At 67.7% G+C, this 56614-nt stretch carries 50 protein-coding genes and 1 pseudogene (1 of these 51 running past the window's edge); 26 read left to right on the forward strand and 25 right to left on the reverse strand.

What is annotated here, in order from left to right; genetic code table 11:
- Positions 1-89: 89 nt before the first annotated feature.
- The 11 genes from ACE3OU_RS03750 to ACE3OU_RS03800 all read right to left on the reverse strand — a co-directional run bounded on the left by ACE3OU_RS03750 (position 90) and on the right by ACE3OU_RS03800 (position 11852).
- Positions 90-1550, reverse strand: a complete 1461-nt coding sequence (locus tag ACE3OU_RS03750) for a TrkH family potassium uptake protein (protein WP_374240201.1) — start codon at positions 1548-1550, stop codon at positions 90-92.
- A complete protein-coding gene (gene trkA / locus ACE3OU_RS03755; protein ID WP_374240202.1) occupies positions 1550-2977 on the reverse strand; it encodes a Trk system potassium transporter TrkA in 1428 nt (475 codons plus the stop codon). The genes ACE3OU_RS03750 and trkA overlap by 1 nt, the downstream gene beginning before the upstream one ends.
- A gap of 40 nt (positions 2978-3017) precedes the next feature.
- Positions 3018-4268: a sigma-54-dependent transcriptional regulator gene (locus ACE3OU_RS03760; RefSeq protein WP_374240203.1), complete on the reverse strand. Its 1251-nt coding sequence runs from the start codon at positions 4266-4268 to the stop codon at positions 3018-3020.
- Between the two features lie 13 nt (positions 4269-4281).
- The gene (locus tag ACE3OU_RS03765) at positions 4282-6387 is read right to left on the reverse strand and encodes an ATP-binding protein (protein WP_374240204.1); all 2106 of its coding nucleotides are present in this window, start codon (positions 6385-6387) and stop codon (positions 4282-4284) included.
- Entirely contained in the window at positions 6384-7001 is a 618-nt protein-coding gene (locus tag ACE3OU_RS03770) for a DUF4390 domain-containing protein (RefSeq protein ID WP_374240205.1), read from the reverse strand. The genes ACE3OU_RS03765 and ACE3OU_RS03770 overlap by 4 nt, the downstream gene beginning before the upstream one ends.
- On the reverse strand, positions 6961-8271 hold the full coding sequence (rsmB, locus tag ACE3OU_RS03775; RefSeq protein WP_374240206.1) for a 16S rRNA (cytosine(967)-C(5))-methyltransferase RsmB: 1311 nt from the start codon (positions 8269-8271) through the stop codon (positions 6961-6963). The genes ACE3OU_RS03770 and rsmB overlap by 41 nt, the downstream gene beginning before the upstream one ends.
- A gap of 4 nt (positions 8272-8275) precedes the next feature.
- Positions 8276-9136 carry a polyamine aminopropyltransferase gene (locus ACE3OU_RS03780; RefSeq protein ID WP_374240207.1) on the reverse strand — a complete coding sequence of 287 codons (861 nt, stop codon included), beginning with the start codon at positions 9134-9136 and terminating at the stop codon, positions 8276-8278.
- A gap of 13 nt (positions 9137-9149) precedes the next feature.
- Positions 9150-9914 carry a sulfite exporter TauE/SafE family protein gene (locus ACE3OU_RS03785; RefSeq protein WP_374240208.1) on the reverse strand — a complete coding sequence of 255 codons (765 nt, stop codon included), beginning with the start codon at positions 9912-9914 and terminating at the stop codon, positions 9150-9152.
- Between the two features lie 28 nt (positions 9915-9942).
- Positions 9943-10785 (reverse strand): NAD-dependent deacetylase, encoded by an 843-nt coding sequence (locus ACE3OU_RS03790; RefSeq protein ID WP_374240209.1) that lies wholly within the window; start codon positions 10783-10785, stop codon positions 9943-9945.
- On the reverse strand, positions 10782-11543 hold the full coding sequence (locus ACE3OU_RS03795) for a methyltransferase domain-containing protein (protein ID WP_374240210.1): 762 nt from the start codon (positions 11541-11543) through the stop codon (positions 10782-10784). Before ACE3OU_RS03795 ends, ACE3OU_RS03790 begins: the two co-directional genes overlap by 4 nt.
- Before the next feature lie 102 nt (positions 11544-11645).
- On the reverse strand, positions 11646-11852 hold the full coding sequence (locus ACE3OU_RS03800; protein ID WP_374240211.1) for a glycine zipper 2TM domain-containing protein: 207 nt from the start codon (positions 11850-11852) through the stop codon (positions 11646-11648).
- 143 nt (positions 11853-11995) lie between these two features.
- Between ACE3OU_RS03800 and ACE3OU_RS03805 the strand changes: the two genes are divergently transcribed.
- The 17 genes from ACE3OU_RS03805 (at position 11996) to ACE3OU_RS03885 (ending at position 28940) form a co-directional block, all read left to right on the forward strand.
- Positions 11996-15382, forward strand: a complete 3387-nt coding sequence (locus tag ACE3OU_RS03805) for an ATP-binding protein (protein ID WP_374240212.1) — start codon at positions 11996-11998, stop codon at positions 15380-15382.
- On the forward strand, positions 15369-16295 hold the full coding sequence (locus ACE3OU_RS03810; RefSeq protein ID WP_374240213.1) for a response regulator: 927 nt from the start codon (positions 15369-15371) through the stop codon (positions 16293-16295). Before ACE3OU_RS03805 ends, ACE3OU_RS03810 begins: the two co-directional genes overlap by 14 nt.
- A 281-nt stretch (positions 16296-16576) precedes the next feature.
- Entirely contained in the window at positions 16577-17842 is a 1266-nt protein-coding gene (urtA, locus tag ACE3OU_RS03815) for an urea ABC transporter substrate-binding protein (RefSeq protein WP_374240214.1), read from the forward strand.
- A 151-nt stretch (positions 17843-17993) separates the two neighbouring features.
- Positions 17994-19571, forward strand: coding sequence for an urea ABC transporter permease subunit UrtB (gene urtB, locus ACE3OU_RS03820; protein ID WP_374240215.1), 1578 nt, complete (start codon positions 17994-17996; stop codon positions 19569-19571).
- A gap of 12 nt (positions 19572-19583) precedes the next feature.
- A complete protein-coding gene (urtC, locus tag ACE3OU_RS03825) occupies positions 19584-20681 on the forward strand; it encodes an urea ABC transporter permease subunit UrtC (protein WP_374240216.1) in 1098 nt (365 codons plus the stop codon).
- A gap of 59 nt (positions 20682-20740) precedes the next feature.
- On the forward strand, positions 20741-21514 hold the full coding sequence (gene urtD / locus ACE3OU_RS03830; protein WP_374240262.1) for an urea ABC transporter ATP-binding protein UrtD: 774 nt from the start codon (positions 20741-20743) through the stop codon (positions 21512-21514).
- Positions 21515-21517: 3 nt separating this feature from the next.
- Positions 21518-22210 carry an urea ABC transporter ATP-binding subunit UrtE gene (urtE, locus tag ACE3OU_RS03835; RefSeq protein ID WP_374240217.1) on the forward strand — a complete coding sequence of 231 codons (693 nt, stop codon included), beginning with the start codon at positions 21518-21520 and terminating at the stop codon, positions 22208-22210.
- A gap of 44 nt (positions 22211-22254) precedes the next feature.
- Positions 22255-23115: an urease accessory protein UreD gene (locus tag ACE3OU_RS03840; RefSeq protein WP_374240218.1), complete on the forward strand. Its 861-nt coding sequence runs from the start codon at positions 22255-22257 to the stop codon at positions 23113-23115.
- 13 nt (positions 23116-23128) lie between these two features.
- Entirely contained in the window at positions 23129-23431 is a 303-nt protein-coding gene (ureA, locus tag ACE3OU_RS03845; RefSeq protein WP_374240219.1) for an urease subunit gamma, read from the forward strand.
- 17 nt (positions 23432-23448) lie between these two features.
- Positions 23449-23637 carry a hypothetical protein gene (locus ACE3OU_RS03850; protein ID WP_374240220.1) on the forward strand — a complete coding sequence of 63 codons (189 nt, stop codon included), beginning with the start codon at positions 23449-23451 and terminating at the stop codon, positions 23635-23637.
- Positions 23634-23942, forward strand: a complete 309-nt coding sequence (locus tag ACE3OU_RS03855; protein ID WP_374240221.1) for an urease subunit beta — start codon at positions 23634-23636, stop codon at positions 23940-23942. The genes ACE3OU_RS03850 and ACE3OU_RS03855 overlap by 4 nt, the downstream gene beginning before the upstream one ends.
- On the forward strand, positions 23939-25645 hold the full coding sequence (gene ureC, locus ACE3OU_RS03860; protein ID WP_374240222.1) for an urease subunit alpha: 1707 nt from the start codon (positions 23939-23941) through the stop codon (positions 25643-25645). Before ACE3OU_RS03855 ends, ureC begins: the two co-directional genes overlap by 4 nt.
- Position 25646: 1 nt before the next feature.
- A complete protein-coding gene (gene ureE, locus ACE3OU_RS03865; protein WP_374240223.1) occupies positions 25647-26165 on the forward strand; it encodes an urease accessory protein UreE in 519 nt (172 codons plus the stop codon).
- Positions 26162-26842, forward strand: a complete 681-nt coding sequence (locus tag ACE3OU_RS03870) for an urease accessory protein UreF (protein WP_374240224.1) — start codon at positions 26162-26164, stop codon at positions 26840-26842. Before ureE ends, ACE3OU_RS03870 begins: the two co-directional genes overlap by 4 nt.
- Positions 26843-26845: 3 nt before the next feature.
- Positions 26846-27451, forward strand: a complete 606-nt coding sequence (ureG, locus tag ACE3OU_RS03875; protein ID WP_374240225.1) for an urease accessory protein UreG — start codon at positions 26846-26848, stop codon at positions 27449-27451.
- Between the two features lie 158 nt (positions 27452-27609).
- Positions 27610-28296 carry a PDZ domain-containing protein gene (locus tag ACE3OU_RS03880; protein WP_374240226.1) on the forward strand — a complete coding sequence of 229 codons (687 nt, stop codon included), beginning with the start codon at positions 27610-27612 and terminating at the stop codon, positions 28294-28296.
- Complete coding sequence (locus tag ACE3OU_RS03885; protein ID WP_374240227.1) at positions 28293-28940, forward strand: hypothetical protein; 648 nt, start codon at positions 28293-28295, stop codon at positions 28938-28940. The genes ACE3OU_RS03880 and ACE3OU_RS03885 overlap by 4 nt, the downstream gene beginning before the upstream one ends.
- Before the next feature lie 77 nt (positions 28941-29017).
- Here ACE3OU_RS03885 and ACE3OU_RS03890 read toward each other — a convergent pair.
- The 6 genes and pseudogenes from ACE3OU_RS03890 to rpmH all read right to left on the reverse strand — a co-directional run.
- Positions 29018-29194, reverse strand: a pseudogene (locus ACE3OU_RS03890) (IS110 family transposase); the annotation flags it as partial.
- Positions 29195-29331: 137 nt separating this feature from the next.
- Positions 29332-30678, reverse strand: a complete 1347-nt coding sequence (gene mnmE / locus ACE3OU_RS03895) for a tRNA uridine-5-carboxymethylaminomethyl(34) synthesis GTPase MnmE (RefSeq protein ID WP_374240228.1) — start codon at positions 30676-30678, stop codon at positions 29332-29334.
- Positions 30659-32293, reverse strand: a complete 1635-nt coding sequence (gene yidC, locus ACE3OU_RS03900; protein WP_374240229.1) for a membrane protein insertase YidC — start codon at positions 32291-32293, stop codon at positions 30659-30661. The genes mnmE and yidC overlap by 20 nt, the downstream gene beginning before the upstream one ends.
- Before the next feature lie 42 nt (positions 32294-32335).
- On the reverse strand, positions 32336-32545 hold the full coding sequence (gene yidD / locus ACE3OU_RS03905; RefSeq protein WP_374240230.1) for a membrane protein insertion efficiency factor YidD: 210 nt from the start codon (positions 32543-32545) through the stop codon (positions 32336-32338).
- Entirely contained in the window at positions 32542-33036 is a 495-nt protein-coding gene (gene rnpA, locus ACE3OU_RS03910) for a ribonuclease P protein component (RefSeq protein ID WP_374240231.1), read from the reverse strand. Before rnpA ends, yidD begins: the two co-directional genes overlap by 4 nt.
- Positions 32975-33109, reverse strand: a complete 135-nt coding sequence (gene rpmH, locus ACE3OU_RS03915) for a 50S ribosomal protein L34 (RefSeq protein ID WP_079434516.1) — start codon at positions 33107-33109, stop codon at positions 32975-32977. The genes rnpA and rpmH overlap by 62 nt, the downstream gene beginning before the upstream one ends.
- Before the next feature lie 297 nt (positions 33110-33406).
- Between rpmH and dnaA the strand changes: the two genes are divergently transcribed.
- From dnaA to ACE3OU_RS03945, 6 genes are all read left to right on the forward strand, one after another.
- Positions 33407-34861: a chromosomal replication initiator protein DnaA gene (gene dnaA, locus ACE3OU_RS03920; RefSeq protein WP_374240232.1), complete on the forward strand. Its 1455-nt coding sequence runs from the start codon at positions 33407-33409 to the stop codon at positions 34859-34861.
- A gap of 57 nt (positions 34862-34918) precedes the next feature.
- Positions 34919-36025 (forward strand): DNA polymerase III subunit beta, encoded by a 1107-nt coding sequence (dnaN, locus tag ACE3OU_RS03925; RefSeq protein ID WP_374240233.1) that lies wholly within the window; start codon positions 34919-34921, stop codon positions 36023-36025.
- 201 nt (positions 36026-36226) lie between these two features.
- A complete protein-coding gene (gyrB, locus tag ACE3OU_RS03930; protein WP_374240234.1) occupies positions 36227-38701 on the forward strand; it encodes a DNA topoisomerase (ATP-hydrolyzing) subunit B in 2475 nt (824 codons plus the stop codon).
- A gap of 144 nt (positions 38702-38845) precedes the next feature.
- Complete coding sequence (locus ACE3OU_RS03935) at positions 38846-39028, forward strand: type II toxin-antitoxin system HicA family toxin (RefSeq protein ID WP_374240235.1); 183 nt, start codon at positions 38846-38848, stop codon at positions 39026-39028.
- A gap of 60 nt (positions 39029-39088) precedes the next feature.
- On the forward strand, positions 39089-39484 hold the full coding sequence (locus tag ACE3OU_RS03940; RefSeq protein ID WP_374240236.1) for a type II toxin-antitoxin system HicB family antitoxin: 396 nt from the start codon (positions 39089-39091) through the stop codon (positions 39482-39484).
- Positions 39485-39616: 132 nt separating this feature from the next.
- Positions 39617-40624, forward strand: a complete 1008-nt coding sequence (locus ACE3OU_RS03945) for a virulence RhuM family protein (protein ID WP_374240237.1) — start codon at positions 39617-39619, stop codon at positions 40622-40624.
- Positions 40625-40841: 217 nt separating this feature from the next.
- Here the strand turns inward: ACE3OU_RS03945 and ACE3OU_RS03950 are convergent, their stop codons facing one another.
- Entirely contained in the window at positions 40842-43082 is a 2241-nt protein-coding gene (locus ACE3OU_RS03950; RefSeq protein WP_374240238.1) for an NACHT domain-containing protein, read from the reverse strand.
- 472 nt (positions 43083-43554) lie between these two features.
- Here ACE3OU_RS03950 and ACE3OU_RS03955 point away from each other — a divergent pair, with 472 nt between their 5' ends.
- Positions 43555-44031 (forward strand): hypothetical protein, encoded by a 477-nt coding sequence (locus ACE3OU_RS03955; RefSeq protein ID WP_374240239.1) that lies wholly within the window; start codon positions 43555-43557, stop codon positions 44029-44031.
- A gap of 394 nt (positions 44032-44425) precedes the next feature.
- On the opposite strand, the gene ACE3OU_RS03960 is transcribed toward ACE3OU_RS03955, so the two are convergent.
- From ACE3OU_RS03960 to ACE3OU_RS03975, 4 genes are all read right to left on the reverse strand, one after another.
- Positions 44426-46123 (reverse strand): diguanylate cyclase domain-containing protein, encoded by a 1698-nt coding sequence (locus ACE3OU_RS03960; protein ID WP_374240240.1) that lies wholly within the window; start codon positions 46121-46123, stop codon positions 44426-44428.
- 443 nt (positions 46124-46566) lie between these two features.
- Positions 46567-47085: an AAA family ATPase gene (locus ACE3OU_RS03965; protein WP_374240241.1), complete on the reverse strand. Its 519-nt coding sequence runs from the start codon at positions 47083-47085 to the stop codon at positions 46567-46569.
- Positions 47086-47254: 169 nt separating this feature from the next.
- Positions 47255-49459 (reverse strand): OsmC domain/YcaO domain-containing protein, encoded by a 2205-nt coding sequence (locus ACE3OU_RS03970; RefSeq protein WP_374240242.1) that lies wholly within the window; start codon positions 49457-49459, stop codon positions 47255-47257.
- Positions 49460-49578: 119 nt separating this feature from the next.
- Positions 49579-49983 carry a hypothetical protein gene (locus ACE3OU_RS03975; RefSeq protein WP_374240243.1) on the reverse strand — a complete coding sequence of 135 codons (405 nt, stop codon included), beginning with the start codon at positions 49981-49983 and terminating at the stop codon, positions 49579-49581.
- Between the two features lie 131 nt (positions 49984-50114).
- Here ACE3OU_RS03975 and ACE3OU_RS03980 point away from each other — a divergent pair, with 131 nt between their 5' ends.
- Both ACE3OU_RS03980 and ACE3OU_RS03985 read left to right on the forward strand, forming a co-directional pair.
- Positions 50115-52412: a penicillin-binding protein 1A gene (locus ACE3OU_RS03980; protein WP_374240244.1), complete on the forward strand. Its 2298-nt coding sequence runs from the start codon at positions 50115-50117 to the stop codon at positions 52410-52412.
- Between the two features lie 8 nt (positions 52413-52420).
- The gene (locus ACE3OU_RS03985) at positions 52421-53320 is read left to right on the forward strand and encodes a ketopantoate reductase family protein (RefSeq protein ID WP_374240245.1); all 900 of its coding nucleotides are present in this window, start codon (positions 52421-52423) and stop codon (positions 53318-53320) included.
- 34 nt (positions 53321-53354) lie between these two features.
- Here ACE3OU_RS03985 and ACE3OU_RS03990 read toward each other — a convergent pair whose 3' ends face one another.
- From ACE3OU_RS03990 to ACE3OU_RS04000, 3 genes are all read right to left on the reverse strand, one after another.
- The gene (locus ACE3OU_RS03990; protein ID WP_374240246.1) at positions 53355-55583 is read right to left on the reverse strand and encodes a response regulator; all 2229 of its coding nucleotides are present in this window, start codon (positions 55581-55583) and stop codon (positions 53355-53357) included.
- 14 nt (positions 55584-55597) lie between these two features.
- Positions 55598-56305 carry a substrate-binding periplasmic protein gene (locus ACE3OU_RS03995; RefSeq protein WP_374240247.1) on the reverse strand — a complete coding sequence of 236 codons (708 nt, stop codon included), beginning with the start codon at positions 56303-56305 and terminating at the stop codon, positions 55598-55600.
- Positions 56306-56437: 132 nt separating this feature from the next.
- Positions 56438-56614 carry the 3' end of an AsnC family transcriptional regulator gene (locus ACE3OU_RS04000; protein ID WP_374240248.1) on the reverse strand. The gene runs 312 nt beyond the window's last position, so only the last 177 of its 489 coding nucleotides appear in the window; the start codon falls outside the window, past its right edge; its stop codon occupies positions 56438-56440.

The raw sequence follows: 56614 nt of genomic DNA on the forward strand, positions 1-56614 counted from the left end.
TTGCACTTTTTTTTTGCTGGGGGTCGGGGCCCTTGGCGCGGGGGGGGGGGGGCGTGGGACTCCGCCCGGCCCCCCCCCCGCCGCGTTGCCTACTTGCGCCAGAACTGTGGCGTGAACACCACCGCGAGGGACAGCACCTCGAGGCGGCCGAGGAGCATCGTGAAGCTGCACACCCAGGTCTGGAAGTCGGTGAGCTCGGCGTAGCTGCCCCCCGGGCCGACCTTGCCGAGGCCGGGGCCGGCGTTGGTGATGTTGCCGAGGACTGCGCCGAGGGCGGTCATGAAGTCCAGCCCGGACAGGATCAGCACGAAGGTGAGCAGCACCACGCTCATGAAGTACAGGAAGATGAAGCCCAGCACCGCGATGACCACGTTGTTGGGGATGGCGCCGCCGCCCACCTTGACCGGGTTGACGATGGCGGGGTGGATCAGCCGGGCGAGCTCGCGGTTGGCCTGCTTGGCGAGGATCAGGGTGCGGATCATCTTGATGCCGCCGCCGGTGGAGCCGGAGCTGCAGGTGATGTTGGCGAGGAACAGCATCCACAGCGGCGCGAAGATCGGCCACTGCTCGTAGTCCTGGCTGACGAAGCCGCAGGAGAGGGCGACCGAGACCAGGTTGAAGCTGACGTGGCGCAGGGCGGTGGGGTAGTCCTCGTAGGTGCCCTCCAGCCACAGGTAGCCGGCGATGCTGAAGCACGATACGCCGACCAGCCCGAGCACGCCGCGGGCCTCCACGTCGCGCCAGTAGAGGCGCAGGTCGCGGCGCTGGACGACGGCGAAGTGGGTCGCGTAGTTCATGGCCGAGAGCAGCATGAAGCCGATCAGGATCAGCTCGACCGTCGGGTTGTCGAAGGCGCCGATGCCGGCGTCGCGGGTGGACAGCCCGCCCAGGGACATCGCGGAGAAGGCGTGGCACACGGAGTCGAGCCAGGACAGGCCGGCGGCGTGGCGCAGCAGCAGCATGCAGGCGACGGTCATCCCGAGGTAGACCAGCCACAGGGCCTTGGCGGTGTCGGCGATGCGCGCGGTGAGCTTGGAGTCCTTCATCGGGCCGGGCATCTCGGCCTTGTAGAGCTGCATGCCGCCGACCCCGAGCATGGGCAGCACCGCCACCGCCAGCACGATGATGCCCATCCCGCCGAGCCAGTTGAGCTCGTGGCGCCACAGGTTGATGGCCGGCGGCGCGTTGTCGAGGTCGGTCATCACCGTCGAGCCTGTGGTGGTGAGGGCCGACATGGCCTCGAAGAAGGCGTCGGTGACGCTCATCGTGTCGTAAACGAGGAGCAGCGGAATGCTGGCGATCCCCGCCATCAGCACCCACACGGTGGATACCAGCAGGAAGCCGTCGCGGGGCTTGAGCTCGCGGTAGTCGGCGCGGGTGGTGAAGTAGAGGGTCAGCCCGCCGAGCAGGGAGATCGCCATCGCCGCCACGAACTCGGCGGTGGTGCCGTCGCGGTAGAGGATGGAGGCCGCGATGGGCATCAGGTAGGCGGAGCTGAAGATCGACAGCAGCCGGCCCAGCACATTGGCAACCGGGAGCAGGCCCACCATCAGAAGAACCCCCAGCCGACCTGGAACAGCTTCTCGACCCGGGCGACGAGCTTCTTGCTGGTGCAGAAGACGATCACGTGGTCGTCGGGGCGGATCACCGTGTCGTGGTGGGCCATGATGACCTCGACGATGGGCACCTCGTAGGGCACCAGGTCGCGGTATTCGGTGCGGCTCATGCCGGTCTGGCGGACCAGGGCGGCGATGGTGGCGCCCTCGGGCAGGTCGAGCTCTTCGAGCCGGCGGCCGATCACCTTGCAGTGCCTGGCGTCGCCGTGGGCGACCAGTTCGAGGGCCTCGGCGGCGCCGCGGCGCAGGCTGTGCACGGCGGCCACGTCGCCGCGGCGGACGCGGGCCAGCAGTTGCCCGATGGAGGTGTGGGCCGGCGAGATGGCGATGTCGATGCGGCCGCCCTGCACGAGGTCGACGTAGGACTTGCGGTTGATCAGCGCGAGGGTGCGGCGGGCGCCCATCTGCTTGGCGAGGGAGGCCGACATGATGTTGTCTTCCTCGTCGTTGGTGAGGGCGAGGAACATGTCGGTCTCCTCGATGCTCTCGGCGTCGAGGAGGGCCTCATCGGTGGAGTCGCCGCGCAGCACCACGGTGCGTTCGAGTTCGGCGGCGAGGTGCTCGGCGCGGCGGCGGTCGCGTTCGATGAGCTTGACGGTGACGGTGTTCTCGATGGCCTTGGCCAGGCGCAGGCCGATGTTGCCGCCGCCGGCGATGATGACCCGGCGGATCGGCTGGTCCATGCGGCGCAGCTCGGTCATCACGCGGCGGATGTGGGAGCTGGCGGCGATGATGAAGACCTCGTCGCCGCTCTCGATGACGGTGTCGCCGGTGGGCACGATGGGCTGCTCGTGGCGGAAGATTGCGGCGATCCGCGCGTCGATGTTGGGCAGCCGCTCGGGGATGGTCTTGAGGGACTTGCCCACCAGCAGGCCGCCGTCGAAGGCGCGCACCGCGATCATCGTCAGCATCCCGTGGGCGAACTCGAGCACCTGCAGGGCCTCGGGGTATTCGATGAGCTTGCGGATGTAGTCGGTGACGATCTGCTCGGGGCAGATGGAGTGGTCGACGGCGAAGTTGTGCTCGTCGAGCAGCTGGGGGTGGTCCTCGTAGTCGGCGGCGCGCAGGCGGGCGATGCGGGTCGGCACGTTGAACAGGGTCTTGGCGACCCGGCAGGCGCACAGGTTGGTCTGGTCCGACTGGGTCACGGCGATCAGCAGGTCGGCGTCGGCGGCGCCGGCGCGCTCGAGGACCGACGGCGAGGCGGCATTCCCGGTGATGACCCGCAGGTCCAGGCGTTCCTGCAGGTGGGCGAGGCGCTCGCCGTCCTGGTCGACGATGGTGATGTCGTTGGCTTCCGAGACGAGGCTCTCGGCCACCGAGGCACCGACCTGGCCGGCACCGAGGATGATGATCTTCATTGTTGTGCTCCAGGGAGGCGGCGGGCGGCGCAGGTGGGGGTCAGCCGTCGCCGTTGTCGTGGCGTTTGCCGACGCTGATGCCCAGTTGCTTGAGCTTGCGGTAGAGGTGGGTGCGCTCGAGGCCGGTTTTTTCGGCGAGGCGGGTCATGTTGCTGCCGTCGATCTGCAGGTGGTGCTCGAAGTACAGCCGCTCGAAGATCTCGCGGGCCTCGCGCAGCGGCAGGTCGAGGGGCAGGCCGAGGGCGGCGGTCGGGGTCTTGACCAGCAGGTGGGCGACGTCGTCCATGCCGATCTCTTCTTCCAGGGTGCCGAGGGCGAGGGACTTGATGGCCGCCTTCAGCTCGGCGTAGCCGCCGCTCCAGTTGCGGTTGCGCAGCGCGTTGAGGGCCGCCGAGCTGAGGCGGCGGGGCGGCACTTCGCCGGCCTCGACGAAGTGGAGCAGGATCTGGCTGGCGATCTCGGGGATCTCGTCGCGGATCTCGCCAAGGGCCGGCGGCGCCAGGGAGACTTCGAACAGTCGGGTGAGGGCGCGCTCGTCCCAGCCATGCTCGATCAGCTCGTCGATGCCGTGCTCGGTGGCGACCACCAGGGTCTGGCCGTGGCGCTCCAGGCGGTCCATCGCGAAGACCAGGTTCTTTTGCTGGGGGCGCGACAGGTAGTACAGCTCGGGCACGTAGAGCAGGCCGTTGCGGGCGGTTTCGAGGGTGTTGAGCTCGAGGGGCGCGGCGGACAGGGACAGGTCCAGCCACGGGGTGCCGATCCGCTGCAGGGTGCGGGCGCACAGCTCGGCGAGGCTGCCCGGGCCGACCCGCAGCAGGATGATGCGCGACTTGTCGGCCATCTGCTCGAGGCGCTTCTTGAGGTCGCGCAGCGGGGCCGAGCGCGAGAAGGCGCCCAGGCCCAGCGGGCTGGGGGCGTGGGCGGGCTTGATGCGGGCCAGGCCACGCTTGACCGCGGCGAGCAGCTTCTGCAGGGCGATGGGCTTCTCGAGGAACTCCATCGCGCCGATGCGGGTGGCCTCGACGGCGGTGTCGATGGTGCCGTGGCCGGACATCATCACCACCGGCATCGTCAGCTGGCCGTTGGCGGACCATTCCTTGAGCAGGCTGACGCCGTCGGTGTCGGGCATCCAGATGTCGAGGAGCACGAGGTCGGGGCGGGCGGCGTTGCGCGCGGCCCGGGCGGCGGCGGCGTTTTCGGCGAGGATGATGTCGTGCCCCTCGTCGCGGAGGATTTCCGAGAGGAGTTCGCGGATGCCGACTTCGTCGTCAACGATGAGAATTTTGGCCATGGACGCTGGGTTCTTATTGGGGGGCGCTGCGCAGGCGGATGCGGATCTCCGCTCCGCCGGTTTCTCGGTTGGCAAGACGGATCTCGCCTTCGTGTTCGTCGATGATCTTTTTTACGATGGCCAGGCCCAGCCCGGTGCCGCGGGCCTTGGTCGTCACGTAGGGTTCGAAGGCGCGGGACAGGATCTCGGGCGGGAAGCCCGGGCCGTTGTCGCGCAGGATCAAGTCTACCCGCCGCGAATCGCTGCGGGTCAACAGCCGGATCTCGGCGTCATCCTGGTCGGCGAGGGCGTCTTCGGCGTTCTGCAGCAGGTTGTGGATCACCTGGCGCAGCTGGGTGGCGTCGCCCAGCACCCGGGGCAGGTCGGCGCCCAGCTCGGCGTGGATCATCACCGGCGAACTCTCGTAGAGCCCCAGCACCTCGCGCACCAGCGCGTTGAGGTCGAGGGGCGCCATCTGCGGACTGGGCAGGCGGGCGTAGTCGCGGAAGGCGTTGACCAGGTTCTTCATCGCCTCGACCTGGTTGACGATGGTCTGGGTCGAGCGTTCGAGCATCTGGCGGCCTTCGTCGTCGAGGCGGTCGGCGAGCTTGAAGTGCAGCCGCTCGGCGGAGAGCTGGATCGGGGTGAGGGGGTTCTTGATCTCGTGGGCCAGGCGCCGGGCGACCTCGGCCCAGGCGGCGGTGCGCTGGGCGACGATCAGGCGGGTGATGTCGTCGAAGACCACCACCCAGCCGCCGCCGGTGCTGTCGGGCAGGCGGGTGCGGTGGAGCAGCAGGGTCTGGGTGCTGCCGTCGGGGTTGAAGAATTCGAGCTGGCGGTGCCAGTCGGGCTCGGGGGCGGCGAAGCCTTCGAGGAGGGCGTCGCGGAAGGCCGCGTGGCCCTGCCAGTCGGCGAGGCGGGTGTGCTCGTAGCCGTCCAGCCCGTCGTTGAGGATGGTCATCGCGCCGTGGTTGGCGGCCCGCAGGTGGCCGTCCGGCGAGAAGGCGAGCACCCCCGCCGAGAGGCTGGCGAGCACGCTCTCGAGGTAGGCGCGGTTACGCTCGACGGCGGCGCGGCTGTTGTCGGCCTGGGCGCGGGCGTCCTCGAGCTGGCGCGTCATCTGGTTGAAGGACTGGGTCAGCACGCCCAGCTCGTCGCGGGCGGGCAGGGCCTGGCGGGGGCTGAAGTCGCCGGCCGCGACGGCCTGGGTGCCTTCGGCGAGGATGAACAGCGGCGCCGCCAGGCGGCGGGTGAGCACGAAGGCCACCGCCACCGCGGCGAACAGGGCCAGCAGCAGGGTGAGTGTCAGGGTGAGGGTGTAGATGCTCTTCAGGCCGTTGCGGGCGAGGGACAGCTCCTGGTAGTCGCGGTGCACCGTCTCGACGCTCTCGGCGTGCATCGCGAAGGCCTGGGGGACGTCCTGGGTGACCTGCAGCAGCTGGGGCTCGCCGAGGCGGCGCGACGGGATCGGCACGATGACCCGCAGCAGCAGGCCGTTGGCGGCGTGCCCTTCGGTGGCCCGGTAGCCGCGGCTCTGGCGGGCGTCGCGCAGCTGGGCGGCGGTGGGCTGCTCGGGCAGCAGTGCGGCGAGCTGGGTGTCGGCGGTGGCGACGATCTTGCCGCTCGGGGAAAACACGGTGGCCGATTCGACGCCGTGGCGCTCGCGCAGCTCGTTGAGCAGCGGCGAGCGGACCTGCGGCGCCGTCTCGAGCTCCTGGGCCATGCGGTCGGCCTTGGCGGCCAGCTGGTCGAGGAGCATGTCGAGGGCGGCGCGGCCGAGCTGCAGGCCGCTCTCGAGGGCGGTGTCGACCCGCACGTTGAACCACGACTCGATGCTCTTCACCGCGAACTGCAGAGACACCGCATAGACCAGCGCTCCCGGCACCACCGCCATCGCGGCAAAGATGGCCATCAGGCGCAGCTTGAGCCGCGAGCCGAAGCGGCGGGCGCGGTATTCCTGCCACAGCCCGCGCAGCTGCACGAAGACCAGGCTGGCGAGGCCCAGCGCGATGACGCCGTTGAGCCCCAGCAGCAGGGTGTAGTTGCGGGCGAACAGGGGGGTGTTGGCGCTGGCGGTGGCGAGCAGGAAGAGCAGGATCCCGGCGATCGCCGCCGCGACGACGAGGACGGTGGGCCTCATCGGGCGTCCCGTCCGGCGGCGAAGGTCCAGCGATACCAGTCGGAGCCCAGGCTCCAGTCCTTGCGGCCGAGGGCGCTCACCTGCAGCGGCTTGGGCAGCTCGCCGACGTCGAGGCAGAAACGCAGCGCGGCGTTGTAGCTGCGGCCGATGCGCAGCGCGCCGCGCTCGACGATGCTCCAGTTGCGGATGCGCAGCATGGTGCGCAGGGCCTCCTCGAGGCTGGCGAAGTTCTGGTGCAGCGCGCCGCTGGTGAGGCGGTACTGGCGCGTCAGCGACTGGTAGGAGAGGCGGTAGGTGAGGCTCTTGGTGACGACCTCCTCGTCGAGCCAGTACCAGCGCGGTGCGGCCAGCTCGAACTCGGTGACGAAGTACAGCGATACGCCCCGCGCCACCACGTCGGCCAGCAGCGGGGTGAGCTCGGCGACGATGTCGGCGTTGAGCACGTAGGTGTCGTCGCTCAGCACCAGCGCGGCGTTGCGGATCTCGGCTTCGGCGGCCCGGGCCGCTGCGGGCGCCAGGCCCAGGCCGCAGGCCGCGGCGAGGGCCAGCGCGGCGCCGATGAGGCGGCGGCGCTCAGGCGGTTTTCTCGAGCAGGGCGTAGAAGAATCCGTCATGGTCGGCGCACGGCAGGTACTGGCAGTCGAGTTGCCCCGCGATGGGGAGGCGGCGGCAATCGGCGTGGCGGGCCGCGAAGGCGGCGATCTGGGCCCCGTTTTCGTCGGCAAACACCGAGCAGGTCGCGTAGAGCATTTTGCCACCCGGCGCGAGGGTCTGCCACAGGGCGTCGAGGATCTCCGCCTGCTGGGCGGCAAACCGCGGGATGTCGTCGGAACGGCGCAGCCACTTGATGTCCGGGTTGCGCCGCACCACGCCGGAGGCGGAGCAGGGCACGTCGGCGAGGATGCGGTCGAAGGGGCGGCCGTCCCACCAGGCGTCCAGGTTGCGGCAGTCGGCGGCCTTCACGTCGGCGCCGAGGCCGAGGCGGGCCAGGTTGTCGGTGATCCGGCGGACGCGCAGGGGGTCGGCGTCGAGGGCGGTGAGGTCCACGTCGGCGGTCTCGAGGATGTGGGCGCTCTTGCCGCCGGGCGCCGCGCAGGCGTCGAGCACGCGCTGGCCGTCGGCGAGGTCGAGGTGGCGCGCGGCGTGCTGGGCGCCGGCGTCCTGCACGCTGACGCAACCCTCGGCGAAGCCCGGGATGCGGCTCACCGGGATGGGCTGTTCGAGGCGCAGGGTGCCCGGGGCGAGGCGCTTCACGGCGATGCCGGCGGCGGCGAAGTCGGCGAGCACCTCGTCGTCGCTGGCCCGCAGCGGGTTGACCCGCAGGGCCATCGGCGGATGGCTGTTGCCGGCGGCGAGGATGGCGCGCCACTTCTGCGGGTATTGGCCCTTGAGGCGACGGATCCACCAGGGCGGGTGGCGGTGCTCGGCAACCATGTCGGCGTCGGCGCCCTGGGCGAGCTCGCCGGCCTGGCGCAGGGCATTGCGCAGCACGCCGTTGGCGACGCCCTTGAACTTGCCGCCGAGCTGGGTCGCGGCGGCGCTCACGGCCTGGTCGACCACCGTGTGGGCGGTGTCGGGGCGCACGGCGAGGCGGTGCAGGGCGACCCGCAGCAGGGACTGCAGCGGCTCGGGCAGCGGTTTCTGCAGCAGCTTGCCGAGGATGAAATCCTGCCGGCCGTAGTCGCGCAGGGTGCCGTAGGTGAGGTCGAGGATGGCGCCACGCACGCCGGCCGGGGTGGCCGGGCGGGCGGCCCACAGGCGGGCCAGGGCGTCGGTGAGGGTGGTGCCGCCGACGACCTCGGCGATCAGTTCGGCGCTGGTGAGCAGGGCGTGGCCGAGGCTGTCTTCGGCCAGGCTGGGCGGGGTGTGGGAAAGAATGGGCATGGCGTCAGGCGAGCAGGTCGCGCAGGTAGTTGGGCAGGGCCTCGCTGGCGAGGTGCAGGGCTGGATTGTAGTAGCGCAGGCCGCGGATGCCGCGTTCTTCCATGCGCTGTTGCAGAAGATCGATGGCGGGGGCTGGCACGGCCTGCATGCTGCAGCGGGCCAGCAGCCACGGCCCGCCGTACAGCGGCACGCTGATCTGGCTGAGGCGCACCGAGGCGAAGGCCCGGCGCAGGCGCTGGTGCAGGCGGCAGACCTTGTCCGGCTGGTAGAAGGGCGAGCCGAGCTGTACGTGAACGATGCCACCGGGGCCGAGGCTGGCGGTGCACAGCGCGAGGAAGGCGGTGTCGTGGAGGTGGGCGCAGGCCGGGTCGTCGGGCTCGGTGAGATCGAGCAGGATCAGGTCGAAGCGTTCGCCCTGGCTGTGGAGGTCGTGCAGGCTGCGGGCGGCGTCGCCGATGCGCAGCGTGACGCGGGGGTTCTCGAAGGCGCCGGCGGGGAGGGCGGGCAGATGCGCTCGAACGGTGGCGACCACGGCGGGGTCGAGTTCGGCGACGACGATGCGTGCGAGGCCCGGGTGCCGGAGCAGCTCGCGGGCGCTGGCGCCATCTCCACCGCCGAGGATGAGGGCCTGCCGCGGTGCCGGGTGGTCGAGGGCGGCGAGGTGGGCGAGGCTCTCGTGGAGCATGAACTCGTCCGCCTCGGCGGCCATCGCATCGCCGTCCAGGTGGTAGAGGCGGCCGAAGCGGACGCTGTGTTCCACGGCGATGCGCTGGAACGCGCTGGGCACGGCGATCGACGGTGTGTGCGTGGCGAGGCCGAGGGTGGCGCCGGGGGCGAGGGGGAGGGAGAGCGGCGGGTGTTTCACGTGAAACATCTCCTCAAGCCAGGAAGGTGTCGGCGCTGAAGCGCAGGATCAGCACGACCACCACCACCAGGAAGGCCTTGCGGATAAAGGCCGCGCCGTAGCGCAGGGCCAGCGCCGAGCCGACCTGGGAGCCGGCCAGATTGCTGAGGGCCATCACGCCGGCTACCTGCCAGAAGATCTCGCCGTGGGCGACGAAGAAGGCGATCGCGGCGAGGTTGGTGCTTACATTGACGATCTTGGCCATCACCGAGGCGTGCAGGAAATCCATCTGCAACAGGCGGATGAACAGGAAGATCAGGAAGCTCCCGGTGCCGGGCCCGAAGAAACCGTCGTAGAAACCGAGGCCGGCGCCGATGGCTAGGGCGAGCTGCAGCTCGCGGCGGGGGTCGGCAAGGCGCTGGTGGCTGATGCCGAAATCCTTGCGCAGGAAGGTGTAGATCGCCACCGCGATCAGCAGCACCAGGATCAACGGGCGCAGGGCCGCCGGCGGAAACAGCGACACCGCCCGGGCCCCGAGCCACGAGCCGCCCCCCGCCGCCAGCGCAGCCGGCCCGGCGATCCGCCACGGGATCTGGATGCGCCGGCCGTAACGGATCGCCGCACTGGTGGTGCCGACGACGCTGGCGAGCTTGTTGGTGCCGAACAGGGTGGCTGGCGCCGCGCCCGGAAAGGTCGAAAAGAGGAGGGGAATCTGGATCAGGCCGCCGCCGCCCACCACGGCGTCGACGAGGCCGGCGAAGAAAGCCCCGGCGGGCAGGAGCAGGAAGAGTGGGTCCATGGTGAATGTTTCACGTGAAACAACGGGGTCAGCGGTCGAAGAAACCGCGGTGCGACAAGGCCTGGTGAATGCCCTCCAGGGCCGCCAGGCCGCCTGTTGGCAGGCTCACGCCACGACCGGGGATGTCGGGCTCGGTGGGGTTGATGCGGATCAGCGGTTCGCCCAGGCTCTCGCTGAACCAGCGCACCGTGGGGACATGCTGGCCCGCGCCGATCTCCACCACGACCACCCGGCCAGCGTCGTTGAGCCAGGACTCCAGGCGCCGGCGCTGGGCGGCGGTGCGCGGGGCCAGCCAGCCCCAGTCGCCGAACATCAGCACATTGGGTCGCAGCAGGGCCTCGCAGCGGGGGCAGCGGGGCAGGGGGCTGCGCAGCAGGCAGGCGGCCTCGTCCACCTCCGGCGTGAAACCGTCGGCGGGGGTGACGAGCCCGTCGCAGCCCTCCAGGCACTGGAGGTGATGGATGGAACCGTGCACCTCGCAGATCTGCGCCTCGTCGAAGCCGGCGCGCTGGAACTGGCCATCCACGTTGGAGGTGAACACGAAGGCGCCCCGCGCGAGTCGGGCCCCGATCGCTTGCAGGATCGCGAAGCCCCGATGTGGCACGGTGCGCCGGTACAGGTTGAGCCGGTGCCCGTAGAAGCCCCAGGCGAGGGTCGGCGTGCGCACGAAGGCGTCCGGGCAGGCGATCTCCTCGAAGGCGATGCGGGCGTCGGCGAGGGCCGGATAGGCGCGCCAGAAGCCGGTGTTGCCCCGGAAGTCGGGCAGGCCGGAATCGACGCCCAGGCCGGCGCCGGCGGTGATCATCAGGCCGTCTGCCGCTTCGATCAGGCGGGCTGCGTCGTCGCAGCGCTGCTGCAGGTCGGCGCTCATCGGGCGGCCACCAGGAAAATCCGGCGGAACGGGAACAGCGTGCTTCCGCCGGCGTCGGGCGGGTAGGCCGCGGCGAGTTGTGGCGCCAGTTCGGCGAGAAGCCGCGCCTGCTCGTCGGCCGGGAGGGGCGTCAGATAGGGGAGCAGGGTGGTCCCGCGCAGCCAGTCGAGCACCGGCGTCGGCCCGCCCAGGGTTTGCCAGTAGGTGCTCTCCCACAGGCTGAGGTGCCGACAGTGGGGAGCGAGGAGGCGGTGGTAAGCGGGCATCTCCAGCACCGCGCCCATCCGGGCACCGGCCAGCCGGTCGGCCCAGGCCGGCGAGGCGGCGAGTTCCCGGATCAGGCGATGGGACGGCGCGTCGAAGTTGCCGGGCATCTGCACCGCCAGCACGCCGCCGGGGGCGAGCCGCGAGAGCAGGCGGGGGAAGAGGGACGGGTGATCGTCCAGCCAGTGCAGGGCGGCGTTGGAGAAGATCAGCTCGGGCGCGTCGGCCGGGGTCCAGTGGCGGATGTCGGCCTGTTCGAAGCGGGCCTCCGGCAGCGCCCTGCGGGCCCGTTCGAGCATCGCGGCGGAGGCGTCGACGCCGGTGAGCTTGGCCTGCGGCCAGCGCCTGGCGAGGAGGGCGGTGACGTTGCCGGGGCCGCAGCCCAGGTCCACCACCCGGGCCAGCGCCGGGAGGGGGACGCGGGCCAGAAGGTCCTGCGCCGGGCGCAGGCGTTCGTCGGCAAACTGCAGGTAACGGTCCGGCTCCCAGCCCATGATGTCCTCCCCTGAAAGCCCTGATTGTCGCCGAAGGCCGGTGGGGAGGCACAAAAAGAAGAACCCGGCCGGAGCCGGGTTCCCTTTCATGTCGCCGGGGGGTCAGCGCTTGATCTGGTTGCCGATCACCCCGCCCACCGCGGCGCCGCCGACGGTACCGACGGCGCTGCCGTTGGTCAGCACCGAACCGGCCACGCCGCCGATGGCGGCACCGACGGCGGTGTTCTTCTGCTGGGCGGTCATGTTGGCGCAGCCGGTGAAGGCGGTCAGGGCAAGGACGGCCATCAGGTGTTTGAGCAAGAGTCTCATGATCTTCTCCTGGGGTTGTGGGAGGCGGTCTGCTACGGATGGCAGACAAGGTGCACGGCTCGACTATAGGCCGGGCCGGGCGCCAGGCGTGTAAGGAGTCGTGTGGAAATGTAAGGGCGCGTGCGCCATGTTCTAATCCACCCATGAAGCCGAATGCGAATACCCCGCCGCCCGCCCAGCGCGTCGTCAAGGTCCGGCGCGACTACAACACCTGGGTCGCCAACGAGACCCTCGAGGACTACGCGCTGCGCTTCACCCCGCCCAGCTTCCGGCGGTGGTCGGAGTGGCGGGTCGCCAACACCGCCTTCGGGGCGGCGGCCTTCCTGGTGCTGGAGGCGGTCGGCGCCACCATGCTCATCGAGGCCGGCTTCATCAACGCTTTCTGGGGCATCCTCGCCACCGGGCTGATCATCTTCCTGCTCGGCCTGCCGGTGTGCGTGATGTCGGCCCGCCACGGGCTGGACATGGATCTCCTCACCCGGGGCGCGGGCTTCGGCTACATCGGCTCGACCATCACCTCGCTGATCTACGCCAGCTTCACCTTCATCTTCTTCGCCCTCGAGGCGGCCATCATGGCCTACGCGCTGGAGCTGGCCTTCGGGTTGCCGCCCGCCTGGGGCTACGTGGTCTGCGCGCTGGCGGTGATCCCGCTGGTGACCCACGGCGTCACCTCGATCAGCACGCTGCAGGCGTGGACCCAGCCCCTGTGGCTGTTCCTGCTGGTGCTGCCCTACGCCTTCGTGCTGGTCGGGGAGCCGGGCGCGCTGGCGGGCCTGCTGCACTACGGCGGCGCCCGGGGCCAGGGCACGGCCTTCGATTTTCCGTTGTTCGGCGCGGCGCTGAGCGTCGGCATCGCCCTCGTCACCCAGCTCGCCGAGCAGGTGGACTACCTGCGCTTCATGCCGCTGCGGACGGCAGCCAACCGGCGGCGCTGGTGGGCGGCGGTGATCGTCGGCGGCCCGGGCTGGGTGGTGCCGGGCGTCCTCAAGATGCTGGGCGGTGCGCTGCTGGCCTGGCTGGCCCTGCGCAACGCGGTGCCGGCGGAGCGGGCGATCGACCCCAACCAGATGTACCTGATCGGCTTCTCCCATGTGTTCGACGACACCACTCTGGCGATCGCCGCGACGGTGATGTTCGTGATCGTCTCCCAGCTCAAGATCAACGTCACCAACGCCTACGCGGGCTCGCTGGCCTGGTCTAACGTGTTTGCCCGCCTGACCCACAGCCACCCGGGGCGCGTGGTGTGGGTGGTCTTCAATTGCCTGATCGCGCTGCTGCTGATGGAGCTGAACGTGTTCCAGGCCATCGGGCAGGTGCTCGGGCTGTATTCCAACATCGCCATCTCGTGGATGGCGGCGGTGGTCGCCGACCTGGTCATCAACAAGCCCCTCGGCCTGTCGCCCGCCGGGCTGGAGTTCAAGCGCAGCAACCTCTACGACATCAACCCGGTGGGCGTCGGCGCGATGGCGATCGCGTCGGTGCTGTCCATCGCCGCGTTCGCCGGGCTGTTCGGGAGCGAGGTCGCGCCCTACGCCTCCTTCATCGCGCTGGCCGGCGCCTTCGTCTTCTCGCCGCTGATCGCCTGGGCGACCGGCGGGCGCTATTACCTCGCGCGCCCGGCCGCGGCGTCTGCCGCCGGCGTCTGCGTGATCTGCGAGCGCCCCTACGAGGGCGAGGAGATGGCCCACTGCCCGGCCTACCAGGGGCCGATCTGTTCCCTGTGCTGCTCCCTCGATGCCCGCTGCCACGACCTCTGCAAGCCGGAGGCCAGCCTGGCGGCCCAGGGGCGGGCGCTGCTGCGCCGGCTCCTGCCGCGGGCCGCCGAGCCCTACATCGACACCGGGCTCGCCCATTATCTGCTGCTGATGGCCGGCATCGTCCCGGTGCTCGGGCTGATCCTCGGCGTGCTGTACACCCATGAGGTGCTGCTCGTCGGTGCCGACGACCCGGCCGCCGTGGCGCGCCTGCGGGACACCTTCGTCAAGACCTTCGCTGCGCTGCTGATGCTCTCCGGCGTGCTCGCCTGGTGGATGGTGCTGACCCACCGGAGCCGGCGCGTCGCCCAGGAGGAGTCCAACCGCCAGACCCGGCTGCTGATGCAGGAGATCGAATCCCACCGCCGCACCGACACTGCGCTGCAGCAGGCCAAGCTGGCCGCCGAGCAGGCCAACCAGGCCAAGAGCCGCTACATCACGGCGATCAGCCACGAGCTGCGCTCGCCCCTCAACAGCATCCTCGGCTACGCGCAGATCCTGGCCGCCGACGACGACATCCCGCCCCACCGCCGGCAGGCGGTGAGCGTGATCCGCAAGTCCGGCGACCACCTGCTGTCGGTGATCGAGCGCACCCTCGACATCGCCCGGATCGAGGCCGGCAAGCTGACCCTCGACATCAAGGCCATGGATTTCCCCGAGCTGATGCAGCAGCTCGTCGGGATGTTCGAGCTGCAGGCCCGCGACAAGGGGCTGGCCTTCGACTACCAGCCGGTCGGCGAGCTGCCGGCCATCGTGCGCGCCGACGAGAAGCGGCTGCGCCAGATCCTCATCAACGTGATCGGCAACGCGGTCAAGTTCACCCAGCGGGGCGGCGTCGTGTTCCGCGTCGAATGCCGGCGCCAGATGGCGACCTTCGAGATCCGCGACAGCGGCCCCGGCATCCCGGCCGACGAGGTGCAGCGGATCTTCGAGCCCTTCGCCCGCGGCAGCAACGTGACGGCGGCGGGCAGCGGCGTCGGGCTGACCATCGCCCGCATGCTCACCGAGCTGATGGGCGGCGAGATGCAGGTGTCGAGCCAGCCGGGGGAGGGCACGCTGTTCCGCATCCGGCTGTTCCTGCCCCAGCTGCATTCGGCCCAGGCCGCCCGGGAGCTGCCGCGGCTCGAGCGCATCGGCTACGTGGGGGCGCGGCGGCGCATCCTGGTGGTCGACAACGAGAAGGTGGACCGCGAGCTGCTGCAGAACCTGCTCGAACCCCTCGGCTTCATCGTCGAGCAGGCGGAGAGCGGCTTCGAGTGCCTCGCCATGGTGCCGCGCTGTGCGCCGGATGTGATCTTCATGGACCTCGGCATGCCGGGCATCGACGGCTGGGAGACGATCCGGCGGCTGCGCCAGCAGGGCCTCGGCAATGCCCGCCTGGCGATCCTGTCCGCCAACGCCTTCGACCGGAACCTCGACAACGACGTGGGCGTCGGCCCGGAGGACTTCATCGTCAAGCCCTTCAAGCTCAACGAACTGCTCGACTGGATCGGCAACCGGCTGGGGCTGGAGTGGGTCAGCAGCGGCATGCCGCCGCCGCCCGCCGCCCCGGTGGCGCCCCCTCCGCTGGTGCCGCCGGGGCCCGCCGAGCTGGCGGCGCTGGACGAGCTGATCAACCTCGGCTACCTGCGCGGCATCCTCAACAAGCTGGGCGAGATCGAGCGCCAGGACGCCGTCCATGGCGAGTTCGTCCGCGTGCTGCGCGATCTGGCGCGACAATTCCAGTTCGAAGCGATGAAGGAAATCATCCGGAAAGCCTGCCATGCCCCCCACTGAACGCGCCCTGTCCCACATCGTCCTGATCGTGGACGACGTGCCCGAGAACCTCTCCCTGCTCCACGACGCCCTCGACGAGGCCGGGCACACGGTGCTCGTCGCCACCAACGGCGAGGCGGCCCTGCAGCGGGCCCGCCAGAGCCTGCCCGAGGTGATCCTGCTCGACGCGCTGATGCCGGGGATGGACGGTTTCGAGGTGGCTCGCCGCTTGAAGGCCGACTTCGCGACCCAGCACATCCCGATCGTCTTCATGACCGGGCTGACCGAGACCGAGCACATCGTCGCCGCCTTCGCCGCCGGCGGCGCCGACTACGTGACCAAGCCGATCCGCCCGGCCGAGGTCATCGCGCGGATCGCCGCCCACGTCAGCAATGCCCGCCAGATGCGCCAGGCCCGCAGCGCCCTCGACGCCTTCGGTCAGGCCACCGTCGCGGTACGGGCCGCCGACAGCCGCATCGTCTGGCAGACGCCGCTGGCCCGGACCCTGCTCAACACCTACTTCGCCAACCCCGAGACGGTGGCGCCGGAGGAGCTGCTGGCCTGGATCGCCGCCGCCCACCGGGCCCGGAGCGAAGGTCGCGAGCCGGCCCCGTTGCTGATCGCCGAAGGCAACAAGCGCCTGCTCGCCTCCTTCCACGACCAGACCGGCGACGACGAGTGGCTGGTGGTGCTGCGCGAGGAGAACGACGCCTCGGCGGTCGAGTCGCTGATCGCCGCCTTCCGCCTCACCCAGCGCGAGGCCGAGGTGCTCTACTGGGTGGTGCGGGGCAAGACCAGCAAGGACATCGGCGACATCCTGGGCAGCAGCCCGCGCACGGTGGACAAGCACCTGGAGCACGTCTTCGAGAAGCTCGGCGTCGAGACCCGCACCGCCGCCGCCAACCTGGCGATGAGCCGGATGCGCGGTAACTGAGCGTCCCCAGGGCCGGGGCTCCGCCCAGCCCGCCCCCTGTGGGGGTCAAGGAAACTTGCGGCGGCCCGGCGTTTCCTTGGGAGCGCCCCCAGGGCCGTGCTCCGCCTAGCCCATCCCCCGCGGGTGCAAGGAAACTCGGGCCGCGCCCGCCCGCGTCCCAGCGCATCCCGCCGGGGCGGCGCCTACGCAATCCCACGTATTTGTCACCCGGCACCCCGGTCGTAATCTGGCATTGCACCGCAACAACGCGGCCCGATCATCCAACGTCCGAGGAGCCTTCCATGCACAGCAACCGCCGTCACTTCATCAAGGCCACCGTCGTGGCCGCCGCCCTGGCTTCGGTGGGCCTGAGCGCCCACGCCGCCGACACCATCAAGGTCGGCATCCTCCACTCGCTGTCGGGCACGATGGCGATCTCCGAGACGGCGCTCAAGGAAACGGCGCTGATGACCATCGAGGAGATCAACAAGGCCGGCGGCGTGATGGGCAAGCAGCTCGAGCCGGTGGTGGTGGACCCGGCCTCCAACTGGCCGCTGTTCGCCGAGAAGGCCCGCCAGCTGCTGACCAAGGACAAGGTCGCGGTGACCTTCGGCTGCTGGACCTCGGTGTCCCGCAAGTCGGTGCTGCCGGTGTACAAGGAGCTCAACGGCCTGCTGTTCTACCCGGTGCAGTACGAGGGCGAGGAGCTCGAGAAGAACGTCTTCTACACCGGCGCCGCGCCCAACCAGCAGGCCATCCCGGCGGTCGAATACCTGATGAGCAAGGACGGCGGCGAGGCTAGGCGCTTCGTGCTGCTCGGCACCGACTACGTGTACCCGCGCACCACCAACAAGATCCTGCGCGCCTTCCTGAAGACCAAGGGCGTCGCCGACGCCGACATCATGGAGGAGTACACCCCCTTCGGCCACAGCGACTACCAGACCATCATCGCCAAGATCAAGAAGTTCGCCTCCGAGGGCAAGAAGACGGCGGTGGTGTCCACCATCAACGGCGACTCCAACGTGCCCTTCTACAAGGAGCTCGGCAACGCCGGCCTGAAGGCCACCGACGTCCCGGTGGTGGCCTTCTCGGTGGGCGAGGAGGAGCTGCGCGGCGTCGATGCCAAGCCGCTGGTCGGCCACCTGGCGGCGTGGAACTACTTCCAGTCCCTGAAGAACCCCGAGAACGCCCGCTTCATCAAGATGTACAAGGACTGGGCCGTCCGCAAGAAGCTGCCGAACGCCGGCACCGTGGTCACCAACGATCCGATGGAGGCCACCTACATCGGCATCCACATGTGGGCCCAGGCCGTCGAGAAGGCCAAGTCCACCGACACCGACAAGGTGATCGCCGCGATGGCCGGCCAGACCTTCAAGGCCCCGTCCGGCTTCACGGTGAAGATGGACGAGAAGAACCACCACCTGCACAAGCCGGTGTTCGTCGGCGAGGTGAAGGCCGATGGCCAGTTCAGCGTCGTCTGGAAGAGCCCCGGCCCGGTCAAGGCCGCGCCGTGGAGCCCCTACATCCCGGGCAACGACAAGAAGAAGGGCGAGCCGGAAGCCAGATAAGCCGGTTCGACCGGTGTGCGCGGCGGGGGCTTCGGCCCCCGTTTTCGTTTCGGGGCGGGCCTGCGTAGCCCTACGCAATTTAGCGTATTTCTGGGCTGCGGGCGGGTCCGTAAGCTGGCATTGCACTGCACAAACTGCGGACGGACATCCCATGATCAGAAAACTACTCCTCGTACTGCTCTGCGCCGCCGGCGTGAGCGCCCACGCGGCCCTCGACCCGGCGCAGGTCCGCCGGCTGGCGGCGGACGATTCCGCCGACAAGGTCGCCGCCATCCGCCAGCTCACCCGGACGGCCGACCCGGACGCCGCGCGCGTGCTCCAGGCGATGGCCGACGACGCGCTGTATGTGGCCAGTGACCGGGCCCTGATCATCACCGGCGAGCAGGCCTTCGACGCCGCCACCGGCGCCGCCGTCGCCATGCCGGCCGAGCCGGAGGCGGTGACGGTGAACAACCGCCTCCGCGGCGAACTCGCCAACGCCCTCGCCGCCCTCAAGCTGTTCGACGCCGACCCGGCCGTGCGGCGGGCGTCGGCCCAGGCGCTGCAGGCCAGCGCCGACGCCGGGATGGCGCCGCTGCTGGCCCGCGCCCTGGACCGGGAGGGGGTCGCCGGCATCCGGGCGCTGCTGACGGTGGCCCACGCCCAGGCCACCCTCGGCGACGCCGACCCGGCCATCCGGCTGGCGGCGGTCAAGGCGCTGGCCGACACCGCCTCGCCGGCCATCCGCAGCCTGCTGCAGCCCCTCACCGACAAGGCCGGGGAGGCCGACGACACGGTGCGCTACGCCGCCATCGAGGCGGTCAAGGCCATCGACGGCCGCCTCGCCGTCGCCGAGAACCTCGGGCGGGTGTTCTCGGGCCTGTCGCTGGGTTCCATCCTGCTCCTCGCGGCCCTCGGCCTGGCGATCACCTACGGGGTGATGGGCGTCATCAACATGGCCCACGGCGAGCTGCTGATGGTCGGCGCCTACGCCGCCTACGGCGTGCAGAGCCTGTTCCGCGCCTACGCCCCGGGCTTCATCGACTGGTACCTGCCGGCGGCGATCCCGGTGGCCTTCTTCGCCGCGGCGGCCGTCGGGGTGGTGATGGAGCGCACGGTGATCCGCTGGCTGTACGGCCGCACGCTGGAGACCCTGCTCGCCACCTGGGGCATCTCGCTGGTGCTGATCCAGGCCGCGCGGGTGGCCTTCGGGGCGCAGAACGTGGAGGTCGCCAACCCCGCCTGGATGTCCGGCGGGATCGAGGTGATGCCCAACCTGATGCTGCCCTGGAACCGCATCGTGATCATCGGCTTCGCGCTGTTCGTGCTGTTCCTGGTGTGGGTGCTGATGAACCGCACGCGGCTGGGGATGTTCGTTCGCGCCGTCACCCAGAACCGCGCCATGGCCGGTTGCGTCGGGGTGCCCACCGCGCGCATCGACACCCTGGCCTTCGCACTGGGCGCCGGCATCGCCGGCCTGGGCGGCGTGGCGCTGTCGCAGATCTCCAACGTCGGCCCGGACATGGGGCAGGGCTACATCGTCGATTCATTCATGGTGGTGGTGGTCGGCGGGGTCGGGCAGCTGGCCGGCGCCGTGTGGGCCGCCCTCGGCCTGGGCATCTTCAGCAAGCTGCTCGAAGGCTGGGCCGGCGCGGTGATCGCCAAGATCACCATCCTGGTCGCCATCATCGTCTTCATCCAGAAGCGTCCGCAGGGCATCTTCGCCCTCAAGGGCCGCTTCGTCGAATAAGGAATGGACATCATGCGCAAGCCGCTCATCGTTCGCATCCTGTCCTCACTGGACACCCGGGCCTGGATCGCACTGGCCGTCTTCCTCGGCCTGGCCCTGGCCGTCGTGCCGGCGCTGCACCTGGCGCTGCCCGAGGACAGCCCCTTCCATGTCTCCACCTACGCCATCACGCTCCTCGGCAAGATCATGTGCTACGCCCTGGTGGCGGTGGCGATGGACCTGATCTGGGGCTACGGCGGCATTTTGTCCCTCGGCCACGGGCTGTTCTTCGCCCTCGGCGGCTACGCCTTCGGGATGTACCTGATGCGCCAGGCCAGCGGCGCCGGGCTGCCGGAGTTCATGGTCTTCCTCGACTGGAAGGAGCTGCCGTGGTTCTGGCTCGGCAGCGACAGCTTCGGCTGGGCGGCCGTGCTGGTGATCGCGCTGCCGGCCGCGGTGGCCTTCGTGTTCGGCTACTTCGCCTTCCGCTCGCGGATCAAGGGGGTGTATTTCTCGATCATCACCCAGGCCCTCACCTACGCGGCGATGCTGCTGTTCTTCCGCAACGAGACGGGCTTTGGCGGCAACAACGGCTTCACCGACTTCCAGCGCGTCCTCGGTCACGCCGTCACCGGGCCCGGGACGCGGCTGGTGCTGTTCGGCCTCACCGCCCTGGCGCTGGCCGCCACGCTGGTGTTTGCCGCCTGGCTGGTGAAGTCGAAGTTCGGCCGGGTGCTCACCGCGATCCGCGACGCCGAGTCCCGGGTCATGTTCATCGGCTACAACCCGCTCTGGTACAAGCTCGCCATCTGGGTCGTGTCGGCGGCGCTGTGCGGGATCGCCGGGGCGCTCTACGTGCCCCAGGTGGGCATCATCAACCCCTCCGAGATGTCGCCCGGCAACTCCATCGAGATCGCCATCTGGGTCGCCGTCGGCGGGCGCGGCACGCTGATCGGGCCGATCATCGGCGCCTTCGTGGTCAATCTGGCCAAGAGCTGGTTCACCGTCAGCTTCCCCGAATACTGGCTGTTCTTCCTCGGCCTGCTGTTCATCGTCGTCACCCTGATGCTGCCGCAAGGCCTGGTCGGCCTGTGGAAGAAACTCACCAACAAGGAAGGAGCCGCCGCATGAACGCCGCCATTTCCCACTCCCTCGACGGCCGCCCGGAGGGCATCCACGGCGCCGAGCAGATGGGCCACCTCGTCACCGGCGGGCTCGACCTGTCCCATGGCGTGGCGCTCTACCTGGAGGACATCACCGTCAGCTTCGACGGCTTCCGGGCCCTCAACCAGCTCAACCTGGCCATCGACGCCGGCGAGCTGCGCTGCATCATCGGCCCCAACGGCGCCGGCAAGACGACCATGATGGACGTCATCACCGGCAAGACGCGGCCCGATTCGGGCAAGGCCTTCTTCGGCCAGACCATCGACCTGACCCGCCTTACCGAGCCCGAGATCGCCCACGCCGGCATCGGCCGCAAGTTCCAGAAGCCCACCATCTTCGAGCGCCACACGGTGTTCGAGAACCTCGAGCTGGCGATGAAGACCGACAAGCGGGTGTGGACCAGCCTGTTCGCGTGGCTCTCCGGCGAGGCCCGCGACCGCATCGCCGAGACCCTGCGCCTGATCCGCCTCGACCGGGAAGCCGACCGCCCGGCCGGGCTGCTCTCCCACGGGCAGAAGCAGTGGCTCGAGATCGGCATGCTGCTGATGCAGGAGCCCCGGCTGCTGCTCCTCGACGAGCCGGTGGCCGGCATGACCGACGACGAGACGATGCGCACCGCCGAGCTCTTCGTGTCGCTGGCCGGCAAGCACTCGCTGGTGGTGGTCGAGCACGACATGGCCTTCGTCGAGAAGCTGGGCGGCAAGGTCACGGTGCTGCACGAGGGCTCGGTGCTCGCCGAGGGCGACCTGGCCACGGTGCAGAACGATCAACGGGTCATCGAAGTCTATCTGGGGCGCTGAAACATGCTCAAAGTCGAATCCCTCCACCAGGCCTATGGTGGCAGCCACATCCTCCGCGGCCTCAGCTTCGAGGTGAAGACCGGCGAAGTGACCACCCTGCTGGGCCGCAACGGCGTCGGCAAGACCACGCTGCTCAAGTCGCTGATGGGGCTGGTCAGGACCCGCGAAGGCCGCATCACCTTCGATGGCCGGGACATCACCCAGCTGCCGCCCCACGAGCGCGTGCGCGCCGGCATCGGCTACGTGCCCCAGGGGCGCGAGATCTTCCCGCGCCTCACGGTGGAAGAGAACCTGCTGATGGGCCTCGCCACCAAGCCCGGCAGCGCCAGGATCCCCGAGCGCATCTTCGAGATGTTCCCGGTGCTCGCCAAGATGATGCACCGCCGCGGCGGCGACCTCTCCGGCGGCCAGCAGCAACAGCTCGCCATCGGCCGCGCGCTGGCGATGGGGCCCAAACTGCTGATCCTCGACGAGCCCACCGAAGGCATCCAGCCCTCCATCATCAAGGATATCGAGCGCGCCATCCGCCTGCTGGCCCAGACCGGCGAAATGGCGATCCTGCTGGTCGAGCAGTACTACGACTTCGCCGAATCCCTGGCCGACCAGTATCTGCTGATGGAGCGCGGCGAGTTCATCATGCGGGGCAGGGGAGAGACCATGCCCCAGGACGGCGTGCGGGAGGCGCTGGCGGTCTGAGCGACGAGCTCCCACGCCCACCGCCTTATCCGGATAATCCGGCCATGAACTCGCGCCTCCCCTCCGTCCAGCCCGCGCCAGCCTGGCACGCCGAGCTGCACCTCGCCTTCGCCCGCGCCGGCGGGCGCACCGTGCTGCGCGACAACCGCCACTGCGGCCCCCTGCGCGTGCAGAAGGCCCTCTACCCGGAGGGCGAAGGCGTGTGCCAGGCCGTCGTGCTGCACCCGCCGTCCGGCATCGCCGGGGGCGACCACCTGCTGATCTCCGCCACCGTCGGCGCCGGCGCCCACGCCCAGCTCACCACGCCGGGCGCCGGCAAGTGGTACCGCAGCGGCGGGGCGGAGGCGTCCCAGCGCATCGAGCTGGCGGTGGAGGAGGGCGCCGCGCTGGAATGGCTGCCCCAGGAGAGCATCGTCTTCGACGGCGCCCGGGCGCACATGGAGACCCGCGTCCGGCTGGCCGCCGGCAGCCGCTTCATCGGCTGGGACATCCTGTGCCTCGGCCGCGCCGCCGCCGGCGAGCACTTCACCCACGGCCGCTTCGACCTGCTGTGCCGCATCAAGCGCGACGGCGCGCCGCTGTGGCTGGAGCGGGGCGGCTTCGACGGCGCCGACCCGATGCTCGCCAGCCCCGCCGGCTGGGCTGGCCATAGCGTTGGTGGCACGCTGCTGTGCGCCTTCCCCGACCTGCCGCGGCAGGCCGCCGGCCTGCTCGAGGCCCTGCGCGCCATCGCGCCGGACGACGGCGCCGGCCACGGCATCACCGCGCTGCCCGGGGTGCTCGTCGCCCGCTACCTGGGCGACAACAGCGAAGCCGCCCGGCGCTGGTTGGCCCGCCTGTGGCAGATCCTGCGCCCGGCCTGCTGCGGCCGTCCGGCCGTCCCGCCCCGAATCTGGAACACCTGAACGAGGAACCCGCATGGAACTCACCCCCCGCGAGAAGGACAAGCTGCTGATCTTCACCGCCGGCCTGCTCGCCGAACGGCGCAAGGCCCGCGGCCTGAAGCTCAACTACCCCGAAGCCGTGGCGCTGATCACCTGCGCGATCATGGAAGGCGCCCGCGATGGCCGCACGGTGGCCGAGCTGATGCACCTGGGCACCCAGGTGCTCGGCCGCGCCGACGTGATGGAGGGCATCGCCGAGCTGATCCCCGAGATCCAGGTCGAAGCGACCTTCCCCGACGGCACCAAGCTGGTCACCGTCCACAACCCCATCGTCTGACCCCCGAGGAGACTGCCATGACAACCCTGTTCACGCGCCTCGCCGCCGCCCTGACGGCGGCCTCGCCGGCCCTGGCCCTGGCGCATCCCGGCCACGGCGTGGTCGACGGCTGGGCCCACTGGTTCACGCCCGAGCACGTGCTGCCGGGCCTGGTCGCCGTCGGCCTGCTGGTTTATCTGCTGGCCCGCGGGAAGGGGCGCGAATGATCCCCGGCGAACTCCTCGCCGAGCCCGGCGAGCTCGAACTCAACGTCGGCCGTCCGACGATCACGCTGGTCGTCGCCAACACCGGCGACCGGCCGATCCAGGTCGGCTCCCACTACCACTTCCACGAGACCAACGCCGGCCTCGCCTTCGACCGCGAGGCCGCGCGGGGCTACCGGCTCGACATCGCCGCCGGCACCGCGGTGCGCTTCGAGCCGGGCCAGACGCGCACCGTCCAGCTGGTGGCGCTGGCCGGCGAGCGCCGGGTGTTTGGTTTCCGCGGCCTCGTCCAGGGAGCGCTCGAATGAGCAGCAAAATTTCACGCCAGGCCTACGCCGAGATGTTCGGCCCCACCACCGGCGACCGCCTGCGCCTCGCCGACACCGGGCTGATCATCGAGGTCGAGCACGACCACACGATCTACGGCGAGGAGGTGAAGTTCGGCGGCGGCAAGGTCATCCGCGACGGCATGGGCCAGAGCCAGCGGGTGTCCGCCGAGACCGCCGACACGGTGATCACCAACGCCCTCATCATCGACGCCGTCACCGGCATCGTGAAGGCCGACATCGGCCTCAAGGGTGGCCGTATCGCCGCCATCGGCAAGGCCGGCAACCCGGACATCCAGCCGGGCGTGACCATCGTCATCGGGCCCGGCACCGAGGTCATCGCCGGTGAAGGCATGATCGTCACCGCCGGCGGCATCGACAGCCACATCCACTTCATCTGCCCGCAGCAGATCGAGGAGGCGCTCGATTCCGGCGTCACCACCATGATCGGCGGCGGCACCGGCCCGGCCACCGGCACCTACGCCACCACCTGCACGCCGGGGCCGTGGCACATCCACCGCATGCTCGAGGCGGCCGACGCCTTCCCGATGAACCTCGGCTTCCTCGGCAAGGGCAACGCCAGCCTGCCGGAGGCCCTGCGCGAGCAGGTCGAGGCCGGCGTCATCGGCCTCAAGCTGCACGAGGACTGGGGCAGCACCCCGGCCGCCATCGACTGCTGCCTGGGCGTCGCCGACGAGATGGATATCCAGGTGGCCATCCACACCGACACCCTCAACGAGTCGGGTTTCGTCGAGGCCACCATCGATGCCTTCAAGGGCCGCACCATCCACACCTTCCACACCGAAGGGGCGGGCGGCGGCCACGCGCCGGACATCATCAAGGCGGCCGGGCTGCCCAACGTGCTGCCCAGCTCCACCAACCCGACGATGCCCTACACGGTGAACACCATCGACGAGCATCTCGACATGCTGATGGTGTGCCACCACCTCGACCCGGCGATCGCCGAGGACATCGCCTTCGCCGAGAGCCGCATCCGCCGCGAGACCATCGCCGCCGAGGACATCCTGCACGACCTGGGGGTGTTCTCGATGATGAGCTCCGACTCCCAGGCCATGGGCCGCGTCGGCGAGGTGATCATCCGCACCTGGCAGGCCGCCCACAAGATGAAGCTGCAGCGCGGCAGCCTGCCCGAGGACAACCCCCGCCACGACAACTTCCGGGTCAAGCGCTACATCGCCAAATACACCATCAACCCGGCGCTCACCCACGGCATCGCCCACACCGTGGGCTCCGTGGAGGTCGGCAAGCTGGCCGACCTGGTGCTGTGGAAGCCGGCCTTCTTCGGCGTCAAGCCGAGCCTGATCCTCAAGGGCGGCATGATCGCCGCGGCGGCGATGGGCGACCCCAACGCCTCCATCCCCACGCCCCAGCCGGTGCATTACCGGCCGATGTTCGGCAGCTACGGCAAGGCCCTCAAGACCTCCGTCACCTTCGTGTCCCAGGCCGCGCTGCGCAACCCGGCGGTCCAGGCTCTCGGGCTGCAGAAGCCGCTGGTGGCCGTCTCCGGCACGCGCACCCTCACCAAGGCCGACATGGTGCACAACGGCGCCACCCCCGAGATCACCGTCGACCCCGAGACCTACGTGGTCAAGGCCGACGGCGTGCACCTGGTCTGCGAACCGGCCACCGAGCTCCCGCTGGCGCAACGCTACTTCCTGTTCTGACATGCTGATCTTCACCCGACGCACCCCGCAGCCCGCCACCGACTCGGTGGCCCTCAGCTACGATGCCCGCAAGCGCAGCCGCCTGCGCCTCACCCTGGCCTCCGGCCGCGAGGCCGGCATCTTCCTCGAACGGGGCGAGCACCTGCAGGGCGGCGACCGGCTGATCACCGATGACGGCGCCGCCGTCGTCGAGATCGTCGCCGCCCCCGAAAAGCTCATCGAAGCCATCGCCGACGGCCCGCTGCTCTTCGCCCGCGCCGCCTACCACCTGGGCAACCGCCACGTGCCGGTGCAGATCCTGCCCACCGAGGGCGGCGGCCGGCTGCGCTTCCAGGCCGACCATGTGCTGGCCGACATGATCCGGGGCCTGGGCTGCGCGGTCGCCGGGATCGAGGCGCCGTTCCAGCCCGAGGCCGGCGCCTATGGCGGCGGCCACCACCACCACGGCGATGACCTGCACGACCCCGGCCACGGCCCCCACCGGTCGGTGCCGCGCATCCACGAGTTCAAGCCCCGGTGAGCCTGCCCCTCGTCCGCCTGCTGCAACTGGCCAGCCCGGCCCTGCCGGTGGGCGCCTACACCTATTCCCAGGGCCTCGAATGGGCGGTCGAGACCGGCGTGATCCACGACGAGGCCAGCGCCGGGCGCTGGGTCGCCGACCTGCTGCAGCACGGCATCGGCGGCTACGAGGCGCCGCTGGTCGCGGCCCTGATGGCCGCCTGGCAGGCGGGCGACCACGCCGAGGTCGCCCGCCTCGACGCCGACTTCCTGGCCAGCCGCGAATCCGCCGAGCTGCGCGCCGAGACCGCCCAGATGGGCTTCTCGATGCGCCGCCTGCTGCGCGACCTGGGCGACGACAGCCTGGCGCCGGTGCTCGCCCTCGTCGACCCGCTGCCCGAGGTGGCCTTTCCCACCGTCTGGGCCGGCATCGCCGCCCGCTGGCGGATCGACCCGGAAGCCGCGCTGTGCGCCTACCTGTGGTCCTGGGCCGAGAACCAGGTGATGGCCGCCCTCAAGGCGGTGCCCCTCGGCCAGGCCGCCGGCCAGCGCCTGCTGGCCCGGCTGGGCGACCGGATCGTCGCGGTCGCCGCCGCGGCCCGGCAGCGGCCCGAGGCCCGCTGGTCCAACTTCACGCCGGCCTTCGCCATCGCCTGCGCCCGCCACGAAACCCAGTATTCACGCCTCTTCAGATCCTGAACCATGAAAAAACAAGCCCTTAGAGTCGGCATCGGCGGTCCCGTCGGGTCCGGCAAGACCGCCCTGACCCTCGCCCTGTGCCAGGCCCTGCGCGAGCAGATCGACATGGCCGTCGTCACCAACGACATTTACACCGCCGAGGACGCCAAATTTCTGGTCAACCACTCGGCGCTCGCGCCGGAGCGCATCATCGGCGTCGAGACCGGCGGCTGCCCCCACACCGCGATCCGCGAGGACGCCTCCATCAACCTCGAAGCGGTGGACCGCCTCGAGCGTGCCTTCCCCGACGTCGAGCTGATCCTCATCGAGTCCGGCGGCGACAACCTCGCCGCCACCTTCTCGCCCGAGCTCTCCGACCTGACGCTCTACGTCATCGACGTGGCCGCCGGCGAGAAGATCCCCCGCAAGGGCGGCCCCGGCATCACCAAGTCGGACCTGCTGGTCATCAACAAGATCGACCTCGCCCCGCTGGTCGGCGCCTCCCTCGAGGTGATGGCCCACGACGCGAAGGCCCAGCGCGGCGAGCGCCCCTTCGTGTTCACCAACCTCAAGACCGGCGAGGGGCTGGACACCGTGATCCAGTTCATCCGCGAGAAGGGGATGCTCTGACGCGGGGCACGTTTTCCCGCGTGGCGGCGGGGCGGGACGAGCACCGTGTTGCGGAACGATTTCAGCCGTTGTGATGGATCAAATCGCGGTGGCGTGCGGGAGATTATGATTTTTCTATAAGTTGTACCCATCCAGAGCAGGCTGACGAGGAGGGTGTCATGTTGCATCGTTTCTTGCCCGTGCTTGTCACGGCGATGCTGGCGGGGGGCTGCGCCTCCCTCGTCGACGGCCAGAACCAGTCCGTCTCGGTCCTGACCCCCGATTGCCCGGGGGCCGCCTGCCGCCTGCACAACGACAAGGGGCGATGGCATGTCGCGACGACGCCCGCTTCGGTGGTCGTCAATCGGTCCTTCGCCGATCTGGTCGTCAATTGCAGCAAGGACACCGCACCGCCGGTCATGAAGGCCTTCCCTTCATCCACCAAGGGCATGGCCTACGGAAACATCCTCCTCGGGGGTGTCATCGGGGCCGGGGTCGATGTGATCAACGGTGCGGCCTACGATTATCCCCAGGAACTCAGCGTCCCCCTCGATTGCCGGCCGGTGGCAGGCGGCGGGTCGCCACGGCTGGGGTGCCGGGTCCAGGACGTCGCCGATCCCGCAGGGGGCGCCCCCGGTCGCCCGGGCGTGCGGGTGACCTGGGTCGACCCGGGCAGTGCCGCCGAGTTGGCGGGCCTGCGCGTGGGAGACATCCTGCTGGAGTTCAACGGTCAGGCGATCGCGGATTCGGAAGCCCTCAAGCAATTGCTGGCCAGCCAGGATCCGCAAAAGATTTTCCGGGTGCGCTATGCGCGCGGTGGCGTCCAGGCTGACGCCGTCTTCATGGTGAGGGGAGGGCGATCATGAGAAACAGGTGTGTGGCCGTCTTGACGGCCGGTGTCCTCGGGCTCGGGGGCTGTGCCTTCCAGGGCGGCGTCAATCCGAACCATTTCAAGTACGAGTCCCGCGCCTACGACGCGCCGATCGAGGGCCGCGCCCTGATCGAAATGTCGAAGGCCGCGCAGGACGAACAATTCACCGGCAGGCCGACCAGCCTGACGGGCAGCGCCACCAACCTGACCCTGCCGATCGGCGAGATCACGCGGGAGGCGGCGACCCTCGCGTTCCGGAACGTCTTCTCCGACGGGGTGCAGGTCGTCGAGTCGACCAACGGGCAGATGGGCCATGTGGCCGTCGTCCGCCCCCGGGTCACCCGGTTCAGTTACGAGTACAACGCCCTCCGCAACGCCGGCTTTGCCATCACCCCGACGGCGGTGGTCGACCTGGAGCTCGTGCTGCTGGAGAGCGGCGGCAAACCCGTGTTCACGCGGCATTTTCCGTCCGGCAACGTCGAAGGCCCGACCTATTTCCTGAGCGGTAGTCCGGGCGACGAAGTCTCGAAGGCCACCCACCAGGCCGTGATGAAGGTGATGCAGGACGCCGCCGATGCGACACATCGCGAGCTGAAGAAGGCATTGCCCACCGGGGGAAAGGGCGAAAGCGCCTTGTGATGCGGGTGGCGCTGGCGGCCTGAGCCCGCGGCACACAGCAATCCATGGTCAGCCCGATTTTTGCAAGGCAGATTTGCGTGACCGCCGGCGCAGGCTTCCATCACCACCGTGCAGGCGGGGACGTTCGCCAGTTGGGCCGGCAGCTGGCTGCGCGTGAGTTTCTTGCGAAACACCATTCTGCCCGCCGCATCCTGCGCATGAAGGTGAAAGCTGTGTTTGCCCGGATCGATCCCGATCAGCGTCACGACATTCATGATGGCCTCCCAGAAAAGCAAAATCCCTACTCAGCGTAGTCGCTGGGCAGGGATCGGGCTGACCATTTCATTAAAGCCCGCATTTACGCGGGCTTGAGGAGTATTGAGGACTGTGCCGGAGCACTGCGGAAGGCTCGCTACTTGCCGATGCAGAACCGCGAGAAGATCACCCCCAGCAGGTCGTCGGGGGTGAACTCGCCGGTGATCTCGTTGACCGCCTCCTGGGCGAGGCGGAGTTCTTCGGCCATCAGTTCGAGAGCCTGGCGGGCTTCGAGGGCGGCGTGGACGCGGGCCTGGGCTTCGCGCAGGGCGATGAGGTGGCGTTCGCGGGCGAGGATGACGTCCTCGCCGTGGCGGTGCCAGCCGGCGACGCGCAGCAGCTCGGCGCGCAATAGCTCGACGCCTTCGCCAGCCTTGGCCGACAGGTAGATGCTCACGCCGCCGTCGGCCTCGACGCGCTCGGGCGGGCGGGCCTGCAGGTCGACCTTGTTGAAGACGGTGATGCGCTCGACGCCGGCGGGCAGGCGGGCGTCGATGGCCGCATCGGCGTCGGTGAGGCCGGCGCGCACATCCACCAGGCGCACGATCACGTCGGCGCGGGCGATCTCCTGCCAGGTGCGGGCGATGCCGATCTTCTCGACCTCGTCGGTGGTCTCGCGCAGGCCGGCGGTGTCGGTGATGTGGAGCGGGATGCCTTCGAGCTGGATGGTCTCGCGCAGCGCGTCGCGGGTGGTGCCGGCGATGTCGGTGACGATCGCGCGCTCCTCGCCGGCGAGGCGGTTGAGCAGGCTCGACTTGCCGACGTTGGGCTGGCCGACCAGCACCACATGCAGGCCGTTGCGCAGCAGGCTGCCCTGGCGGGCGCGGCCGAGGATCGCGGCGAGCTCGGCGGCGATCGCCTCGATGCGCTCGAAGGCCCTGGCCTCGATGAGGAAGTCCACGTCTTCGTCGGGGAAGTCGAGGGTGGCCTCGACCAGCATGCGCAGGTCGATCAGCCGGTCGCACAGGCCGCGCACCTCGGTGGAGAAGCTGCCGGTGAGGGAGCGCACCGCGGAGCGGGCGGCGGCGGCGGTGGAGGCTTCGATGAGGTCGGCGACGCTTTCGGCCTGGGCCAGGTCGAGCTTGCCGTTGAGGAAGGCGCGGCGGGTGAATTCGCCGGGTTCGGCGAGGCGGGCACCGAGTTCGAGGCAGCGGGCCAGCAGCATCTGCATGACCACCGGGCCGCCGTGGCCCTGCAGCTCGATGACGTCCTCGCCGGTGAAGGAGTGGGGCGCCGGGAAGTAGAGCAGCAGGCCCTCGTCGATCAGCCCGCCGGCGGCGTCATGGAAGCGCGCGAAGCGGGCCACCCGGGCCTGGGGCTCGCGGCCGCCGAGGAGGGCGGCCAGCGGGGCGAGCTTGGGCCCGGACAGCCGGACCACGCCGATGCCACCGCGCCCGGGCGCGGTGGCGATGGCGGCGATCAGATCACTCGGAGGCTTTGCCACCGGCGTCGATCATGCGGTTGATCTGCCATTGCTGGGCGATGGACAGGGTGTTGTTGACGACCCAGTACAGCACCAGACCGGCCGGGAACCACAAGAACATGAAGGTGAACAGGATCGGCATCATCATCATGACCTTGGCCTGGATCGGATCGGGCGGAGCCGGGTTGAGCCGGGTCTGGATGAAGCTGGTGGCGCCCATGATCAGCGGCAGGATGTAGTACGGGTCCTTCACCGACAGATCGTGGATCCAGCCCAGCCACGGCGCGCCGCGCATCTCGACGACGCCCAGCAGCACCCAGTAGAGGGCGATGAAGACCGGGATCTGGATCAGGATGGGCAGGCAGCCGCCGAGCGGATTGACCTTCTCGCGCTTGTAGAGGTCCATCATGGCCTGCTGCATCTTCATCTTGTCGTCGCCGTACTGCTCCTTCATGCGCTGCAGGCGGGGGCCGAGGGTCTTCATCTTGGCCATCGACTTGTAGCTGGCGGCCGACAGCGGGAAGAACACGGCCTTCAGCGCGATGGTGACGAGGATGATCGCCCAGCCCCAGTTGCCGGTGAGCTTGTGGAACCACTCCAGCACCCAGAACAGCGGGGCGGCGATGATGGTCAGCCAGCCGTAGTCGACCACCAGGTCGAAGCCCTTGGCGAAGCTCTCGAGGCGGCTCTGCTCCTGCGGGCCGGCGTACAGCGGCACGGCGAGCTTGCCGCTCTGGCCCGGCGCGATGGCGGCCACCGGCAGGATCACGCCGGCGGAGTAGAGGTCGGAGCTGACCTGGTTGGCGAAGAACTCGCGCTCGCCGGCGGCCGGGGCCCAGCCGGCCACGAAGTAGTGCTGCACCATGGCGGCCCAGCCGTCGGCGGCCTTGGCGACGAACTTGGCCTTCTTGGCGGCGATGTCGTCGAAGCTGACCTTCTGGTACTTCTCGGCCTCGGTGTAGAAGGCCGGACCGGTGAAGGTCTGCACGCCGAAGCCGCCGGGCTGCTCGGCCGGCTTGCCGTCGCGGGTGAACTGGAAGTAGGCGTGGGGGGCGATCGGGGCGCCGCTGCCGTTGGTGATCTCGTAGCTCACCTCGGCCTGGTAGCTGCCCCGGTGGAAGGTGATCAGCTTGGCGACCTGGATGCCGTCGGCGGTGGGCGGCGCGTCGAGGCGCAGGGTGACCGCGTCCTGGCCGTCCTTCAGGGTGGCTTCGGCGGCGCCCAGTGTGAACAGCGTCTTGTGGGTGGGCAGGCCGTTGCCGATCAGGCCGGTCTGGGCCGAGTAGAGGTGCTTCTCGCCGTTGTCGAAGAGCACGTAGTTGCGGGTGCGGTCTTCGCTGGCGTGGTGCTTGGTGAGCTCCAGACGGACGATGTCGCCGCCCTGGGCCGAGACTTCGGCCACCAGCACGTCGGTGCGGATGATCGCCTTGGGCGCTGCGACCGGCGCCGCTGCGGGGGCCTGGCCGGGCACGGCGCTGGCGCCGGGCGCCGTCGTCGGGGTCGGCACGCCGGCGGTGCCGGCGGCGCTTGCCACGGGGGCCGCGACCTTGGGCTGGTTGTGCTTCTGCCACCCGTCCCACAGCATGACCAGCGAGAACGAGAAGACGAGGAGGAGGATCAGGCGACGGTTATCCATCGGAGTCAGTGTCTGGAAGTAGGTGGGGCGAGGTGAGAAGGCTCAGGGAACCGGATCGTAGCCGCCACCGCTGAAGGGGTGGCAGCGGCAGACGCGCCGGGCCGCCAGCCAGCTGCCCTTCAGGGCACCATGGCGTTCGACGGCCTCGACGGCGTATTCGGAGCAGCTCGGCACGAAACGGCAGTTGCGCCCCAGCATCGGACTGATGGCGTAGCGATAGACGCGCAACAGGGCCAGCACGAAGCGTTTCATTTCTTCGGCAGGCGTCCGAGGAGACTGATCATGTCGTCACGCATCATGCGCCGGGTCACGGTGTCGAGCTTGGCCGACAATCGTAACACCAGATCGTGGGCCGGCAGGCCTGCCTGCGCGTGGCGGAACACGTCGCGGCCGATCCGCTTCACCAGGTTGCGCTGGACGGCGCGTCTGGCGAGCTTCTTGGCGACGACGAGGCCGATGCGGGCATGGCCGAGGGTGTTGGGGCAGTAGTGCAGGTTGAACCAGCGGCCGCGCAACACACGCCGGAAAGCAAAAACGGATGAATACTCATCCGTTTTGTGCAGTCGCAAGGACGAGCCGAAGCCGAATCCTGCCGTATGTTGAGCGCCCGCTGCCGTGCGCCCGCTGGCGTCGGCAGTGGAGGCCGGGGCCTCGCTGGGGCCCTCGACGCCCTCTGCGCCTTTAGACGGCGAGACGATGACGGCCCTTGGCGCGGCGAGCGGCGATGACCTTGCGACCGCCACGGGTGGCCATGCGAACCAGGAAGCCGTGGGTGCGCTTGCGACGGACGACGGACGGTTGGTAAGTACGCTTCATTTTCTAAGCCCGAAAAAGTTAAGTCAAACACGCAATTTGATCTTTTAAGCCTCTGTTTGTCAAGAATCTTTTTGACAGCGGCAAAACGCCCGCCGACGACCCGGGGCATTTGCACCCTCCACCGGTCCGTTTCGGGGCGCTCGAACCTGTGGATAAGTCTGGTCCGGGAAGGTACAATGCCGGTTTGGCCAGACTGGCTTGTGCGCGCCTTCTGCCCGCCCCGCCGCCCGGCGAAAGCCCGGCCGGGAGCCCCCGGCAGCGCGTCTTCCGTCGTAGAAACAAGCCCACCCGAACATCGTGCCCGAAGCCTCACCCGAACCCCAAAGCGCTGCGTTCTGGACGCATTGCCTCAGCTGCCTGGAGCAGGAGCTGCCGGCCCAGCAGTTCAAGACCTGGATCCTGCCCCTGCGCGCCGAAGAGCCGAGCGACGAAGGTGCCGGGATGCGCCTCGTGGCGCCCTCCAATTTCCATCGCCAGTGGCTGCGCGACCGCTACCTGCGCCGTATCGAAGAGCTCGGCGAGGAATACTTCGGCGCCCCGCTGGTCATCGAGGTCGGCCTGGCGCCGGCCGGCGGCCTGCGTCGCCCGAGCGCGCCGCCCCCTCCGTCGGCCCCGGCGGCTGCCGCACCCGCCGCTTCGGCCCAGTCCGCCCCGGCCGCCGCGCCCCAGCCCGTGATGCCCCGCCCGCCGGTGCCCGAGGCGCCCGTGTCGGCCGAGTCGGCCAACTACGAAAAGTCGCGCCTCAACCCCGACTTCACCTTCGACACCCTGGTCACCGGCCGCGCCAACGACCTGGCCCGCGCCGCCGCGCTGCAGGTGGCCCAGAACCCGGGCGTCTCCTACAACCCGCTGTTCATCTATGGCGGCGTCGGCCTGGGCAAGACCCACCTGATCCACGCCCTCGGCAACTACGTCTTCAAGCACGACCCGCGCAAGGTGATCCGCTACGTGCACGCCGAGGACTACTACGCCGACGTGGTGCGCGCCTACCAGCAAAAATCCTTCGACGTCTTCAAGCGCTACTACCGCTCGCTCGACGTGCTGATCATCGACGACATCCAGTTCTTCAACAACAAGAACCGGACCCAGGAAGAGTTCTTCCACGCCTTCAACGCCCTCACCGAGGCCAAGAAGCAGATCATCATCACCAGCGACACCTACCCGAAAGACGTCCAGGGCCTCGAAGACCGCCTGATCTCGCGCTTCGACTGGGGCCTCACGGTGCAGATCGAGCCGCCCGAGCTCGAGATGCGCGTCGCCATCCTTAAAAAGAAGGCCGAGGTCGAGCGCATCGCGCTGGACGACGACGTCGCCTTCCTGATCGCCAAGAACCTGCGCTCCAACGTGCGCGAACTCGAGGGCGCCCTCAAGAAGGTGCTCGCCTTCGCCCGCTTCCACGGCAAGGAAGTGACGCTGGAAGTGGCCAAGGAGGCCCTCAAGGACCTCCTCAACGCCCACAACCGCCAGCTCACCGTCGAGTTCATTCAAAAAACCGTGGCCGACTACTACAAGATCAAGGTCGCCGACATGCACTCCAAGAAGCGCACCCGGGTCATCGCCCGACCGCGCCAGGTGGCCATGTTCCTCGCCAAGGACCTCACCCCCATGAGCCTGCCGGCCATCGGCGAGGCCTTCGGCGGCCGCGACCACACCACCGTGCTGCACGCCTGCCGCACCATCGCCGAGCTCCGCCTCGGCGACACCCAGCTCAACCACGACCTGCACGTCCTCACCCAGGTGCTGCGCGGATGACGCCCACCGATTTCAAGCCTGCCGCAACCACCAGCAACGACACGGAGACCTGATCTCATGCTGCTCTTCACCGCGCCCCGCGATGCCCTCCTCGCCCCGCTGCAATCGGTATCCGGCATCGTCGAAAAACGCCACACCCTGCCGATCCTCTCCAACGTCCTGATCGAGAAGAAGGGCGACGCGCTCACCCTGCTCGCCACCGACATCGAGATCCAGATCCGCAACCGCACCACCGCCGCAGTCGGCGCCGAAGACGTCGCCATCACCGTCGGCGCCCGCAAGCTGCAGGACATCCTGCGCGCCCTGCCCGACACCGCCGACGTCAGCCTCACCCTCGACGACAAGCGCATCACCCTCAAGGCCGGCAAGAGCCGCTTCCAGCTGCAGACCCTGCCCGCCGCCGACTACCCGCGCCTGGCCCCGCCCGAAGGCGAAGGCCTGCACTTCACCACCACCCAAAAGGCCTTCAAGAAGCAGCTCGCCCAGGTGCAGTACGCGATGGCCCAGCAGGACATCCGCTACTACCTCAATGGCCTCCTGCTCGTGGTTGCCGGCGACATGCTGCGGATGGTCGCCACCGACGGCCACCGCCTCGCCTACGCCGCCTCGCCGCTGGTCGGCGACTATGCCCGCACCGACGTGATCCTGCCGCGCAAGACGGTGGTCGAGCTGGCCCGCCAGCTCGCCGACTCCGACGAGGCCCTCGAGGTCACCATCGTCGGCAACCAGATCGTCTTCCGCTTCGGCCACATCGAGCTCATCTCCAAGCTCATCGACGGCAAGTTCCCCGACTACGAGCGGGTCATCCCCCAGGGCCACCCCAAGCTCGTCAAGGCCAGCCGCCTCGCCCTGCTGCAGGCCCTGCAGCGCGCCGCCATCCTCACCAACGAGAAGTTCCGCGGCGTGCGCCTGATGCTCTCCGAGGGCAGCCTCAAGCTGGTGTCCACCAACGCCGAGCAGGAAGAGGCCCAGGAAGAGCTCGAAGTCGACTACAGCGGCGACTCGCTCGACATCGGCTTCAACGTCACCTATCTCCTCGACGTGCTCACCAACCTGTCCGCCAACGAGATCGAGATCCGCTTCAACGACAGCAACGCCAGCGCCCTCTTCGGCCTGGCCGACGACCCCGACTTCAAGTACGTAGTGATGCCGATGCGCATCTGAGGAGTCCGTGGATAAAGCTACTGCGCGTCCCGATCTCGCAACTCCGGTGCTCGCTGTACCTCAGTACAGCTCCGCTCCTCATTGCGACCTCGGGCCTGCTCGCGACGCTTTCTCCACGAACTCGAAGCCGTGTCGGCTCCCTTGAAGAACCGACGCCGCGAGGCGCCAGCGCCTGAACAACCCAGCAGAACCGAGAACACCATGTCCGATACGCCGCAAACCCCCGCCGCCGCCGACAACTACGACGAATCCAGCATCCAGCAGCTCGAAGGGCTGGAGGCGGTGCGCAAGCGCCCCGGCATGTACATCGGCGACACCTCCGACGGCACCGGCCTGCATCACATGGTCTTCGAGGTGGTCGATAACGCCATCGACGAAGCCCTCGCCGGCCACTGCGACGACATCGTCATCACCATCCACGCCGACAACTCCATCTCCGTCACCGACAACGGCCGCGGCATCCCGGTCGGCGTCAAGATGGACGACAAGCACGAGCCCAAGCGCTCCGCCGCCGAGATCGTGATGTGCGTGCTGCACGCCGGCGGCAAGTTCAACCAGAACTCCTACAAGGTCTCCGGCGGCCTGCACGGCGTCGGCGTGTCGTGCGTCAACGCCCTCTCCAAGTGGCTGCGCCTCACCGTCGCCCGCGACGGCCACAAGCACTTCATGGAGTTCAACCGGGGCGTGCCGCAGAACCGCGTCATCGAGGTCGTCGACGGCGTCGAGACCAGCCCGCTGGCCATCGTCGGCGACACCACCAAGCGCGGCACCAAGGTGCACTACCTCGCCGACGAAGAGATCTTCGGCACCGTCGAATACCACTACGAAATCCTCGCCAAGCGCCTGCGCGAGCTGTCCTTCCTCAACAACGGCGTCAAGATCCGCCTGGTGGACCAGCGCAGCGGCAAGGAAGAAGACTTCGCCTTCGCCGGCGGCGTGAAGGGCTTCGTCGAATACATCAACCGCAGCAAGTCCGTGCTGCACCCCACCGTCTTCCACTCCAGCGGCGAATCCATCCAGAACGGCGTGCCCATCACCGTCGAAGTCGCCATGCAGTGGAACGACAGCTACGCCGAGCAGGTGCTCTGCTACACCAACAACATCCCGCAGGCCGACGGCGGCACCCACCTCACCGGCCTGCGCACCGCGATGACCCGCGTCATCAACAAGTACATCGAAGAAAACGAGATCGCCAAGAAGGCCAAGGTGGACATCTCCGGCGATGACATGCGCGAAGGCCTGGCCTGCGTGCTGTCGGTCAAGATGCCCGACCCCAAGTTCGCCTCCCAGACCAAGATGAAGCTGGTCTCCGGCGAAGCCCGCCCGGCCGTCGAAGAAGTCGTCGCGCAAAAGCTCGCCGACTTCCTGCTCGAACGCCCCGCCGATGCCAAAACCATCTGCGGCAAGATCGTCGAAGCCTCCCGCGCCCGAGAAGCCGCCCGCCGCGCCCGCGAAATGACCCGCCGCAAGGGCGTGCTCGACGGCGTCGGCCTGCCCGGCAAGCTCGCCGACTGCCAGGAAAAAGACCCCGCCCTGTGCGAGATCTACATCGTCGAGGGCGACTCTGCCGGCGGCTCCGCCAAGCAGGGCCGCGACCGCAAGTTCCAGGCGATCCTCCCGCTGCGCGGCAAGGTGCTCAACGTCGAGCGCGCCCGCTTCGACAAGCTCATCAGCTCCGAGCAGATCACCACCCTGATCACCGCGCTGGGCACCAGCATCGGCGCCGACGACTTCAAGCCCGAAAAGCTGCGCTACCACCGCATCATCCTCATGACCGACGCGGACGTGGACGGCGCGCACATCCGCACCCTGCTGCTCACCTTCTTCTACCGCCAGATGCGCGAACTCGTCGAGCGCGGCCATATCTACATCGCCCAGCCGCCGCTCTACAAGATCAAGCACGGCAAGACCGAGATCTACATCAAGGACGACACCGAGCTCTCCGCCCACCTGCTCAAGCTCGGCCTCGAAGGCGCCTCCCTCACCCCCCGTGAAGGCGCCGACGCCATCCACACCGACGCCCTCGGCGGCCTCGCCCGCACCTACCTGCTGGCCGAAAGCGTGATCCGCCGCCTCGCCGACTGGATCGACGCCGACGTGCTGCACGCCCTGCTCGCCAACGACCTGCCCCTGTCGGTGGCCGACGAAGCCGCCGCCCGCGACGCCGCCGCCCGCCTGCAGGCCGCCGTCGGCGAGGCCGTCACCATCACCGCCGGCCACGACGAAACCAGCGAAAGCTGGACCCTCGACATCGCCCGCATGCACCACGGCAACCGCAAGCGCACCCGCATCGACGCCGACTTCCTCGCCTCCGGCGACTACCGCACTATCCGCCAGGCCAGCGAATCCATCTCCGGCCTCATTGGCCCCGGCGCCGTCATGCGCCGTGGCGAAAAGCAGCAGGCCGTCACCAGCTTCGCCGACGCCATCACCTGGATGCTCAACGAAGTCGAACGCGGCCTCAGCAAGCAGCGCTACAAAGGCCTCGGTGAAATGAACCCCGAGCAGCTGTGGGAAACCACCATGGACCCGGCCGTCCGCCGCCTGCTCAAGGTCCAGATCGACGACGCCATCGCCGCCGACGAGATCTTCACGACCCTGATGGGCGACAACGTCGAGCCGCGTCGGGCGTTCATCGAAGAGAACGCGTTGTATGCGAGGAATCTGGATGTGTGAGGGGGCTGGCCCCGTGTTGGATTGACATCCTTCGGGGTCTTGCTCTGATGGCCGTGTGTGTCGCCTTACGCACGCACTACACAAAATTCTTGACTTGCTTCTGAGTGTGTATAGGCTACACATCGTCAGCAGCGGAAAGCGCTCATGAACTCAAGAGACGTGATCCGGATGTTGGAGGCGGATGGCTGGTTTCTGCGCAACATCACCGGGAGCCACCATCACTTTAAACACCCAACGAAGAAGGGCCTTGTGACGGTGCCGCACCCGAAGAAGGACCTTCCCATTGGAACTGTGAACAACATCCGACGACAAGCCGGGCTCAAGTGAACTCGGTTTTCCCCGCAAGGGGCTTCGGATTTGTGAAGCGTCGTACTAGAGGAGTGGAGCATGCAATTACCGATCGCGATCCACAAGGATCCTGATTCGGTTTATGGCGTGAGCGTGCCGGACGTTCCAGGGTGCTTTTCCTACGGGGAAACACTCGACGAAGCCGTAGTCAATGCAAAAGAAGCGGTCCTCGGGCATCTGCAGACCTTGCTCGAAGACGGGGAAGATGTGGCACTCAACGCGTCGTCACTGGATGATCTTGTCGCCAAAGATGAGTATCACGGAGCGGTATGGGTCATGCTCGACATCGACCTTTCCGCATTGGACAGCAAGCCAGAGAGGGTAAATATCAGTCTTCCGCGCTTTGTGTTGCGCCGGATCGATGCTTTTGCAAAACAGAATAACGAGACGCGAAGCGGATTCCTGGTTCGTGCAGCGTTGGCTGCCATGCACTGAGAAGCATCATTGGCAGAGGCACCTCAATACCCGGTGATGACCAAAAATTATTCAGAAAAGAGGCTACAGGGCCTCTTTTCTGCTTTTGGCCCGCCGCAACGCCATCCCCCCCCGAATCAAGGAGAACACCCCATGAGCGAGCTGATCCTCTACCAGACCGACGACGGCAAGGCCCAGGTCAAGCTGCGGGCCGAAGACGGCAGCGCCTGGCTGAGCCAGGCGGAGATCGCGGAGCTGTTTGCGACGACCAAGCAGAACGTCAGCCTGCACATCAAGAATGTCCTTGCCGAAGGTGAGTTGGCCCCGGCGGCAACCGTCAAGGAATCCTTGACAGTTCAAACCGAGGGCCCGCGCCACGTCCAGCGCAAAATCCAGCTCTACCGCCTCGAAATGATCCTGGCCGTCGGCTACCGCGTCAAAAGCGTGCGTGGCACCCAGTTCCGCCAGTGGGCCACCACCTACCTCTCCGAATACCTCGTCAAGGGCTTCGTCATGGACGACGAACGCCTCAAGAACCCCGGCGGCTGGGACTACTTCGACGAGCTGCTGGCCCGCATCCGCGAGATCCGGGCCTCCGAAAAGCGCTTCTACCAGAAGGTTCGGGATCTGTTCGCCCTCAGCGCCGACTACCGGGCTGGCGATCGGGGCGCCGAGCAGTTCTTTGCCGAAGTGCAGAACAAGCTGCTCTACGCCGTCACCCAAAAGACCGCCGCCGAAATCATCATCGATCGCGCCCGGGCCGATTCCCCCAACATGGGCCTCGTCACCTGGAGCGGAAACCGGGTGCGCAAGCAGGACGTCATCGTCGCCAAGAACTACCTCTCTGCCGACGAGATCGACACCCTCAACCGCCTCGTCGTGATCTTCCTCGAACAGGCCGAACTACGCGTCAAGCAGCAGCAGCAGCTCACGCTTGATTACTGGCGCAAGAACGTCGACCGCCTGCTCGAATTCAACGACCACCCCGTCCTGCAAGGCACCGGCAGCCGCTCGGCGGACCAGGCCAAGGCCATCGCCCACCAGCGTTATGACCTCTTCGATGCCCAGCGCCGCCAGGCTGATGCGCTGGAGGCTGACGCGGACGATCTGCGGATGCTGGAGGGCGTGGAGAAGGCGGTGAAGGGGAGGGGGAAGAGGTGAGGGGATTTGTCAGGTGAGGGGCTGGTTGTCGGCCTTTGCTGACGTACTGCCCTCGCCTGCTGACCGGCGGAAAACAACCAGTCAGCAGACTTTCAAGCCAATATGGCTGCAAACGACCGCATTCCGATTAGTCGAACTCACACACCCAATCCTGACCAGATATTGTCAGCAGAGAAAGTTGACGGCAAAAGTGGAATGCAGGACGGGTAGGCATTCATTAAGAAATCCGAGAAGCTTCAATCCAAAGCGGATCCTTTGATTGAGTCATCATGCTCATGATGGCCTTCACGCGTCCTGTCAAGCTACGGTCAGGCAAATATAGCTCCTCCGATACCCCCCTGTATTTTTGGCAGAACTTCTCACGCAGCAAAAGTGCTATAACTTTGTCGCATGTCTTCTTTGTTGCGGAGTCCCCGTAGCCTTTATACATGCTGCTCGACCTACGTCCAGCGCCGGGCTGCAGAAAGAGCTTCCTAAGACTTGATAGGAGAAAAGTTTGAGCTGTAGACAAACCCGCCTCCCGAATAGCAGCTAGGGTGTTAACGCTTTGAAAATCCTCAACAAGACACCCCGATATCCATTTAGGAATATGCCCCTGAGATGTAACGCCGCTCATATGAATTACGACTGATCTATTAATCCTTATCTCGTCTGGAGCGGCATCGGTGATATCGATATTATCGAATGTGCAGTCGTCGAATCGCAAGTTTGTTACTGGCGAGTCTGCGAAAGATAGGGAGAAGAACTTACCCTTTGATATAACGATACTACCGAAGTCCAACGTGCCGCTGCCATCACACAGGAACATGCTGGAGATCAGATCAGAAAGGAGCACGCGGTTTCTTGCTTCAATATGACGTTTAATAAAAGCAACTGCCGCCGCGGATTGTTTGATGCTTTGAATTCGAGTAGCCAAATAGAAAGCGCCGAAACTTTCAAGGGAGTGCTTCCATTCCACCTGTAGCACAGACGTGTCAGATTGTGAGTAGACACTGAGAACATCCTCGGCTTTCAAGCCATCAAGAATGTACGTATCGACAAATTGTCGATCAAGACTCTCCGCTCCGATCCGGCTTAGACCGGGAAGGCGCTGCAAAATAATCGCAGACTCGTCCGTTGGCGGTCGCCCTGTCGTCTGTTCGAAAGCTTCATTAATGTCCTTAATAGAAATTGGCCCCAAGCTTGTTTTGGTGAAACGAGAAAGACGACCTACCTGTGAATACAATGCTCTAATTATGGAAGGGTCCAGAATTGGATTTATCTTCGCCTCCCGTTCACAGAAGGTGTTTAAAAGTAGATCCCAGAAATCGATTTGGCCCGTGCTTGTCGCAAAGATATGATCAACCATTGATGCTTCGATGTCTCTGATGATTGTCCCAATCAGTGGTTTTTTCGGTATCCAAGCCGGTAGATTCGGTGTTGTACGCCCAATTAATTCCGCAAATTGAGCTTCACTTAACTCTTGGTTACAGCGAAGAAATAGGACTTGCTTGGCATCGAGGCCGAGGCAGGTTAGAAGTTCAGCATCTGTGTTGAAGTAGTGCTCGCGCCCCGTGACGAGAACACCACCTTTGGCCTTTTGAATGAGATCTTTGATGCCAACCAGAGATTGCCTTCGAATGTCGACCAGTTTTGTTGGGTCGTCGCTCCACGTCTGAGCTCCAATTTCATCGAATCCATCAAGAAGATAAATGCAGGCTGGCGAGAACGCGACCTTAAGAATGTCTGCAACATGACCTCCGAGGCCAATGTCGGTGAAATGACGCGTAATGAGTTCGGTAGCTCTTTTTAGCCCCCAGTTGTCGCGCAGGTTAATAGCGATCGGGTATTTGTAGCGTTTGATCTGCCCCTCCGCAATTGCCGCAAAGACCTCCTTAACGCATCGGCTTTTGCCTGAGCCATAATCCCCAATAAGGACGATAGTTTTGCCCTTCTCAAGCTCTTCGGTGATCTTTTCGGTACTGTAAGCCTCGCCAGAATCAGAAAAGTAATTAACGTGGACGTACTTTTTTTCATCCGGCTCGCCTGAATACATGTCAATCGCTGAGCCGAATGCTTGGCGCTGCCGAAGAGTCACGTATCCTTGGAGCCCAAGCATAAAATTGAAGAATTGGTTCACTGAATATACATGGACATGATTCTCCTTTCCAGTAGCAATGAGCGCCGGCGTTGGCTCGTCCAGAGTGATGAAATAGCATTTCGGGAAGATGTTTCTTCCAAAAAAGTGCGGGCGGATCGAGTTAAACTTGTTGATATCTGTGCGAAGTTTGTCGATCCCGTATTTCCTAGTTATCTCAACGATTACAACGCTGCCATCGTTTAGATGAATGACACAATCGCACTTAACGCCAGCTATATCTTCTGCTCGAGCAGGTCCGCCGAATTTCATTTCCGCAACCACGCGAACAAGGCGCTCAAGCTGTTGCCATTTCATTGCTGCGTCGGTGTTCAAAGTCATTTTGTCATCCTTGGATTATTTGTATTAGGCATTCTGATAGCTCAGGCAGATCCTTAATAATGAGGATGACATCCTATCATCTTGAGTGACTGCTTTGAGAACAGTCTTAAATTACCCAATCTTGGCCGACGATTGGCTCGCCAAAAAGCTGACACTCGGCGAGATACTAGAACTCAACGACAGCTTAGGAGGAGGGAGCACATGTTCGCGAACGAACAAAATGCCATTCAAGACTTTTCCTAGCTGAGTAGCCGCTAACTGCTTTGTAGCCGTCGGATTCCAAGCAAAGGCTGAAAGTCCGCTCCGGCCGACAACCTGCCCTCCCACAGCCCTCCGATCACTTGCGCGATCCGCAACCGCTCCAATCCTTTTGAAAACCCGTTTGACATCCCCGTCCCTCTCCCCCCACAATCCCGCCGCTCGCACTGCCGTGCGAACATCATACCCAAACACCATTCATGAGGAGTGAAGAATGTCTCAGAACGTGGTTTCCCTGGCCCTGTCGGCGGAGCAGGTGGAGGCGGTGAACAAGGCGCTGGACGTGCTGGAGAAGAACCTTTCGGGGCTGATCTCGCTGTCGGTGGATGAGCGCAGCGAGCTGCGCAAGATGGGGCCGAAGTCGGAGATGTTCGCGCGCAAGGCCTATGACGTGATGGTGCAGTCGCCGGAGATCCTGCCGGGCACTTTCGAGCTGGCCGAGTTCACCGCCGACATCGAGGCGCTGGACCAGCTGCGGCCGTTGTTCACCCGGATCGCGGCGCTGGCGGGGCGGGCGGACGACACCGAGATGGCGCTGGGCAGCGACATCTACAGCGCGGCGCTGGAGGGCTACCGCTTTGCCAAGCTGGCGGGCAAGGGGGCGGCGCTGGACGAGCTGAAGGCCCAGGCTTCGGTGCGGTTTGCCGGGCAGCGCCGGCGCAAGGGTGGCGAGGGCAGCAAGCCGGCCTGAGTGGCGCGCGGCCGGATCGCCCGACTCAACTATTACTTGAGTGTTTGATGCACGCACTTGGGCCCGCTCAAGCCGGACTTGAGCGGGCCCAAGTTTTACCAACTGCGGCTCAAGTCGGACTTCAGCGCACTCAAGTTTGACTTGAGCGCGAGTTGCCCGGACTTGAGTGATCCCAAGTTTTACTTCAGTGATCGTTGCCCGGACTTCAGCCCACTGAAGTTTGACTTGAGTGCGAGTTGCGGCGACTTGAGCGCACTGACCGCGGACTTGAGCTGGTGCAGGTTGGCGCTACGTCAGGGGGCAGACAGACCGGGGATTTGTCAGACACCGTCTGACAAATCGGAGGGCAGGGGATTTGGCAGACAGTGTCTACCAAATGTGCCGGGCCGGTATATCACCCCGCCGCCCGATACGCATTCCGCCCGGCCTCCTTGGCCGCATACAGCGCTTCGTCGCCGGCCTGCAGGACGTGGTCCAGTTCTTCGCCGGGGGTGGCCACGTAGCCGCCGATGCTGACGCTCATCGCCAGGGGCTGGCCCTTGGCGTCGAGTACCGCGCGGGAGCTGGCGATGGCGGCGCGCAGCCGTTCGCCCAGGCTGTCCAGGTGCTGCTGGTCGGTGGGGTAGACCAGCACCAGGAATTCGTCGCCGCCCCAGCGCGCGGCCACGTCGTAGCTGCGGATGGTGGCCGTGATGAGCGCCGCCACCTGCTTGAGCGCCTGGTCGCCCAGGGCGTGGCCGTGGCGGTCGTTGATCTCCTTGAAGTAGTCGATGTCGAGCCACAGGATGCCGAGGGCCTTGCCCTCGCGCTGCCCGCGGCCCAGCTCGGCGGCCAGCCGCTCCGCCATGCCGCGCCGGTTGAACAGCTCGGTGAGGGGGTCGATCTTGCTCAGGCGGTCGAGGGCCAGGGTGCGCTCCCGGACCTTGGCCTCCAGGCCGTGCTGGGCTTCCAGCACCGCGGCGGCCATCTGGGCGAAGCGCTGCATGAGCCGCCCGATCTCCCCCGAGCCGATGCGGGCGACGGAGGGCGGCAGCTCGCGGCCGGCTTCGAGCACGCGGATGGCGGCCTCCAGCTGGGCCAGCGGCTTGAGCACGAAGGCGCGCAGCGCCAGGTTGAAGACGAGCAGCAGGCACACCAGGCTCAGGCCATACAGGGCGACCAGCCCGCCAAACTGGCTGAAGGGCAGCAGCACTTCGAGGTCGATGAGGGTGATCTGGTACCAGTCGATCTCCGGCAGGTAGGCCACCCCGGCCAGGTGGCGGCGGCCGTCGACGGTCACGAAGCGGGTGGCGATCTTCTCGTCGCCGCGCTCCAGCCTCCGCATTGCAGCAAAGATCTGCTGGCGGTCTTCGTCCCGCGCAAAGAGCCGCTCCAGGCTCTTCTGCGGGCCGCCCTGCTGGCTGATCGAGGCAAAGTTGATGAGGGACGGGTTGCGGTGCAGCTGGATGGCGCCGTTCCGGTCCACAAACAGGCCGGTGATGCCCTCCACGTCCGGCTCCACCACGTCGCGCAGGAAGGCGGTGAGTTCGAGCCCGGTGCCGGCCACGCCGAGGGTCTCGCCGTCGTCCTTGAGCAGCACGTCGATCCACAGCTTGGTGATGCCCAGCTCGGGGTCGGGGTTGACGTTGAGGTGGAGCTGCCGGCCCTGGCGGATCAGGTCATAGAACCAGGCATCCTTGGGTGCCTGCGGGCTGAGCAGGTAGCGGAACTCACGGCCGGCAAACTCGTCGGCGGCGTTGTTGTAGAAATAGCGGCCGCTCTTCCGGAGGGCGATGAAGTAGTTCTGGTCCTGAAACCTGCGCCGGTAGTCGTCCAGCTCGGCCAGGGCGGGCCGGGCGAGCTTGGGGTCGTCGGGCTGGCCGGCCCATTTGCGGATCACCGGCGATTCGGCCAGCGCGCGGGCCAGGGCCACTTCGCGCAGGATGGGCTGCAGCATCCGGCTCTTGTCGTAGAGCACCTGGCGCTCGGCGTAGCGCACCGCCCATTGCTCGACGATCTCGTCGACCAGGGCCTGCACCGCCAGCCAGCCCGGGATCGCCGCCGCGACGAAGAGCAGGATGGTGAGCAGGTGGAAGCGCGGGCGCAGGTTCATCCGCTGGTTTCGCCTAGGACGGGGCCTGGATTGCAGGGTTGCGGGGAGAGGGCGGGGTGGGGCTGCGGGTTCATCTCAATGCCACCGCCTGCCCTGGCGGATTACGAATCGCCACAGCGCTTCCGGCCGCCTGTCCCATTCGCACTCATCAGGCTTGGCAGCGCTCCTTCGGCCTCTCTTGATTGCCGGTTCACGAATGACGGATCTTGGGCAAAAAGGGGCTCATGCCGGTCTTCCATGGGAATGGGCCGCGTCCTGCCTCTGCGGTGGGACGCAGGCTGGCGGGGTGGGGTAGAGGTGCTGCACGACACCGTCACGCACGACCACCACGGCAGTGCCGGTCTGGGCCGCGATTTGCCTGGCGCGCTCGGCGGCACGCCGCAGTGCGGGCCAGGAACCCCGTAAATCTGCGTTGTTGGCCTGTTCAATGGGACGTTCTGGTTTCACGTCTCGCTCCAATCCTGCAAGAAGGGCTCGTCGCCCGAGTTGTCATACAGTGCCCACGCATCCACGGCAGGGGCGTAATACCGTATCAGGTTATCCAGCCCGGCATCGAAGCGGCGGCGGATCACGGCCTCCGGGATGTCGTGCCCGCCCTGTTTGACGCGCTGTGCCACTCTCGCCACCGCCTCGTCCGCGCTGGCCAGCCGCAGAAAGATCAGCTCCACACGGTAGCCTGCTTCGCGCCAGCGGGCAATGTGGCGCAGATAGGCACGGCCCGACAGCGTGGTTTCAAAGGCAAAGCTTTGTCCAGCCTGGAAATGCCGCTCCAGTTCCGCCAGCATCAGCCGTGCGGCAGCGACGGCTGCGCTCTCCGGTGCGAAGGGGGCCAGACCGGCGGCGATCAGGTCGGCGTTCAGGAAGCGGGGGCAGCCGGCCTCGTTGGGAAGAAATTCACGGGCAAAGGTGGTCTTGCCCGCGCCATTCGGCCCCGCGATGATGATGACCTTGCGATCTGCCATCGACTCACGGCTCCGGTGCGTAGAGGGCGTGCTTGACGACGAACGGCTTGTCGCGGCCCTCGGAGTTCAAGTGACGTAAGGACGGCATGGGCGTCGATTTCCTCAGGGTGTGGGCCATGGTGTCCGGCCAGCGCAGCAGTGTTCTTCATCCGTACCGCGGGCCCGGAGCCTAGCCGGCCAGCCCGGCGACCCGGGCCCGCGCGGTGTGCAGCTTGCGGTAGCTGTCGATCAGGCGCTGGTGGCGGTCGAGGCCTTCGAGCTTGAGGCTGGTGGGGGTGAGGCCGTGGAAGCGCACGCTGCCCTCCACCGAGCCGATCACCGCGTCCATCCGCGCGTCGCCGAACATGCGGCGGAAGTTGGCTTCGTAGTCGGCCAGCTCCAGCTCGTCGTCGAGCACCACCTCCAGCACCACGTTCATGGCCTGGTAGAACAGGCCGCGGTCGACGGTGTTCTCGTTGTACTGCAGGAAGGCTTCGACCCGCTCCTTGGCCTCCTCGAACTGCTTGAGGGCGAGGTTGATCAGCAGCTTGAGCTCCAGGATGGTCAGCTGGCCCCACACGGTGTTCTCGTCGAACTCGATGCCGATCAGGGTGATGATGTCGGTGTAGTCGTCGAGCTCGCTGTCTTCGAGGCGTTCGAGCAGGGCGGCCAGCTGGTCGTCGTCGAGGCGGTGCAGGTTGAGGATGTCGGCGCGGAATTGCAGCGCCTTGTTGGTGTTGTCCCAGATCAGGTCGTCCACCGGGTACACCTCGGAGTAGCCGGGCACCAGGATGCGGCAGGCGATGGCGCCGAGCTGGTCATAGACCGCCATGTACACTTCCTTGCCCAGCTCTTCGAGGATGCCGAGCAGGGTGGCCGCTTCCATGGCGTTGGAGTTTTCGCCGTGGCCCGAAAAATCCCACTCGACGAATTCGTAGTCGGCCTTCGCGCTGAAGAAGCGCCACGACACCACGCCGCTGGAGTCGATGAAGTGCTCGACGAAGTTGTTGGGTTCGGTGACGGCGTTGCTCTCGAAGGTGGGCGGCGGCAGGTCGTTGAGGCCCTCGAAGCTGCGCCCCTGCAGCAGCTCGGTGAGGCTGCGCTCCAGCGCCACCTCCAGGCTGGGGTGGGCGCCAAACGACGCGAACACGCCGCCGGTGCGCGGGTTCATCAGGGTCACGCACATCACCGGATACTGCCCGCCGAGCGAGGCGTCCTTCACCAGCACCGGAAAGCCCTGGCGTTCGAGCTCCTCGATGCCGGCGACGATGCCGGGGTATTTGGCGAGCACTTCGGCCGGCACGTCGGGCAGGGCGATCTCGCCCTCGATGATCTCCCGCTTCACCGCCCGCTCGAAGATCTCGGACAGGCATTGCACCTGGGCCTCGGCCAGCGTGTTGCCGGCGCTCATGCCGTTGCTGAGGTAGAGGTTGTCGATGAGGTTGGTGGGGAAGTACACCACCTCGCCGTCCGACTGGCGCACATAGGGCAGGGCGCAGATGCCGCGCTCGATGTTGCCCGAGTTGGTGTCGTACAGGTGCGAGGCGCGCAGTTCGCCGTCGGGGTTGTAGATCTCAAGGCAGTAGTCGTCGAGCAGCCCGGCGGGGAGCGCGTCCTTGCGGCCGGGCTTGAACCAGCGTTCGTCCGGGTAATGCACGAAGGGCGCGTTGGCGATGTCCTCGCCCCAGAACTGGTCGTTGTAGAAGTGGTTGCAGTTGAGCCGCTCGATGTATTCGCCGAGGGCCGAGGCCAGCGCGCTCTCCTTGCTGGCGCCCTTGCCGTTGGTGAAGCACATCGGCGAATGGGCGTCGCGGATGTGCAGCGACCACACGTTGGGCACCAGGTTGCGCCACGAGGCGATCTCGATCTTGATGCCCAGCTGGGCCAGCACCCCCGACATGTTGGCGATGGTCTGCTCCAGCGGCAGGTCCTTGCCGAGGATGTAGGTGTGGGCGTCCGAGGCCGGGTTGAGGGTGAGCAGGGCCTGGGCGTCGGCGTCGAGGTTTTCGACTTCTTCGATCACGAACTCCGGCCCGGTCTGAACCACCCGCTTGACGGTGCACCGCTCGATGGAGCGCAGGATGCCCTGGCGGTCGGCGGCGGAGATGTCCTCGGGCAGCTCGACCTGGATCTTGAAGATCTGCTTGTAGCGGTTCTCCGGGTCGACGATGTTGTTCTGCGACAGGCGGATGTTGTCGGTGGAGATGTTGCGGGTCTCGCAGTACAGCTTTACGAAATAGGCCGCGCACAGGGCCGACGACGCCAGAAAGTAATCGAAGGGCCCCGGCGCCGAGCCGTCGCCCTTGTAGCGGATGGGCTGGTCGGCGATCACCGTGAAGTCGTCGAACTTGGCTTCGAGGCGCAGCTTGTCGAGGAAATTGACCTTGATTTCCATGGGGGAATCCTGAAATGGCGTCCAAAATGAATTGGGCGCCATTATCCCCGCTTTCGCCGGTGGTCTTGCGCCCGATGCCGGCCTTTTTCCGGCCGCCTTGCCGCCCGTCGCCCGGCGCTTCAGCCCACCAGGCGCACCCGCAGGCGGTCGCTCCAGGTCAGGCTGCGCCACCACTGCTCGCCTTCGCGCCAGAAGTCGAAGCCGCGCCGGGTGATGCGGTAGAAGTGGATGCCGTCGCGGGATTCGCGCTCGGCGATCCATTCGTGCTCGAGGATGTACTGGAACAGGATCGCCACATGGGGCAGGCCGTCCAGGAAGCTCTGGAACGAGGCGGGGCCGGTGACGACCAGCGGGTGGCCCTTGGCCAGCGAGCGCAGCATGACCAGCAGCCAGAAGCGGTGGGGAATGTCCTTGGAGTCGGTGGTGTCGGAAGTCATCTCGGTGGTCCACGGTTGGTGCGTGCCCGGCGTGCCGGCGTCGCTGCCGCGGGCCGGGGCATGCAACACTTTACGGTCTGTCGGCATGGCGCTTGACTCCGTGATAACCCTAAGGTGTGCGGTATTTATCGGGCGCGGCGGGCGGGCCGATCTGTGATAAAACGCCAGCCATCGCGTGCCGCGCCCGACCCTTTTTCGAGCACTTTCCGATCACTTCGATGCTTCCCTCCGATCTCCCCGCCCGGGCCGCCCGGCACCTGCAGCCCCTGCTGGCCCGCCTGCGCCGGCCCACCCGGCGGGGCGTGGCCCTGGCCGTCGCGGCGGTGCCGGGGGCCTTGTTTCTTTATAGCCTGATCCTGATCCCGTTCACCCCCGGCATCAGCGACATCCGCAAGGCGCGGCTGGAGCAGCCGGCGCGGGTGCTGTCGGCGGACGGCCGCGAGATCGCCGTGTTCAAGTGGGCCAACCGGGAGTGGGTGGGGCTGGCGCAGATCGCCCCGTCGGTGAAGACGGCGCTGATCGCCACCGAGGACCACCGCTTCTACGAACACCACGGCATCGACTTCTACCGCCTCGGCGGCGCCATGCTGCGCACCTTCTCGGGCGAGCGCCAGGGCGGCTCGACGCTCACCCAGCAGCTCGCCCGCAACCTCTACCCCGACGAGATCGGCCGCGCGCCCACCCTGACCCGCAAGCTCAAGGAGGCGATCACCGCGCTGAAGATCGAGGCTGTCTACAGCAAGGACGAGATCCTCGAGACCTACCTCAACACCGTGCCCTTCCTGTACAACGCCTGGGGCATCGAGATGGCGGCGCGCACCTACTTCGACAAGCCGGCGCGCAGCCTGGACGTGCTCGAGAGCGCCACCCTGGTGGGCATGCTGAAGGGCAACAGCTACTACAACCCGGTGCAGAACCCCGAGCGGGCGGTGGCCCGGCGCAACACCGTGCTGGCCCAGATGGCCCGGCGCGGCGGGCTCGACCCGGCCCGCCTGGAGGCCCTGCAGAAGAAGCCGCTGCGCATCGACTTCGAGCGCCAGCTGGAGGCCCCCGGCCCGGCGCCGCACTTTGCCCAGCAGGTGCGCCGCTGGCTGATCGAGTGGGCCGACCGCCGCGGCTACAACATCTACACCGACGGTCTGGTGGTGCGCACCACCCTCGACGGCCGCCTGCAGGCCCAGGCCACCCAGGCCGTGGTGCGTCGCGGCCGCCAGCTGCAGGCCCTCGCCGACGAGGCCTGGCGCAAGGGCTGGGGCGCCAGCCCGGCGCTGGTGGAGGCCTTCATCCGCGAATCGAAGCCCTACCGCGCCGCCGTCGCCGCCGGCGAGGCGCCCGACGCCGTGCTCAAGCGCCTGGCCGACGACCGGGCCTTCATCGACGCCCTCCGGCGCGACAAGACGCGGGTGCAGCTCGGCTTCATGGCCATCGACCCGCGCACGGGCCAGGTGCGCGCCTGGGTCGGCAGCCGCGACTTCGTGCAGGACCCCTTCGACCATGTCCAGCAGGCCCGCCGCCAGCCGGGCTCCACCTTCAAGCCCTTCGTGTATGGCGCCGCCTTCGCGAAGGGCATGAGCCCCGCCGACACCCGGGTGGACCAGGCGGTGGAGATCACCCTGCCCAACGGCGAAGTCTGGCGCCCCAGCGACGAGGCGGCTCCCAGCGGCGAGCCGGTGAGCCTGCGCGACGGGCTGGCGTATTCCCGCAACCGCATCACCGCCCAGCTGATGGGCGACGTCGGCCCGGCCCGGGTGGCGCGCCTCGCCCGCGCGATGGGGGTGCGCCAGAGCCCGCTCGAAGAGGTGCCGTCCCTGGCCCTCGGCACCAGCCCGGTGACCCTCCGGGAGATGGTGAGCGCCTACGCCACCCTCGCCAACGGCGGCGCCTACCTCGAGCCGATGCTGGTGACCCGCGTCGAGGACAAGGATGGCACGCTGCTCGAAGCCTTCGCCCCCGCCGCGCCCGAGGAGGCCCTGGCGCCGGGGCCGGCCTACACCCTGCTCGACGTGATGCGCGGGGTGGTGGACCGCGGCACCGGCAGCGCGATCCGCCGCCAGTTCGGGCTGCGCGCCGACCTCGCCGGCAAGACCGGCACCACCCAGGACAACACCGACGGCTGGTTCATCCTGATGCACCCGCAGCTGGTGGGCGGGGCCTGGGCCGGCTTCAACGACAACCGCATCACCCTGCGCAGCGACTACTGGGGCCAGGGGGCCCGCAGCGCCCTGCCGGTGGTGGGCGATACCTTCCACTACGCGCTGGCCAACCGCCTCGTCGACCCGAAGGCGCGCTTCGTGTCCACCGAAGAACCCGGCCTGCTGGCGCGGGGCTGGAGCTGGGTGAAGGGCCTGTTCACCCCGGCGCCCGAACCCGAGCCGGAGCCTGCTCCCAAGCGCCGCAAACGGCCCGCCGATGCTCCGCCGCCCGTCGAGCCGGCGCCGCCCGCCGCCACCGAGCCACCCTGGCAGCCGCCGGTGCCGGGCCCCGACGAGCCGCTGCCGCCGGCCCCCAGACCTTGAGCGCCGCCATGCCCGCCGACCCGTCTTCCGTTGTTCTGCCGCGCTACCCCGTCGCCATCGTCGGGGCTGGCGCCCTGGGGCTCACCTTTGCCGCCCGGCTGGCCGCCACCGGGCCGGTGGCGCTGGTCGCCCGCAGCGAGGCCCAGGCCGAAAGGCTGCGGGCCGGCGTGCCGGTGGGCGACGCGGTCTTTTGCCCCGAAGCCTTCGGTCCGGAGCGCCTGCCCGCCGCCGACTGGGTGATCCTGCTGGTCAAGACCTACGACACCGCCGCGGCGGCGCGCACCGCGCTGGCGCTGCGCCCCCGCGGCGTGGTGTCGCTGCAGAACGGGCTGGTCGGCGAGGTGCTGGGCGAGGTGTGCGGCGGCCTGCCGGCGGGGCAGGGCATCACCACCGAGGGGGCGTTTCGCGACGGGGCCGGGGTGCGCCCGGCCGGCGCCGGCGAGACCCTGCTGCCGCCGGGTTTCGAGGCCGTCGCGGCGCGGCTGGCGGAGGCCGGCATCGCCGCCCGGGTCGAGCCGCAGATCGTTGCGGCGCGCCTCGCCAAGCTGCTGATGAACGTGGTGATCAACCCGCTGGCGGCGATCTTCCGGGTGCCCAACGGGGCGGTGCTGGAGCTGCCCCAGCGGCCGCTCTTCGACGCCCTGCTGGCCGAGGCCTGGCCGGTGCTGCGTGCTGAAGGGCTGGCCCTCGACGAGGCCGCCGCCCGCGAGCGGGTGATCGCGGTGGCCCGCGCCACCGGCGCCAACCGGGCCAGCATGCTGCAGGACGTGCTGGCCGGCCGGCGCACCGAGATCGACGCGATCACCGGCAGCCTGCTGGCGATGGCCGCGCGCCGGGGCGTCGAGCTGCCCACCCACCGGGCGGTGTTTGCGCTGGTGAAGGTGCTGGAGGCGGCCGCCCGCGCCTGAGCCCGGCGGCCCGCTCAGGCCCCGGGCCGCCGCTTCAGAATTCGTGGGCCGGCCTGGCGAGCCACTTGAGGAGGGTCGAGAACAGCTGCTCGGGCTCGATGGGCTTGCCGATGAAGTCGTTCATGCCGGCCTCGAAGCAGCGCGCCTTGTCCTCGGCGAAGACGTTGGCGGTCATCGCCAGGATCGGCAGGTTGCGGCAGCGGGCGAGCTTGCGGATCCGGCGGGTGGCCTCGGGGCCGTCCATGCGCGGCATCTGCATGTCCATCAGCACCACGTCGTAGGCCTGGGTTTCGACCCGCTCGATGGCCTCCAGCCCGTCCTCGGCGATGTCCACCTCCAGCTCGAGTTCTTCGAGCAGGCCGAGGGTGACTTCGCGGTTGATCGGTTCGTCTTCCACCAGCAGGATGCGCCGGCCCCGGTGGCGGCGCAGCAGGGTGGCCTCGGTGGTGGTTTCGGACGGCACGCCGTCCGGCGGGCAGGTGTCCCGGGCGAGCCGGGCGGTGAACCAGAAGGTGCTGCCGACGCCCTCGGTGCTGGTGGCGCCGGCGTCGCCGCCCATGATCTGGGCCAGCTTGCGGGTGATCGCGAGACCCAGGCCGGTGCCGCCGTAGCGGCGGGTGGTGGAGTTGTCGGCCTGCTCGAAGCTGGAGAACAGGCGCTCCATGTCGGCCGGGGCGATGCCGATCCCGGTGTCCTGCACCTCGAAGCGCACCAGCACGCTGTCGGCGTCTTCGTCGACGAGGGTGGTGCGCAGGGTGATGCTGCCGGTTTCGGTGAACTTGATCGCGTTGCTGGTGTAGTTGAGCAGGGCCTGGCGCAGCCGGGTCGGGTCGCCGCGCAGCGGGCGGGGCAGGGCCTGGGTCTGGAGGAGCAGCTTGAGCTGCTTGGCCTGGGCCTGGTTGAAGACGATGGAGGCCACGTTGCCCACCAGCGCCGCCACGTCGAGGGTGGTGTCGTCGAGGGTGAATTTGCCGGCCTCGATCTTGGAGAGGTCGAGGACGCTGTTGATGACGTCCAGCAGGTGCTGCCCGGCGATGCTGATCTTGTCGAGGCGCTCGGCCTGGCGCGGGGTCACGCCTTCGCGCCGCATCAGGTGGGTCATGCCGATGATGGCGTTCATCGGGGTGCGGATCTCGTGGGACATGTTGGCCAGGAAGGCGCTCTTGGCCACGCTGGCGGCCTCGGCGTTCTCGGCCTTGCGGCGCTCGCGGATGTCCCGCAGGATCAGCACGTAGTGGATGTCGTCGGGCACCGCCATCGGCGACACGGTGAGCTCCGCCGCGACCCGCGGCCCGGTCTTGTGGCGGGCCTCGATCTCGGTGATGGGGCCGACCAGGCTGTCGAGGGTCAGGCCGCTGGCGGCGTCGGCGATCAGCTCGACGGCGGGGTGGCCGCGCAGCTCGCCGGCGGCGTAGCCCAGCATGGCCTCGGCGGCGGGGTTGGCCGACACGATGCGCCCCTGGGCGTCGGCCGTCAGCATGCCCTCGCCGATGCTCTCGATCACCGCGCGGTAGCGGGCCTCGTTGCGGTCGGCGGCGATCAGGGCGGCGCTGCCGGTGCGCTGCAGGGTGTCGATGGAGGCGGCCAGCTCGTCGATCTCGTCGTGGATCGAGGCCTTCGGGGCCACCTCCGGGATGAAGGCCTGGCGGCGCAGGTCGTCGGCGGTCACCGCGCGCAGCCGGCGGGCGATGGTGACGAGACGCCGGGTGACCACCGCCTGGTAGATCAGCACCGAGACGACGGCCACCAGCAGGATCACCAGCGCGTTGCCGGCGAAGGTGGTGATCCACTGGCGGATGATGGTGCTGTGCTCCGCCTGGAGGTCCTTGATGAGGGTGAGGCTGCCGAGCACGTGGAGCTGGCCGTCTTCTTCGTAGACCAGCGGGAGGCTGTGCTCGAAGGTGTCGGAGGAGAGGCCGGTGGCGCCGAACTGGAGCGGCTCCTGGCCCTTGAGGTTGAGCCGCACCGACGACACGTCGGGGAGCCGGGTGAAGCTCCTGAGCTGCACCTCGATCTGGTCGCGGTCGAAGGCCCAGGCGCTCTTGGCCAGCGCGGGGGCCGCAAAGCGGCCGATGGACTGGAGCTGCACGGCCAGGTTGTCGTGGTGCCGCTCGTAGGCGTACACCGATTCGCCCAGCGAAACGGCCAGGGTGCCCGCACCGCCCACCAGGAAGGCCCACAGCAGCAGGCGGCGCACCACGCGGCTGGTCAGGCCGAGGTGGTCGCGGAGGGGCTCACGTTGGGGCGCTGTCGGAAGGCTCATTCAGGGAGTGGGGGTCAGTAGATCGCCGAGAGGATGCGGTTGTAGGAGCCGTCGGCCTTGAGGTCGCGGATCGCCTGGGTCAGCTTCGGCACCAGGGCCTGGTGTTTCTTGTGCAGGTAGAGGTACATGTCCACCTCCTTGAGGGCCGGCGACAGGGGGGCCACGGAGGTCAGCCCGAGGTTGCGGGCGAGCAGCAGGCCGTCGGCGTGGGTGTAGAGCACCAGGTCGACGCGGCCCTCGTCGAGCATGCGGAACAGCTGCTCGGGCTTGTCCACCTTGTTCACGACCCGCGCGCCCTGGGCGTTGGCCTCGAACATCTTCCAGCCGTTGATGAAGGCGATGCGGTAGGGCTTGAGGCTGTCCCAGCCGTTGTCGAGGGAGATCGTGGCGTTCTTGGAGAAGGCGACGAAGCTGATCCGCACGAAGCGCTCGGGCACCTGGATGAGGTTGGGGTAGGGGCCGTCGGGCCCGCCGAGGCCGCCGACACGCAGCCCCTCGCCATCGACCTCGCCCAGGTTGGCGGCGGTGAGCGAGCGCTCGGAGGGCAGGCTGACCAGCTTGAGGTCGACGCCGATGCGGCGCAGGCTCTCCTGGGAGAGCTGCTCGAGGGCCTTGCGGTCGAGCGGCGTGTTGTTGGTGCTGAGGGTGAGGGTCGGGTTGCCGGCGACGGCCGGAGCCAGGCCGAACACCAGCAGGAGGCCTGCAAGCAAAAAGGCGCGCATGATCGTTTCTCTGTGTTGTGCGCCTCCCGCCGGGCGGGGTGTTCCGCCGGAGCGGGCCGGGAGGCCCAGGATGTGCCGGTACCAGACGTTTTACGGTCCGATCATGCCCGGTCTTGAGCCTCTTGGGCAGGGTCAGCCGTCACCGCCGATGCGCAGGCCGGTTTTTTTGAGGATTGCGGTTGAAAACAGCACGTCGTGGCCGCGGCAGGCCGGCCCGAGCAGGGTGGCGATCTCTTCCACCCGGGCCAGCACGGTGGCCCGGTCGCCGGCGTGGACCATCGCGAAGAGGTTGTAGGGCCACTCGGGCAG

It is taken from the genome of Zoogloea sp. (genome assembly GCF_041908905.1).
Classification (GTDB): Bacteria; Pseudomonadota; Gammaproteobacteria; order Burkholderiales; family Rhodocyclaceae; genus Zoogloea.

Coding starts and splice junctions, on each gene's coding strand:
- ACE3OU_RS03750 (WP_374240201.1), bottom strand. CDS start 1,550: ATGGTGGGCCTGCTCCCGGTTGCCAATGTGCTGGGCCGGCTGCTGTCG.
- trkA (WP_374240202.1), bottom strand. CDS start 2,977: ATGAAGATCATCATCCTCGGTGCCGGCCAGGTCGGTGCCTCGGTGGCC.
- ACE3OU_RS03760 (WP_374240203.1), bottom strand. CDS start 4,268: ATGGCCAAAATTCTCATCGTTGACGACGAAGTCGGCATCCGCGAACTC.
- ACE3OU_RS03765 (WP_374240204.1), bottom strand. CDS start 6,387: ATGAGGCCCACCGTCCTCGTCGTCGCGGCGGCGATCGCCGGGATCCTG.
- ACE3OU_RS03770 (WP_374240205.1), bottom strand. CDS start 7,001: ATGACGGATTCTTCTACGCCCTGCTCGAGAAAACCGCCTGAGCGCCGC.
- rsmB (WP_374240206.1), bottom strand. CDS start 8,271: ATGCCCATTCTTTCCCACACCCCGCCCAGCCTGGCCGAAGACAGCCTC.
- ACE3OU_RS03785 (WP_374240208.1), bottom strand. CDS start 9,914: ATGGACCCACTCTTCCTGCTCCTGCCCGCCGGGGCTTTCTTCGCCGGC.
- ACE3OU_RS03790 (WP_374240209.1), bottom strand. CDS start 10,785: ATGAGCGCCGACCTGCAGCAGCGCTGCGACGACGCAGCCCGCCTGATC.
- ACE3OU_RS03795 (WP_374240210.1), bottom strand. CDS start 11,543: ATGGGCTGGGAGCCGGACCGTTACCTGCAGTTTGCCGACGAACGCCTG.
- ACE3OU_RS03800 (WP_374240211.1), bottom strand. CDS start 11,852: ATGAGACTCTTGCTCAAACACCTGATGGCCGTCCTTGCCCTGACCGCC.
- ACE3OU_RS03805 (WP_374240212.1), top strand. CDS start 11,996: ATGAAGCCGAATGCGAATACCCCGCCGCCCGCCCAGCGCGTCGTCAAG.
- ACE3OU_RS03810 (WP_374240213.1), top strand. CDS start 15,369: ATGCCCCCCACTGAACGCGCCCTGTCCCACATCGTCCTGATCGTGGAC.
- urtA (WP_374240214.1), top strand. CDS start 16,577: ATGCACAGCAACCGCCGTCACTTCATCAAGGCCACCGTCGTGGCCGCC.
- urtB (WP_374240215.1), top strand. CDS start 17,994: ATGATCAGAAAACTACTCCTCGTACTGCTCTGCGCCGCCGGCGTGAGC.
- urtC (WP_374240216.1), top strand. CDS start 19,584: ATGCGCAAGCCGCTCATCGTTCGCATCCTGTCCTCACTGGACACCCGG.
- urtD (WP_374240262.1), top strand. CDS start 20,741: ATGGGCCACCTCGTCACCGGCGGGCTCGACCTGTCCCATGGCGTGGCG.
- urtE (WP_374240217.1), top strand. CDS start 21,518: ATGCTCAAAGTCGAATCCCTCCACCAGGCCTATGGTGGCAGCCACATC.
- ACE3OU_RS03840 (WP_374240218.1), top strand. CDS start 22,255: ATGAACTCGCGCCTCCCCTCCGTCCAGCCCGCGCCAGCCTGGCACGCC.
- ureA (WP_374240219.1), top strand. CDS start 23,129: ATGGAACTCACCCCCCGCGAGAAGGACAAGCTGCTGATCTTCACCGCC.
- ACE3OU_RS03850 (WP_374240220.1), top strand. CDS start 23,449: ATGACAACCCTGTTCACGCGCCTCGCCGCCGCCCTGACGGCGGCCTCG.
- ACE3OU_RS03855 (WP_374240221.1), top strand. CDS start 23,634: ATGATCCCCGGCGAACTCCTCGCCGAGCCCGGCGAGCTCGAACTCAAC.
- ureC (WP_374240222.1), top strand. CDS start 23,939: ATGAGCAGCAAAATTTCACGCCAGGCCTACGCCGAGATGTTCGGCCCC.
- ureE (WP_374240223.1), top strand. CDS start 25,647: ATGCTGATCTTCACCCGACGCACCCCGCAGCCCGCCACCGACTCGGTG.
- ureG (WP_374240225.1), top strand. CDS start 26,846: ATGAAAAAACAAGCCCTTAGAGTCGGCATCGGCGGTCCCGTCGGGTCC.
- ACE3OU_RS03880 (WP_374240226.1), top strand. CDS start 27,610: ATGTTGCATCGTTTCTTGCCCGTGCTTGTCACGGCGATGCTGGCGGGG.
- ACE3OU_RS03885 (WP_374240227.1), top strand. CDS start 28,293: ATGAGAAACAGGTGTGTGGCCGTCTTGACGGCCGGTGTCCTCGGGCTC.
- yidC (WP_374240229.1), bottom strand. CDS start 32,293: ATGGATAACCGTCGCCTGATCCTCCTCCTCGTCTTCTCGTTCTCGCTG.
- yidD (WP_374240230.1), bottom strand. CDS start 32,545: ATGAAACGCTTCGTGCTGGCCCTGTTGCGCGTCTATCGCTACGCCATC.
- rpmH (WP_079434516.1), bottom strand. CDS start 33,109: ATGAAGCGTACTTACCAACCGTCCGTCGTCCGTCGCAAGCGCACCCAC.
- dnaN (WP_374240233.1), top strand. CDS start 34,919: ATGCTGCTCTTCACCGCGCCCCGCGATGCCCTCCTCGCCCCGCTGCAA.
- gyrB (WP_374240234.1), top strand. CDS start 36,227: ATGTCCGATACGCCGCAAACCCCCGCCGCCGCCGACAACTACGACGAA.
- ACE3OU_RS03935 (WP_374240235.1), top strand. CDS start 38,846: ATGAACTCAAGAGACGTGATCCGGATGTTGGAGGCGGATGGCTGGTTT.
- ACE3OU_RS03940 (WP_374240236.1), top strand. CDS start 39,089: ATGCAATTACCGATCGCGATCCACAAGGATCCTGATTCGGTTTATGGC.
- ACE3OU_RS03945 (WP_374240237.1), top strand. CDS start 39,617: ATGAGCGAGCTGATCCTCTACCAGACCGACGACGGCAAGGCCCAGGTC.
- ACE3OU_RS03950 (WP_374240238.1), bottom strand. CDS start 43,082: ATGACTTTGAACACCGACGCAGCAATGAAATGGCAACAGCTTGAGCGC.
- ACE3OU_RS03955 (WP_374240239.1), top strand. CDS start 43,555: ATGTCTCAGAACGTGGTTTCCCTGGCCCTGTCGGCGGAGCAGGTGGAG.
- ACE3OU_RS03960 (WP_374240240.1), bottom strand. CDS start 46,123: ATGAACCTGCGCCCGCGCTTCCACCTGCTCACCATCCTGCTCTTCGTC.
- ACE3OU_RS03965 (WP_374240241.1), bottom strand. CDS start 47,085: ATGGCAGATCGCAAGGTCATCATCATCGCGGGGCCGAATGGCGCGGGC.
- ACE3OU_RS03970 (WP_374240242.1), bottom strand. CDS start 49,459: ATGGAAATCAAGGTCAATTTCCTCGACAAGCTGCGCCTCGAAGCCAAG.
- ACE3OU_RS03975 (WP_374240243.1), bottom strand. CDS start 49,983: ATGCCGACAGACCGTAAAGTGTTGCATGCCCCGGCCCGCGGCAGCGAC.
- ACE3OU_RS03980 (WP_374240244.1), top strand. CDS start 50,115: ATGCTTCCCTCCGATCTCCCCGCCCGGGCCGCCCGGCACCTGCAGCCC.
- ACE3OU_RS03985 (WP_374240245.1), top strand. CDS start 52,421: ATGCCCGCCGACCCGTCTTCCGTTGTTCTGCCGCGCTACCCCGTCGCC.
- ACE3OU_RS03990 (WP_374240246.1), bottom strand. CDS start 55,583: ATGAGCCTTCCGACAGCGCCCCAACGTGAGCCCCTCCGCGACCACCTC.
- ACE3OU_RS03995 (WP_374240247.1), bottom strand. CDS start 56,305: ATGCGCGCCTTTTTGCTTGCAGGCCTCCTGCTGGTGTTCGGCCTGGCT.